Below are 54,831 nucleotides of genomic sequence, written 5' to 3' on the forward strand. Positions count from 1 at the left end.
GCCGGCGCCGGCGGCCGCTTCGTCGCCGGCGCGGCGCGCCCAGTCGGCGACAGCCGGATGGGCGTCGGCGAGCGTGCGCGTCAGCCCGAATACGTCCGCGAGGTTCATCGCCTCGTCGAGCAGCGCGCGGCCGCCGCCGCCCGACTGTTCGAGCGCGAACGCGCTGAGCGCCATGATCTCGATCCGCGCTTGCCCCATGCTCATTTCACGGGCCAGCACCGCTGCTTCGTCGAGCGCCGCGCGCGCGTCGTCCCAGCGGCGCGCGGCCAGCGCCGCGCCCGCATGCGCGCTCGCCTGCAGCAGCACGACGGGGCGCCGCCACAACGGCCCGTGCGATGGAAACTCGGCCGCGGCGATCGCATCGATCCGCTCGACGAGCGCATGGCAGGTCGCCTCGCGATAGCGCGCCGCGTGAATGCGCACCTGTTCGGCGAGACTCGCGACCGACAGGCGCGGCAAGCGGCGCGCGACGCCCATCGCGTCGAGCGCTTCGAGCAGGTCGATCGCGCGGTGCTCGACGCCGCGCAGCAGCGCGATGCGCGCGGCGGTGCGATAGCCGAGCAGCACGGTATCGGGCGTGCCTGCATGTTCGAGCACGTCGAGCCGGTTCGCGAGCAACGCGGCGGCCTGGTCGACGCGGTCGGCCTCGTACGCGAGCGCCGCGCACATCGCGGCGAGCATGCAGGTCAGCGGATGGCGGCGTCCGAGATCGGCTTCCGCGCGGGCCAGCGCCGGCGACAGCGCATCGTCGGCGAGCCGGACCTGGCCTTCGCGCAGGTAGCTCAGGCCCGTGATCAGTTCGCCCCAGCGCGCGACATAACCGAACCCGGCCGCCGTCTCGCCGCGCGGCGCGGCGTGCTGGAAGCGGCGCGCCTGCGCCGGTTCGCCGACGATGATCGCGCGCGCCGACAGCCGGTTCGCGTGTATTTGCGCGAGCCACGTCGCCGCCGGCGGCGTGAAGTCGGCCCACGGTTCGAACAGCTCGACGAAACGGTCGATTTCGTCGGCGTAATACGCAGCCGCGCTGAGGATCAGCGCGCATTCGTAGCGCATCGCCGCGGGCGTGCCGGTATCCGCGAGGATGCCCGCGATCTGGCGCTGCGCCTCGACGTGGCGCTCGCCGAGCGCCAGCGCCCATGCGACCGCGATGCGCAGCGTCGGGCGCTTGTCGAGCTCCGCATCGGGCAAGAGCGCGAGCCAGTCGAGCACGTCGTTGATGCGGCCCTGCTTGATCGCATCCTCGAGGCAGCGCTGCGCGAGCGCGTACGCCACCTCGAACTGGCCGGCCGCATACGCGTGGCGCGCGGCTTCCTCGGTCATCCCGTGCGCGTCGAGCCAGGCGGCCGTGCGCGCATGCAGCGCGTTGCGCTCGGCGTCGGGGCTCGCGGCCAGGCGGTCGCGCAGCGTGTCGCGCACGAGCGGATGCAGCCGGCACCAGTCCGAATCGTCCGACGCAATGAACAGCGGCGTGTCGCGGGCGAGCCGCGCGAGACGGCCGGGCGCGTCCTCGTCGTCGAGCAGCGCCGCGCACAGCGACGGATGCAGGCGATCGGCGATGCTCGTGCGGGTCAGGAACGCCGTGTCGTCGGCCGACAGGTTCGCGAGCAGCAGCTCGACGAGGCGGTCGCGCGTGCCGTCCACGCGGGCGGCGAGCGCGTCGACCGCCTGGCGCGGATCGGCCGAGCGCGCCATCGCGGCCATCGCGAGCTGCAGGCCGAGCGGCCAGCCGTCGACGCGTTCGAACAGCCGCGCGCACGCGTCGGCGTCGACCCGCTGCGCAAAGCGCGCGCCGACCAGCGCGATCGTCTCGTCGAGCGTGAAGCGCAGCCAGTCGGGGCCCGCAAGCGTGCATTGCCCGCCGGCGAGCAGGTCGCCGGCCGTGTGGTCGAGCCCGCGCCGCGCTGCGACGACGACATGCAGGTTCTGCGGCGCGTTGTGCAGCACGTAGGTCAGCGCATCGAGGCCGGCCGGCGGCAGCCGCTCCGCATCGTCGACGATCAGGAGCGCATCGATCGACAGTTGCGCGACCTCGGCCAGCCACGCGGTCACGCCCTCCAGCGCACGCGCCGCGTCGGCCGCGCCGAGCGGGATCAGGCGCCCGAAGCCGGGCCGCGCGCAACCGGTCCGCACCGCTTGCACGAGCCCCTGCAGCAACCGGGCCGCATCGTCGCGCTCGTCGGCCGACAGCCATACGACCGCGCGGCCGAGCGCGAGGGTCTCGCGGCGCCATTGCGCGAGCAGCGACGTCTTGCCGTAACCGGCCGGCGCCTGCACGAGCGTGACCGGCCGGCCGTCGAAAGCGGGCGCGGCGAGGCTCAGCCGCGCGCGGGCCAGCAACTGCGCCGGCACGCGCGGCGCGGTCGTCTTCAGGACCAGTTCGGTGGGGGGCGCGTCGGCGCGGTCGGGTGGGTGGGCCATCGGGGCAGGGGTCGGATTCCGGCGGTGCCGTGCGGGCCAGCGTCCGGGGTGGGCGTGGGGGGAAGGATCGGCCGAACCGCGTCCGCGCGTCAATCCCCCCCGCGACGAGTGGGGCCGCACCGGCACCGTGTCGATAGCATGGGTTCCGATGCAGGACGAACGCAACGAGGAGAGGGCCATGAACATCGTATCGACCGGCACGCGGCGCCACGCGCCGCTCGCCGGATAAACGGAGCGGCACGATGTACCGCCATCTGCTCGTGACGGTCGACAGCGCGCCCGGCGGCATCGACGCGATCGGCCATGCGCTCGAACTGGCGCGCGCGGTCGGCGCCCGGGTCACGTTCATGCTGGCCGGCGCCGCGCCGGACTCGCGTTTATCCGGAGCGCGGCTGCCGGAACACGGTGCGAAAGTGGAAGCCGCGGCGCGGGCGCAGGGCTTGTCCCACGCGATCGCGGGTGCCGGCCACCCGGCGGCCGGCGGCGCAGCCCCCGGCGCACTGGCGGCAGAACTCGGCTGCGACCTGATCGGCGTCGCGGCGCTGCCGCACGATGCCGATGCAGCGGCCTGCGCGCAACGGCGGGACCTGCTCGCGACGAGCGGCGTGCCGGTGCTCGTGTGCACGTCGCGGCGAACGCCTGCCGAGGCGCGCGTGATGGCGCGTTGCCTCGATGCGCATCGCACGGTCGGCGTGTTGCTGCATGCGTTGACGGCGTCCGCCACACACGTGGACGCACCGCAGCGGCAAGCGAGCGACACGCAGCGTGCGTTGACGGCGTCCGCCGCACACGCGGACGCGCCGCAGCGGCGCGCGGCCGACATGCAGCGTGCGCTGGCATCGCTCGCCGCGCTGCAGCGCGCCCGTGTCGGCACGGCCGCCGAAGCGCGCCTCTTCGCGGCATTGCGCGTGCGCGCGGAGTGCGTCGCGGCCGAACTGGACGAACTCGACCGCCAGCGGCAGCGCGATGCGCAAGCGCTCGATGCGCTCGAGCGGATCGCCGCGGACGGGCTGCCGTCGGACGCGTTCGATGCGGCGCTCGCTCGTTATGCGCACGGCGCGTTCGAGCAGATGGGGCGGATGGAAGGCGTGATTTTCCCGGCCGCGCGGCGCTACCTGGGCGACGCGGACTGGGCCGGACTGGATGAACCGCTGGCGGACGGCGCAGCCGCGACGCCGCCACGCGCGAACAAAGCGAACAAAGCGAACGACCCGAACGAACCCGACGATGCGCGACGCGCATCCGACTGACACCCTACGGAGAACAACATGGCACATGCAGTGCGATTCCACGAAACCGGCGGCCCCGACGTGCTGCGCTGGGAAGCGATCGACGTCGGCAACCCGGGCGCCGGCCAGGTGCGCCTGCGGCACGACGCGGTCGGGCTGAATTTCGCCGACACGTACTTCCGCAGCGGCCTGTATCCGGTGCCGCTGCCGGCCGGCCTCGGCGTCGAGGCGGCCGGCGTGGTCGAGGCGATCGGGCCCGGCGTGACGAACGTCGCCGTCGGCGACCGCGTGACCTACACGGGCTTCCTGAACACGCTCGGCGCATACAGCACCGAACGGCTGATCCCCGCCGCGCCGCTCGTGCGGCTGCCGGCCGGCATTTCGTGCGAAACGGCCGCGGCGATGACGATGCGCGGACTGACGTCGGCCTACCTGCTGCGCCGCATCCACGCGTTCGCGCCGGGCGACACGATCCTGCTGCACGCGGCCGCCGGCGGCGTCGGGCTGATCGTGTCGCAATGGGCGAAGCTGCTCGGGCTTACCGTGATCGGCACGGTATCCAGCGAGCACAAGGCCGCGATCGCCCGCGCGCACGGCTGCGACCATACGATCGACTACAGCCGCGAGGACGTCGCGAAACGCGTGCGCGAGCTGACGGACGGCGCGGGCGTCGACGTCGTGTTCGACAGCGTCGGCAAGGACACCTTCGAAGGCTCGCTCGATTCGCTGAAGCGGCGCGGGCTGATGGTGTGCGTCGGGACCGCGTCGGGCCCGATCCCGCCGTTCGATCCGCAGCGCCTCGCGATGAAGGGTTCGCTGTACCTGACGCGCCCGGCGCTGGCCGACTACATCGCCGATCCGGCCGAGAAGAACGACCTGGCCGGCGAACTGTTCGCGCACGTCGCCGCCGGCCGCATCAAGATCGAGATCAACCAGCGCTACGCGCTGCAGGACGCCGCGCAGGCGCACCGCGATCTCGAATCGCGCAAGACCACCGGTTCGTCGGTGTTCATCGTCTGAGGAGACGCGCATGCGAGTCGAACCCCTGACCTGCGCGCTCGGCGCGGAACTGCTGGACGTGAGCCTCGCCGACGCCGTGCACGATGACGGCCTGTTCGCCGAGATCCGCGCGCAACTGCTCCGGCATCGCGTGCTGTTCCTGCGCGACCAGGACATCACGCGCGCCGAGCATGTCGCGTTCGCGCGGCGCTTCGGCGAGCTCGAGGATCATCCGGTTGCCGGCAGCGATCCCGAGCACCCGGGGCTCGTGCGGATCTACAAGTCGCCCGACCAGCCGAACGACCGCTACGAGAATGCGTGGCACAGCGATGCGAGCTGGCGCGTGGCGCCGCCGTTCGGCTGCGTGCTGCGCTGCATCGACGGTCCGCCGGTTGGCGGCGACACGATGTGGGCGAACATGGCGCTCGCCTACGAGCGCCTGCCGGACCACGTGAAGCAGCAGATCGACGACTTGCGCGCGCGCCACAGCATCGAGGCGAGCTTCGGCGCGGCGATGCCGATCGACAAGCGCCTCGCGCTGAAGGCGCAGTACCCGGACGCCGAGCATCCGGTCGTGCGCACGCATCCCGAAACCGGCGAGAAGGTGCTGTACGTGAACGCGTTCACCACGCATTTCACGAACTTCCACACGCCCGCGCGCGTGCGGGTCGGGCAGGACGCGAACCCCGGCGCCGGCCAGTTGCTGCAGTACCTGATCAGCCAGGCCTTCATTCCCGAATACCAGGTGCGCTGGCGCTGGAAGAAGAACAGCGTCGCGATCTGGGACAACCGCAGCACCCAGCACTACGCGGTGATGGACTACCCGCCGTGCGTGCGCCGGATGGAGCGCGCGGGCATCGTCGGCGACGTGCCGTTCTGAGCGCGCCCGCACCGTAACCGATCCGCAACCCTGAACAACGCGCCGGGCCCGCCGCCCGGCGCGACGGGATACGCACGCCCGTACGCCCGAATACAACGATTTCCACTGGAGGACGACATGCAATTTCTCGACGATTCGCTGCACCCGGAAAACCAGGACAAGGTGGTCATCACGGTCGCGCCGTACGGCCCCGAATGGATGCCCGCCGATTTTCCGGAAGATATTCCGGTGACGATGGACGAGCACGTTCAGAAGGCCGTCGACTGCTACAACGCAGGCGCGACGGTGCTGCACATGCACGTGCGCGAGCTCGACGGCAAGGGCAGCAAGCGGCTGTCGAAGTTCAACGAGCTGCTCGGCCGGCTGCGCGAGGCGGTGCCCGACATGATCCTGCAGGTGGGCGGCTCGATCTCGTTCGCGCCGGAGGGCGAGGGCGCCGACGCGAAATGGCTGTCCGACGACACGCGCCACATGCTCGCCGAGCTGACACCGAAGCCCGACCAGGTGACGGTCGCGATCAACACCGTGCAGATGAACATCACCGAGCTGATGAACCGCAAGGACATCGCCGGCACGTCGCTGAACGAAGCCGCGTTGTGGGACGCGTACCGCGAGATGACCGTGCCGGCCGGCCCCGGCTGGGTCGACGAGCACCTGCGCCGCCTGCAGGCGGCCGGCATCCAGCCGCATTTCCAGCTCACCGGCATGCATGCGCTGGAAACGCTCGAACGGATCATCCGCCGCGGCGTCTATCGCGGCCCGCTGAACGTCACGTGGGTCGGCATCGGCGGCGGCTTCGACGGCCCGAATCCGTACAACTTCATGGAATTCGTGCGGCGTTGCCCGGACGGCGCGTGCATCACGCTCGAATCGCTGATGAAGAACGTGCTGCCGATCAACACGGTCGCGATGGCGCTGGGCCTGCATCCGCGCTGCGGGATCGAGGACACGATCATCGACCAGAAGGGCAACCGGATGACGTCGGTGCAGCAGGTCGAACAGTGCGCACGGATCGCGCGCGAACTCGGCCGCGACATCGCCACCGGCAAGGAGGCGAAGGCGATCTACCGGATTGGTGTGCAGTACGACGGTATCGACGAGACCCTCGCGCAGCTCGGCATGGCGCCGAACCGCCGGCCGGGCCAGGTGAACGTCCCGCTGCGGGCCGCCTGACACGCCGCGCATCCGCGCATCCGGGCAAGCGGCCGTGGCGGCCGCCGCCCGCCGATCGTTGTGGCGTGGCACCCATCCCCGCACGTGGTGCGGGGGCGGACTCCGGTCAACGGAGCGGGGCCACGCAAGCCGCGCCGGAGCACGACCGCTCCGGTGCCGGAGGAGACACGCATGCTGATCCATCATGTCGAGCCGTCGATGCAGGACGTCGCCGCCGGCCGGCGCGCGCCCGCCTATGCGTGGCTCGTGTTCGGGCTGACCGTCGGCCTGCTGTTGTCGGACTACATGTCGCGGCAGGTGCTCAACGCCGTGTTCCCGCTGCTCAAGCACGCGTGGGCGCTGTCGGACACGCAGCTCGGTTCGCTCTCCGGCGTCGTCGCGCTGCTGGTCGGGCTGCTGACGTTTCCGCTGTCGGTGCTCGCCGACCGCTTCGGACGCGTGCGCAGCATCGTGCTGATGGCCGCGTTGTGGAGCGTCGCGACGCTCGGCTGCGCGCTGTCGACCAATTACACGGAGATGCTCGTCGCGCGCGGCCTCGTCGGGCTCGGCGAAGCCGCGTACGGCAGCGTCGGCGTCGCGCTGATCCTCAGCATCTTTCCGGCCCGCCTGCGCGCGACGCTGACCGGCGCGTTCATGGCCGGCGGCGCATTCGGCTCCGTGTTCGGCATGGCGCTCGGCGGGCTGGTCGGCGCGCATCTCGGCTGGCGCTGGTCGTTCGGCGTGATGGCCGCGCTCGGCATCGTGCTGCTCGTCGCGTATCGCTGCGTCGTGACCGAACGGCGGCTCGCCGCGTATCGAACCGAATATGGCACCGAATACGGCACCGAACCCTGCCGGCGCGACACCGACACGCCCCGCGACCTGCGCGGCAGCGTGCGCGCGCTGATGTCGGGGCTGTTCGCGTCGCGCTCGGTGATCTGCGCGTATCTCGGCAGCGGGCTGCACCTGTTCGTGCCGGGCGCGCTGTTCGCATGGCTGCCGAGCTACCTGAACCGCTACTACGCGATGGCGCCCGACCGCGCGGCCGTGCTCGCCGCCGGCTTCGTGCTGCTCGCGGGCGTCGGGATGGTCGGCTGCGGGATCCTCACCGACCGCGTCGGCAAGACCGACGGCAAGCGCAAGTGGCTGACCGCGATCGCGTATTGCGTGGTGACCGGCGTCTGCCTCGCGGTCGCGTTCCGGCTGCCGCCCGGGCCGCTGCAGCTCGCGCTGATCTGCGCGGGGATGCTGGTGGGCGCGGGCGCGTCCGGTGCGTCGGGCGCGATGGTCGCAAACCTGACGCCGGCCGCGATCCACGCGTCGGCGTTCGCGACGCTCACGCTCGCCAACAACCTGCTCGGCATGGCGCCGGGCCCGCTGCTGACGGGGTGGGTCGCCGATCGCGCCGGCCTCGTCGGCGCACTCCAATGGATTCCCGTCGTGCCGCTCATGGCCTCCGTGCTGTTCGCGATCGGACGCGCGAGCTATGTGGCCGACCTCGCGCGCGTCGAACGCGAACGGCGCGCATCCCGACTTTCCTGAACGCTTCGGAGCCAATATGACCCTGACGACCGCCCCCACCATCCTGATCGTGCCCGGCTTGCGCGATCACGTCGAAGACCACTGGCAGACGCACCTCGAACGGCGCCTGCCGAACGCGCGCTCCGTCGCACCGCTCGAAGCGGACAAGCTGAGCCGCGCCGCACGCGTCGCGGCGCTCGATGCGGCGCTGGCCGCGATCGACGGCCCGGTGATCCTCGTCGCGCACAGCGCGGGGGTGATGATTACGGTGCACTGGGCGCGGCAGGCCACGCGCCCGATCCACGGCGCGCTGCTCGCGGCGCCGGCCGATCTCGAGTCGCCGATGCCCGCCGGTTATCCGGCGCCCGATGCGATCGACGCGAACGGCTGGACGCCGGTGCCGACCGGGCGGCTGCCGTTTCCGAGCATCGTCGCCGCGAGCCGCAACGATCCGCTCGCGCGCTTCGAACGCGTCGAAGTGCTGGCGGCGGGGTGGGGCAGCAAGCTCGTCGATCTCGGCGAGGTGGGGCATCTGAACCCGGCGTCGGGGTATGGCGAGTGGCATGACGCCGAACGGTTGATCGAAGCGGTGAAGGTGTTGGGCGAAGGCAATTCACGCTTGAGGAACTGATATTCGGGCATCGTTTGCCGGCTTTGGGCCATCTTCGTCCGTTCGTCGGGCGCCATGATCGACAGCGACGCGACCGCAGCATCCGATCGACGGATAATCGGCCGATCGTTGTCGGTTTTTTAGCGGAATGCTGTCATGGATCCCAAACGAAAGGTGCTGTACGGGGTTGAGTTGAAACCCCGCACGATCATCCGCCCCACCCACGAGATCAAGGCTTCGACCGAAGCCGAGAAGGGCGACGTGCTGCGCGCGGCGCGAAAAGTCAGTGCCGAGCACCGGGACGTGTTGATCGCGCTGAAGAACCGCTGATTTGCCGGGCCTGCCCAACGCCGACAGACCCGATCCACGTCGGATGCCGGTTGAGTCTGCTTCGTCAGGTTTAGCGACCTGGAGATATGACGTCGCAAGACGACTTGGCGTCCAGCCGCGATCCCCGGCCCATCTTGCCCGGCAATCAAATTGCGATCCACCGGAAGGAATTTGTCAGGGAAAGTCCCGCCCCGCGCAGCTCGGTTTTTTGTTGACCGACATCGTATAACGCCGTCATGATTTCCTGAAAACAAAGGTCCCATCCACCGACCGAAGTGAGGAGACATGAACGCCACCACGATCGCTCGCCGTGTCCGCCGGATCGCACTCGCCCTGGGCTTCACGCTGTCGGCCGCGGCAGCCGTTGCCGCCCCCGTGTCGCTGAACATCGTCGATGTCGCGGGCAACCTGCAGCTCACGCAGAAGGCCATCGAAGCCTTCAGGGACAAGAACCCGAACCTCGTGTCGAACGTCACGTTCACGAACGCGCCGGCACCTCAACTGCCCGGCAAGATCAAGGCGATGCAGGCGGCGGGGCGCGCCGACATCGACCTCGTGCTGACGGGCACCGACGCGCTGGCCGCCGGCATCGAGCAAAACCTGTGGCTGAAGCTGCTGCCCGACAACGCGGGCGCGTTCCCCGGCGTGCTCGACAAGTACGCGCCCGGCCCGCGCAAGATGCAGGACCTTGCACAGGGCTTCGGTCTCGAAGTCGCCTACATGCCGGCCGGCCCGCTGCTCGAATACAACCCGGCGAAGGTCAGTGATCCGCCGAAAACACCCGATCAGTTGCTTGCATGGTGCAAGGCGCACCCGAACAAGCTGATCTACGCGCGCCCGGCGAATTCGGGCCCCGGCCGCACGTTCCTGATGGGGCTGCCGTACGTGCTCGGCGACAAGAACCCGCAGGACCCGATCAACGGCTGGGACAAGACCTGGGCGTTCCTGAAGCAGCTCAACGACTGCGTCCCGTACTACCCGGGCGGCACGTCGGCCGTGATGAAGGAACTCGGCGAGGGCACGCGCGACATGACCGTGACCGTGACCGGCTGGGACCTCAACCCGCGCGCGCTTGGCATCGTGCCGGCCGAATTCAGGATCCAGGCATTCGACAACATGACGTGGGTCAACGATGCGCACTACATGGTGATCCCGAAGGGCGTACCGAAGGACAAGCTCGACGTGCTGTTCAAGCTGATGAACTTCCTGCTCGAACCGGCGCAGCAGGCGATGACCTACGACGACGGTTACTTCTACCCGGGCCCGGCGGTGAAGGGCGTGACGCTCGAGATGGCGCCCGCGCACAGCCAGGAAGTGGTCCGCAAGTTCGGCCGCCCCGAGTACGCGAAGCTGCTGGCGGATCGCCCGCACGTGCAGCCGCTCAGCGCGCAGGCGATGGTCGCCGCGTTCCAGAAGTGGGATCGCGAGATCGGTTCGCAGAAGTCGAAGTGACGCATGGGCCGGCGGGCGCCGCGGCGTCCGCGTCGATGGAGTTCGCGCAATGAAGCACAGTTTCGAACGGCTGCGGCTCGATGGCGTCAGCCGCAGCTTCACCAATGCGCAAGGCGCGCAGGTCGCCGCGCTGAACGGGCTCGATCTCGAGATCCGGCGCGGCGAGTTCATCGCGCTGCTCGGCCCGTCGGGCTGCGGCAAGTCGACCGCGCTGAACTGCATCGCGGGGCTGCAGCCGCTGACGAGCGGCGGCATCTGGCTCGACGACACGCGCATCGACGTGCTGCCGCCCGAGCGCCGCGGCTTCGGGATGGTATTCCAGAACTACGCGCTGTTTCCGCACATGTCGGTGCTCGAGAACGTCGGCTTCGGCCTCAGGATGCGCGGCGTGCCAAAGCAGGAAACCCGGCGGCGCGCGCAGCAGGCGCTCGAACTCGTGCAGCTCGTCGGGCACGAGGGCAAGCTGCCCGGGCAATTGTCGGGCGGGCAGCAGCAGCGCGTCGCGATCGCACGCGCGATCGTCATCGAGCCGCCGCTCGTGCTGATGGACGAACCGCTGTCGAACCTCGACACGAAGCTGCGCATCGAGATGCGCGCCGAGATCCGCCGCATCCACACGCAACTCGAACGCGCGACGATCTACGTGACGCACGACCAGGACGAGGCGCTGTCGATGGCCGACCGCATCGTCGTGATGAAGGAGGGCGTCGTGCAGCAGGTCGCGACGCCGAAGGACGTCTACACGCGCCCGCACAACCTGCATGTCGCGCGCTTCATGGGTTATCGCAACGTGCTGCCGTTCACGCTCGAAGGGATGGCCGGCGACCACGTGAGCGTCAGCGCCGCCGGAGTGCGACTCACGGGCGTGCCGATGGCCGGCTTCGACGCGAAGGACGTCGCGGTCGCGCTGCGCCCCGACGACATCGAGCGCGCGGAAGCAGGCGCCGACAACGCGTTCGACGCGACGGTCGAAACGGTCGAGTACGGAGGCCGCGATTCGCTGATCCGTGCGCTCACGCCGTTCGGCCCGATCTGGGCGCGCGTGGCCGGCGAATTCGCGGAAGGCGAGCCGTTGCGGCTGCGCGTGGCGCCGTCGCGCACGCTCGTCTATGCGGAAGACGCGCAATGAACGGCCGCCGCACCGCGTGCGCGACAGCGCGTCACCGGGAGGCCGCATGAGCACGCTCCCGGCCGGCACGCCGCGCGACGCGAAGGCGTGGCTCGTCACGCCCGCGCTCGCGTTCATCGTCGCGCTGTTCATCTATCCGTTCGCGTACGGTCTCGTGCTGTCGTTCCAGCCGATGAACGGCGGCGGCGTGCTCGCGAACTACGTGCAGTTCTTCACCGACACCGCGATGTGGCCGACCGTGCTCGTCACGCTGAAGCTCGCGGTGCCGGCGACGCTGATCAACGTCGGCGTCGCGGTGCCCGTCGCGTTCGCGCTGCGCCGCCATTCGCCGTACCAGAAGTTCGTCACGACGCTGCTCGTGATTCCCGTCACGCTCGGCACGGTGCTCGTCGCCGACGGGATGCTCACGTATTTCGGGCCGAACGGCTGGTTCCCGCAGGCGTTGCAGGGGCTGCACCTGTACACCGACGAAGTGCGCCTCACGCACAACTACTGGGGCGTGTTGCTGTCGCTGATCGTGTCGGGCTTTCCGTTCGCGTTCCTGCTGATGCTGTCGTACATCAGCGGCATCGACCCGACGCTCGCGCGTGCCGCGGCGACGCTCGGCGCGAACCCGTGGCAGCAGTTCCGGCGGATCTACCTGCCGCTGCTCGTGCCGGGGCTCACGATGGCCGCGTGCCTGTCGTTCGTGCAGGCGTTCTCGGTGTTCCCGTCGGCCGTGCTGCTCGGCGCGCCGGCCGGGCCCACGCGCGTGATCTCGATCGCGGCGGCGGAAGCCGCGTTCGAGAGCTACGACTATTCGCTCGCATCCGCGATCGCGATCGTGATGGGCTTCGTGCAATTGCTGGTGGTCGCATCGATGCTCGGTGCACGGCGCTTCTTCTATACCGGCGCGGTGACGGGAGGCAAGGGCTGATGGCGACCGACAATCGTGCCGCCCGCGCGTGGCCGCCGAAGCACGACGCGCCCGACCCGCCCGATGTGCGGCCCGCCGACGCGAGGAAACCGCGGAAGATGACACGCAATCTCGCCGGCCGTGCGTGGCAGGCGCTCGTCTGGGGGCTGATGGCGTTCTTCCTGCTGAACGTGATGCTGCTGATCGCGACCGTCGCGGTGAACTCGATCGCGACACGCTGGTTCGGCACGCCGCTGCCGCAGGGCTTCACGCTGCACTGGTACGCGAAGGCGTGGGAGGACTTCCAGCTCGCGAGTGTGCTGTGGGTGACCGTCGAGGTCGTCGGCGCGGTCGTGCTGCTGTCGATCGCGCTCGGCGTGCCGGCCGCCTATGCGCTGGCGCGCGTGCAGTTTCGCGGCAAGCGCTTCGCGCTGCTGGTGTTCCTGCTGCCGCTGATGGTGCCGCCTGTCACGTACGGGATCCCGATGGCCACCGTGATGTACAAGGTCGGGCTCGCGGGCACGCTGCCCGGCGTAATCCTCGCCAATCTCGTGCCGGCGCTGCCGTTCGTGATCCTCGTGATGACGCCGTTCATCGAGCAGATCGATCCGAATCTCGAGGCCGCCGCGCGCATCTTCGGCGCGAACACGTGGCGATATTTCCGCCACGTGCTGCTGCCGCTGCTCGTGCCCGGCATGCTCGCGGCGGGGCTGCTCGTGCTGGTGCGCACGATCGGGATGTTCGAGCTGACCTTCTTCACCGCGGGGCCGAGCACGCAGACGCTCGTCGTCGCGCTGTATTACGCGGTGTTCTCGACCGGCGTGCGCGCGCCGCAGTCGATCGACGCGATGGCGATGATCTACATGGCCATCACGCTCGTGTGGGTGGTGATCGCGCTGCAGTTCGTGAGCCCGACGCAGCTGGTCAGCCGCGTGAAGCAGGAGCGGCAGTAGAAGAGAAGAGGGGGCGCCGTGCCGCGGCTCGTCCGTGCAATTGGTTACAAATGGATACCGCGTACGACGCGCGGACGTTGCAGACTACGCGGCGTACCGGCCTGGCGACTGCGTTCGTGCATGTCGCCGCATGCCCCCGACGTTGACCCGATTGACGGATATCCATGAAGTTTCAAACACTGCTGACACTCGGCTGTGCATCGACCCTGCTGGCCGCCTGCAACCTGCTCCACGACGGCCCCGGATCGAGCGACGTCGACGCCGCCGTGCGCCGCGCGCTCGAGGCGGAAAACCACGGCGGCCTGAACGCGCTGTTCGGCCAGCCGCTGCCCGTCTCGGCCGATGTCGTGTCGGCGAAGCCCGATGGCGACTGCAAGAAGCTCGGCGATCGCACCTACTCGTGCGACATCGTGGTCACGTGGCGCAATACCGACTACAAGCCCTCGCGTGCGAACCTGACCTTCGTGCAGGCCGCCGACGGCTCGTGGCAGACGTCCGGCGTCGACGCGGCGATCGTGACGGGCACCGCGAAATCGCTGGTCGACCAGATCGGCAAGGCATGGCCCGGCAATGCGGCGAGCGGTGCGTCGGCGCCGCAGTGACGCAGTGACGTGCACGGCCGACCGGCTGATCGTTTCCCTCCCGTGATGCGCGGCCTGTCGCGCCTGGACGCCGCACCGTTCCTTCTGCCGACGGCACGCCATCGACCGATTGCCCACGCGTGATTCGCCGCATGCACCTGGTGCAGCGGCGGGTCAGCGCCCGCGACGGGCCAGGCCGGACACAGTTGCCAGCAACGCCGACACGGTGCGGAGTCGGGCGACGCAGCGGCTTCCGCGCCGATACCCGACGATTACGCGACGCGCGCTTCGGCCGCCTGGATATCGTCCTGATATGGGCCTTTCAGCGTCTTGTAACCGGCTTGTTCGACCCACACTCGAGCGTGGATTGGCAGAGAAAAAGGGCGCGAGCATCGGAGCCGCGTGCGATTGAAGGCATCCTCGGTATGCGGGCCGAGTTATAGGGAAAACCCTTATTTCGAGCTATAATCACGGCCTAAGAGATAGGTCGAACCATGCCTGAACGTTTCCAAACCCTTGAAAAATTTGTGTTTTCCCTCGTCGTGATGTCCGCAGTCGTGTGCTCGGCATTCCTCGCGTACGAGCGTCACCCCGAGATCAAGATCGCGCTGCACGAAGGCGAAGCGCTGATGCGCGAGAGCGCCAAGTATTCGGTCATCTGCTCGCCGTCCAAGGTCGATCCTTGCGTCGAGATGTCCGCTTACTGAAGCGCGCGCATTCACGTCGGGATCAGCGCGCCGGGTGGTGCGCTGCAGCCGGCACGGGCGACTTCCAGGGCTGGCCCTACAGCATCGGCGGCCTGAATGTCTTGACGTAACGCTCGTCGGGCATTCAGAAACCAGCCGCAAGATAGGGCGGATGCATGAACCCGATGCACGAACCCTTTACGTGCCGAGTCGCTGGCGTAAGCAGCTCCCATCTCCAAAGCCCCGCTTCGAGCAATCGCGCGGGGCTTTTCCCTTTCGGCGGTCGAAACGATCCCCGCGGCGGCGCGCGTCACACCACATGCGTCGGGGTGCCCTCGACAAACGCGGCGACATTGTCGACGAGCTGATCGGCGAGCGCCTGCATCGCTTCGTTGCTCGCCCACGCAACGTGCGGCGTCAGGAGGAAGGCCGGATGCGACAGGATCGCGTGGAACGGATGCGCGGCCGGCAGCGGCTCCTGCGTGACCACGTCGAACCCCGCGCCCGCGATCTGCCCCGACTGCAACGCGTCGACGAGCGCGTGCTCATCCACGAGCCCGCCGCGCGCGGTATTGATCAGCAGCGGCCGGCGCGCCATCCGCGCGAACGCGGCCGCGTCGATCAGGTGCCGCGTCGCGGGCGTGAGCGGGCAGTGCAGCGTGATCACGTCGCTTTCTCGAAGCAGCGTGTCGAGCGGCGCGTAGTCGCCACCCGACGCATCGCCGTGCGCCGCGAACCGCACCCGCATGTCGAGCGCGCGGGCAATGCCGGCCACCGCGCGCCCGAGCACGCCGTCGCCGACAATCCCGAGCGTCGAGCCGGCCAGGTCGCGAATCGGATGATCGAAAAAGCAGAACTGCCCGCTGTCGAGCCAGCGCCCCGCGCGCACCGCGTCGCGGTACGCGACGAGGCTGCGGCGCAGCGCGAAGATCAGCGCGAACGTGTGCTCGGGCACCGTACGGACCGCATACCCGCGAATGTTGCTCACGACGATGCCACGCGCGGCGCACGCGTCGAGATCGACGATGTCGGTGCCCGTCGCGGCGATCGCGATCATCCGCAGGCGCCGCGCATCGGCAAGCGCCGCCGCGTCGAGCCGCACCTTGTTGGTCACGACGATGTCCGCGTCGCCGATGCGCGCGGCGACCTCGTGTGCGGCCGTTCGCTCGAACGTGCGCAACACGTGCGGAAACGGGAACGGCTTCAGCACGGTTTGCGGCGACAGCGTCGCGCGGTCGAGGAACACGATCTTCGCGGGAGAGGAAACAGAAAACATGGCGGGTCTCGCTGACGGGCGCCCGGCGGGCGCGCAACGGGTTCGATTCTGCCGGCGGCGCGCGTGCCGTCGTTTGACCGTTGCGCGAGTGCGCTTTCCCGGAGGGAAAGGCTGACGCATCGCGCATGTGAACGGACGGGATGCACGCCTTTCCGTTTCGGAAAGGCTGGTTGAGCATCGATCGATTTTCGCCGGGCGCGAACGCCGTCATGATCGCCGTCATCGACAACACGATTTCATCGGAGACAGCCATGACTCGCCCCCTGGACGGCATCCGCGTGCTGGAACTCGGACAACTGATCGCCGGCCCGTTCGCGGGCCGGATGCTCGCCGAGTTCGGCGCGGACGTGCTCAAGGTCGAGCCGCCCGGGCTCGGCGACCCGCTGCGCAAATGGCGGCTGCTGCACGACGGTACGTCGGTCTGGTGGGCCGCGCAGTCGCGCAACAAGACCTCGCTGACGCTCGACCTGCGCACGCCCGAAGGGCAGGACGTCGTGCGCCGCCTCGTCGCGGAAACCGACGTGCTGATCGAGAACTTCCGGCCCGGCACGCTCGAAGGCTGGGGGCTCGGCTGGGACGCGCTGTCCGCGATCAATCCGGGGCTCGTGATGCTGCGCGTGTCCGGCTTCGGCCAGACGGGCCCGTACCGCGACCGTCCCGGCTTCGGCGTGATCGCCGAGGCGATGGGCGGCCTGCGGCACCTGACCGGCGAGCCCGGCCGCACGCCGGTGCGCGTCGGCATCTCGCTCGGCGATTCGCTGTCGGCGCTGCACGGCGTGATCGGCGTGCTGCTCGCGCTGCGGCATCGCGAGCAGCAGGGCGGCAAGGGGCAGGTCGTCGACGTCGCGCTGTACGAGTCGGTGTTCAACATGATGGAAAGCCTGCTGCCCGAATACTCGGCGTTCGGCGCCGTGCGCGAGGCGGCCGGCAGCAGCCTGCCCGGCATCGCGCCGACCAACGCGTACCGCTGCCGCGACGGCAAGTACGCGCTGATCGCCGGCAACGGCGACAGCATCTTCCGGCGCCTGATGGAACTGATCGGCCGGCCCGATCTCGGCAACGATCCCGCGCTCGCGCACAACGACGGGCGGGTCGCGCAGGTCGAACGCATCGACGCGGCAATCGGCGAATGGAGCGCGCGGCATGATCTCGACGCCGTGCTCGCGGCACTGAACGAAGCCCGCATCCCGTCCGGGCGCATCTACGACGTGGCCGACATCGCAGCCGATCCGCATTACCGCGCGCGCGACATGCTGGTCGATGCCGCGCTGCCTGACGGCACGCCCGTGCTCGTACCCGGCATCGTGCCGAAGCTCGGTGCGACGCCCGGGCGCATCGAGCGCCCGGCGCCCGCGCTGGGCGCGGATACCGACGCGGTACTCGAATCGCTCGGCATCGATGCCACGACGCGCGGCGACTGGCGCACGCGCGGCGTGATCTGAACCCGAACCAGGAGACGACGACATGAGCAGGCAACGCACACGGCTCTACATCCACGAAGTCGCGACGCGCGACGGTTTCCAGAATGAAGCGGCATTCGTCGATACCGACGACAAGATCGCGCTCGTCGACGCGCTGAGCGCGTGCGGCTACGCGAAGATCGAGGTCACGTCGTTCACGTCGCCAAAGGCGATCCCCGCGTTGCGCGACGCCGAGGCCGTGATGCACGGCATCGCGCGCGCACCGGGTGTCGTCTACACGGTGCTCGTGCCGAACGTGCGCGGTGCCGAGCGCGCGCTGTCGTGCGGCGTCGACGAAGTGAACCTCGTGATGTCGATGAGCGAAAGCCACAACCGCGCGAACCTGCGGATGACGCGCGAGCAATCGTTCGCACAGCTGCGCGACGTGATCGACGCGGTCCGCGGCACAGGTGTCGCCATCAACGTATCGCTGTCGACCGCGATGGGCTGCCCGATGGAAGGGGATGTCGCGGCCGAGGGCGTGCTCGCCTGGATGCAGCGCTTCGCGGATCTCGGCGTGCACGGCTTCACGCTGTGCGATACGACGGGCATGGCGTTTCCGTCGCAAGTGCGCGACTTGTCGGCACGTGCCCGCGAGCGCGTCGGCGCGCTGCAGCTCACGCTGCACTTCCACAACACGCGCGGGATGGCGCTCGCGAACACGCTCGCGGCACTCGACGCCGGGATCGACCGCTTCGACGCATCGCTCGGCGGCCTCGGCGGCTGCCCGTATGCGCCGGGGGCGACCGGCAACGCCTGCACCGAAGAACTCGTGCACATGCTCGAACTCGACGGCTACGATACGGGTGTCGATCTCGCGGCCGTGCTGGCCGCGTCGGCACGCCTGCCCGCGCTGATCGGCCATGACGTGCCGAGCCAGATCCTGAAGGCCGGGCGCCGCTCGGACCTTCATCCGCCGCCGCGCGCGGACGCCGGCGACATGCCCGCGCAACGCGCTTTCTCATGAACAACCAACCGGAGCGAACCTCATGGCACTGATTGACCACCTCGACCATCTCGTGCTGACCTGCGTCGATCCCGACAGGACGAAGCATTTCTACACCGAGGTGCTGCAGATGCAGCTCGAAACCTTCGGCGCCGGCCGGATCGCGTTCCGCTTCGGCAACCAGAAGATCAACCTGCACGTGCGCGGCGCGGAGTTCGAACCGAAAGCGCATGTGCCGGTGCCCGGCGCGCTCGACCTGTGCTTCATCGCGTCGGTGCCGCTCGACGACGTGATCGCGCACCTGAAGCGCGTCGCATGGCCGATCGTCGAAGGGCCCGTCGAACGCACGGGCGCGACGCAGAAGATCCGGTCGGTCTACGTGCGCGATCCCGACCTGAACCTGATCGAAATCTCCGAGTTGATCTGAGCGGCGGCGCAGCGCCGGCCGTCTCGTGCAATCGCGCATGCGGTTCGGATCGTGCCGGTGCGGCCGCATGCCGTGCCGATCTTCCGCCGAAAGCGGACAGCCGGTTTCCGCGCTCGCCGATTCCGGATAGCCGGCCCGCGCCACGCTGCGGATAATGCGTGCTTCGGCGACTGAGAAGCCGCCTTCGCACCAGCGCGACGCTTGCGTCCGCGCTTCCGCAACCCGACCCAGGCGATTCCCGATGACGATCCTCTATCGCGGCATGGACCGCGCGGCGCTCGACGCTGCCTATCTGAACACGAAAGTGGTACCCGATTTCCCCGCGTTGCTGGCGTCGATGCAGGCGCGCAGCGCGGCGCTCTACGAAGCGACACGCGGCCGGCGCGACCTGCGTTACGGTGCGCAACCCGCGCAGCGATTCGACTGGCTGTCGTGCGGTCAGCCCGATGCACCGCTGTTCGTCTTCATTCACGGCGGCTACTGGCAGCACTGCGCGAAAGAGGATTTTGCGTACGCGGCCAGCGGGCCGCTCGCGCGCGGTTTCGACGTGATACTCGCCGAATACACGCTTGCGCCGGTCGCGACGATGACCGGTATCGTCGACGAGATCGGGGCGCTGCTCGACTACCTGGCGAACGACCCCGACGCAATCGGGACCGCCGGGCGGCCGATCCACCTGAGCGGCCATTCAGCGGGCGGCCACCTGACGGCCGTGTACCGCGCGCATCCGGCCGTCGTGTCGGCGCTCGCGATCAGCCCGCTCGTCGATCTCGAACCGATCTCGCTGTGCTGCCTGAACGACAAGCTGCAGCTCACCGCGCGCGAAGTCGACGCGTACAGCCCGTTGCGCCATGTCGGGCCCGGTGCACCGACGGTCGTTGCGGTCGGCGATGCCGAGCTGCCCGAACTCGTCCGGCAAGCACGCGACTACGCAAGCGCATGCGAAGCGGCGGGCGAACGGATCGTCCACGTCGGGCTCCCCGGCATGCGGCACTTCGACGTGCTCGACGATCTCGCGAAGCCGGACGGGGCGATGCTCGCCGCCTTGCAGTCGATCGCGCTGCGCTAGCGCGCCTTATCACAACGTTTCGCAACGTATCGCGCGGGGTCGGCCGCGCGTATGATCGGCGTCAGGCCGCCGCCGCTCGCGGCGAGCGCCGGCATGGCCGTCCCAGGACCCACGACATGGTGAACCCGCTTCATTTCGATCTGCAATCGCTGCGCGTGTTCGCGCTCGTCGCCGAGCACGGCAGCCTGACGAAAGCGGCCGAGCACGGCCAGCTCACGCTGTCCGCGGTCAGCAAGCGCATCGCCGAGCTCGAAAGCGTGACGGGCAGCGCGCTGTTCGTCCGGCATGCGCGCGGTGTCGAGCTGACGCCCGCGGGCCGCGCACTGCTCGACCATGCGGCGAAGGTGATCGAGCAGGTCAACCGGATGGCGCACGAGATGAGCGACTACGTCGCCGGCGTGCGCGGCCACATCCACGTGTGGACCAACACGTCCGCGATCGTCCAGTTCCTGCCCGCCGATCTCGCGGCGTTCCTCACCGACAACCCGGGTATCAAGGTCAGCCTCGAGGAGCGGCTGAGCCACGAGATCGTCGACGCGCTCGCGTCCGGCAAGGCCGATCTCGGCGTGTTCGCCGACAACGTGCCGGCGCCCGGCATCGAGCGGCGGCTGTATCGGCGCGACGAACTCGTGCTGCTCGTGCCGCGCACGCACCGGTTCGCCGCGCGCGACACCATCCGCTTCGCGGACACGCTCGACGAGGACTACGTGGGGCTCAGCGACGGCAGTTCGTTGCTCGCGCGCATGACCGACGCCGCGTTTGCGGTCGAGCGTTCGCTGAAGCTGCGGATCCAGGTCTCGAATTTCGACGGCGTGAGCCGGATGATCGAGGCGGGGCTCGGTATCGGCATCCTGCCGCGCGATGCCGTGACCGGCGAGCGCGCGGCGCGGCTCGGGGTCGTGACGCTCGACGATGCGTGGGCGACGCGCACGCTGTGGGTCGGCGTGAAGGCCGGGACCGTGCTGACGACCGATATCGCGAAGCTGTTCGATTTCATGTCGGCGCGTTGAGGCCGGCCTGCAAGCGGTAGGTATTTTCGCGGTGTGGCTTCGAGGAAGGGCGATCATCGGTGCGCGTTCGACCCGCCGCTGCGGGAAGCCGATTCAAAGTAGCCGCGCCAGACCGACCGGCCGACGACCACGAACCGCCCTCGAGTAGCACGGCTCGACTGCAGCCAACCATCGCTAGCACGGCACGCGCTTTCCCATCCCGCTGTCCCATCTCGACCCAGCAGTGCCGACGCCGCGAAACGCGCCTGCCACCCGCATATTTCGCTGCCGAGAAGCGCATTTTCTGCTTTGTCGTCGCGGGGACGTTCCTTGCACTATCGTTACACCGTTCCTGGTCGTGTCGGCGATGACCGCCGGCCCGGACAAATTGCTGCCCGCTGGATTGGCGGTGTAACTGATCTCCCCCTTAAAGCCGACCCGTTGAACAGTCATTTTTCGCACTCGACACAATATTCGCGCGCCTGAAACGTCTTCAGGTGCATGGAATCGCCACCCACTTCACGCACATGACCGACCCAGACCGCGACATCACCGCGATAGTGCTGCGTGAACGCACGAGGCTGGTGAGCTTTATCCGGCGTCGGATACGCGACCCGGACGATGCCGAGGACATCCTGCAGGATGTGTTTCACGAATTCGTCCAGGCTTACCGGCTTCCCGCGCCGATTGAACAGGCGAGCGCGTGGCTGTTCCGCGCCGCGCGCAACCGTATCGTCGATCGCTTTCGCAAGAAGAAGGAGCAGCCGCTGACCGATCTGTTCGACGCCGACGCTGACGATGACGCGAACAGCGAGTACCGCCTGGATCTCGTGCTGCCGGCGCACGATGCCGGCCCCGAAGCACGCTACGCGCGCACGCTCCTGCTCGAGGCCTTGCAGGATGCGCTCGACGAATTGCCGGCGAATCAGCGCGAGGTATTTGTCGCGCACGAACTGGAGGGCCTGTCCTTCAAGGAGATGGCCACGCAAAGCGGTGTCGCGCTCAATACGCTGCTCGCCCGCAAACGCTATGCGGTCTTGCATCTGCGTGCCCGACTGCAGCTCATTTATGACGAATTGGACAATTCCTAGAGGAGTCGACAGATGAATTTTCGAATCAGGTGTGCAGGCAAGGCGCTGCTCGTCGTGATCGCCATAGGCGTGCTCGGATGGGTCGTCATGATGTTATGGAACTGGGTGATGCCGGCGCTGTTCGTCGGCGCCCGGACGATCGACTTCGCCCATGCGCTGGGCCTGCTCGTGTTGAGCCGCATCCTGTTCGGCGGATTCCGCGGACACCACGGCTGGCGCGGCCGGCGCCACTGGCGCAAGTGGGAAGCCATGACCCCCGAGGAACGCGAGCAGTTCCGGAACGCGTGGCGACCCGGCCGCAACCGGCCCACGGGAGAGTGAACGTGCGCGAAAAATCAACGGGCGACTGCAAACAGAAACCGGGCGTGATCGCGCCGGTCGTCGATCTGAAGCGTTGCGAAGGCAAAGGGGATTGCGTCGCGGTGTGCCCCGAGAACGTGTTCGAGATCCGGCGCATCGACCACGCCGATTACGTCGGCCTCGATCTGATGCATCGCCTGAAGCAGCGCGTGCATGGCATGAAAGTCGCCTACACGCCGAACGCGCATGCGTGCCGGTCATGCGGACTGTGTGTGACGGCGTGCCCCGAACGCGCCATCACGCTCGCCCGCACGGCATAACAACCTCCGGATATCGCCGATATCGAGCGACAGCGCAGAACCCCTGACGGGAGAGGCAGTCGCTGGATACATCGTCGACCTGATCCATCCCGTCAAGGAACGCACATGGCGTCACTCACCATCGATCTTTTGCAACGGCTCCACGAAGAGAGCCGATCCGAAATCATCGCCCGCGCCCGCACGCAGTTCCAGGGATCGAACGAGGATTTTCTGTCGTTGACCGACGAATACGAAGCGATCGCACCCCGTCTGCGGGGCCGGTTTCTCGAAACGCTCGGGCTGTCCACCGACGACTTCGATTCCCCGGAAGGCAGCCCGCTGTCGTTGGCCGTGTCGCCGGAAACGGGAGGATTCTTGCGCAACATGGTGCTCTCGCACCGGCCGGCCAGAATCCTCGAACTCGGCAGCTCGTGCGGCGTGTCGACGCTGTATTTCGCCGACGCGCTGCGCACGTTGGGCCGTGGCGTGGTCATAGCGACCGAACGCGATGCGCTCAAGTGCGCCCGTTTGCGCGATCACGTCAGGGCGGCGGGCCTGGACGCCCATGTCGACATCCGGGAAGGCGATGTATTCGAGACCGTTGCCGAACTGGACGGTCGCTTCGACATGGTCTTCATCGACGTGTGGGCCGACGCCTACCTGAAGTTGTTCAAGCGCATCGAGCGCCTGCTGCGCCCGGGATCTATCGTACTGGCCGACAACATGTACACGGCCGAGGACGCCGTTCGACCGTACAAGCACTACCTCGATGACGATCCGCGGTTCTCGACCATGACACTGGATTTCGAATCGGGGATCGAATTCACGGTCGTCGTTTCTCCAGCGGAAATGTCGGCGCAGGAATCTCGGCGCAGCGGCGCGAACTGAAGGGCGCAGCGATCGATCGACGAGCATCCGGCTTCGTACTTCACCCGCTATCGGTTCACGCACACAGCCGTTGCGCGGCCGTAAACGTATGCGGAAGACGCGAACGTCTGCCGCGTCTCGCCAGGCGACCGATGGCCCGGTAATCCGCGAAGCATCAAAAACGATGCGCGAGCGCGTTCCCGCGCCCCCGCATCGACTCACGTTCACACTGGATTGATTTCATCCTGGCTGCGCCGCGTAGTCAGCGGCCCGAGCACGCGCAGCGTGACCGCGACAATACCGAGTGCAACCGAGATCACGCCGAACATCGCGCCCGCGCCGTAACTGCCGAGCACCGGCAGCAACACGAACGGCAGCGCGCCGCTGACGATGCGCGACAGCGCATAGGTACTGCCGATCGCCGTCGAACGCACGCGTGCCGGAAAAATCTCCGCCTGATACACGTGATACGCGTTGCTGAACACGTTCGACGCACAGGTCGTCAGGAACCCGAAGCCGACGATCAGCACGGTTTGCCCCGAGTACGCGAAGCACAGCCCGAACACGGCGATCGACAGGATCGACGCAATCACGAGCGTGCGGCGCTCGATCCAGTTGAGCAGCGGAATCGACAACAGCGAGCCGATCGGATAACCGATGAACGACAGCGCGATGAACAGCGTACTGTCCGTCACGTCGAAGCCGCGGCTCTTCACGACCGTGCCGGCCAGCGTGCCGAAGCCGTAGTAGCCGAAGCCCTGGAACAGGTGAAAGATCGCGAGCATCAGGTAGCGCGCGCCGTACGGTTCGCGCCGCAGCAGTGCGATACGCTCGCCGAGCCCGAGCGGCCGTTGCGGCTCGACCGGTTCCGCGAATTGCTCGGGCACGCGCACGCCGGTGCCTTGCGCGAAGCGCCGCAATGCCGCATGCGCATCGGCGGTGCGGCCCTGCGCGAGCAGCCAGCGCGGGCTCTCCGGCAGCCGGTGCTGGACGAACAGCACGTATACGGCGCCGAGGCTGCCGATCGCGAGGATGATGCGCCAGCCGGCCACGCCGCCCACATGCAGCGGATTCAACCACAGCGCAAGGAAGCCGACGAGCGGCACCGCGACATAGGAAGTCGTATAGGCCCACGCGGCGAGCCGCCCGCGCTTTTCCTTCGGCAGGATCTCGGACAGGAAGCTGTCGGCAACCGGATAGATCGCGCCGACGCCGATGCCGGTCAGGAACCGGCACGCGACGAGCATGTCCGCATTCACGGAAAACGCGCCGACCAGCGAGAACGCGCTGTACCACGTGAGCGTCAGCAGGAAGGCCTTGCGCCGGCCGATGCGGTCGGCGAGGCTGCCGAGGCACATCGCGCCGACGAACATGCCGATGAATGCCGACGCCAGCAGCAGCTTGAAATCGCCGCTCTGCCGGCTCAGCCCGTATTCGTTCTGCAACGCGGAACCGATCGTGCTGACGAGGAAGATCTCGTACATGTCGAAAAACAGCCCGATGCCGATCACCCAGACGACGAACCGGTGCAGTGCGCCAACCGGCAGGTCGTCCATGAAATCGCCGAGCGTGACGCGGCGGGCGGGGAGGGCCGCCGCATCGGCGCCGGCGCCGGCGGCAGCGGCCGGCGGTCGTGCGGACGCGGGTTCGCCCGCGTCGCCGCCGAGATCGAGGGAATGGCTGTTCATCGTGTCTCCTGATTATCGATACGCCGTGGCGCAAGGCCCGGCCGTTCACGACCGGCGCGATGCAGCCGGTCGCACGACGTGGCGGCAGGCACCGCAAGGCCGTTGAAAGGGCCGGACAGGCGGGCTGTACCGATCGTTCGACACATGGTGGGCAAATCCGCGGCACGTGATAATTGCGGATGTTTCAAGCGTCCTTTCCCGCGCAGAAAGGGTGCGGAACACGCGGCAGCCGGCATGCGCGCGGCAGGCCCGTGCGGCCTGCCTGATGCGCGGTAATGCACCGGAACCGATTGCGCGCTCACGCAACCGGCAGGCCGGGAAAACCATGAGGCCCGCGGCCTGGCCGCCGGCGCGAAAGCCGCCGGCAGTCAGGCCTTCGTGCTCAGTCAGCCGGCACGAACGCCGCCCCGTGAAACACGCGCACGGGGTTGCCGCGCTCGAGCGCAAAGTGCTGCATCCGCCGCTGCCGGCGCGCGTCGGACGCATGACGGTCGGCTTCCTGCTGCAGTCGAACCTGCAGCAACTGCAGCGCCAGGCGCTTGTTCGCGTGCTGGCTTCGCTCGGTTTCCACGCGCACCGACAGGCCGGTCGCGACATGGGTCGCACGAATCGCGGAGCTCGTCTTGTTCACGTGCTGGCCGCCCGGCCCGCGTGCGCGCATCGCTTCGAACCGCACGTCGCCATCCGGCAGCGGCTGCGCGTCGGCGCAGCGCGTGACGCCGATGAACCAGTTCTTGCGCGGATGGCGCAACCGGTACGGGCTCGCGCAAATCCATTGCAGCGTGCCCGTCCAGCGGTCCGCCAGCGCCTGCGCGCCGGCGCCGTCGAGATCGAGCAGTGCCGAGCGCAGCGTGCCGGGCCGTTCGCCCGGCTGCGCGTCGAGCACCGTGACGGCGACGCGCTGCACCTCGGCTTCCGCCTGCAGGCGCCGCAACGCATTGGCCGCGGCGAGCTGGCACTCCAGCGGCCCGTGTGCCGAAGAAATCTGCATCAGCATCGGCCTGCCTCCCCGGACGTCTTGTAGGTCAGCACCGGCGCGAGCCGCGCCAGCTTGCGCAGCAGGCCGGCCGCCTCGAGCGCGTCGACGACACTGTCGATCGGCTTGTAGGCCTGCGGCGCCTCCTCGTACAGCAGTTCGCGGTCTTCGCAGACGACGTGGCTGCCGAGCGGCGTACGCGTGAGCTGCGACGGCGTGAAGCGCCGTTCGAGGCGCCCCTTGCAATCGCCGCGCGCCCACTTGCGGCCCGCGCCATGCGCCAGCGACGCCAGGCTGGCCGCATCGTCGGGCCGCACGGGGGCGACGAGATAGCTGTAGTCGCCGCGCGACCCGGGAATGACGACCGGCCCCGCATCGGCCGGCGTCGCGCCCTTGCGATGCAGCCAGCCGCGCTCGCCGTCGACGCTCGCGCGGCTCACGAGGTTGTGGTTCACGTCGAGCACGCACCGGCCGTCGCTGCGCCAGCGCGCCAGCATGCGCCGCGCGATCAGGTCGCGATTCGCGATCGCGTAGCGCAACGCCGCATCGTGACGCGCAAGGTATGCCGCGCACGCGGCATCCGTGTCGTCGAGGCCGTTGTAGCCGTGCTCGCGCATGTGCTGTTCGAGGATCGACTGGCCGAAGCCGCGCGACCCGCTGTGCACGAGCAGCAGCAGGCGGTCGCGGTCGAGACCGAGCGCCTGGACGGCGTCGGCGTCGTACACCGCGTCGATCCGCTGCGCTTCCGCGAAATGATTGCCGCTGCCGATCGTGCCGAGCGACGCCGCGAACGCGTGATCCGCGAACCCGGCGGCCGCGATGAGCGGCTGCCAGCTCGCGTCGGGCGTGGCGTCGATCGAGCCGAGCCGGCTCGCGAGCTTCGACGCGCCGACGCGCCGCACATCGAGCGCGGTTTGCCACAGCGCCATTCCGCAGCCGATATCGCCGCCGATCAGCGCCGGGTATAGCCGGCCCGTCGAAAAGAACGCGGCGCCGACCGGGTAGCCGCGTCCGGGGTGAAGATCGGGCATGCCGGCGACGCGCCGCATGCCGGGGAGGGTGGCAGCGTGTTCGAGCTGCCGGATGGCCTCACCTTCGATCCAGGTGGTGGCGCAAGCGCACAGCGTGATGCGCTCGCCCAGGTATTGCATGGAATTGCCCATGGAGGTTTCCGTTCGATGAAAAGGTAGAACGGCGGGCCATGGCGCAGGCAGCGCTCAAATGCGCTGCCCGACATCGGAAGTCGGGAAGAGGGCGGCACGACCGGATCGGAACGACCCGATTCATCGCCATGACGGCGATACGGTGTGCTGCGTGGCGTGAACGATGAAACGAACGGACGCGAAAAACCCGGACTACGACCCGCGACGGGAGGAGTGTTGGCGTGACGTCATGATGTTCTTCTCCTTGCGAGTGAGGGGTTGATCGGAATGGCGGCGACTCTAGCATGCACGCGACGGGCGCAGCAAGCGGGTCGCGCCGCGCTGCCCATCGAATCGTCGCTCAATGTGGCGAAAAACATACATATAGGCATCCTGACAATTTCCGTGCGAGTGCACGCGCGGCACGCCGCAGCAGGCATTCGGCGCGTGCCGACATCCGCAACAGCGGGCCCCGACGGCGCTTGACAGCGCAAAAGCCGTTTCGTAGCATCCGCCTGCTTCATCCCTGAACCCTCATCGAACCGGTGATCCAAGTGCCCGCAAACATTCGTCCCTTCGCCTGATACGCCGACGACTGCCGTCCCGGCCGCGTGTCGTCCTGCCCGTTTCCGCCTGCCTTGCAGCGGCGAAACGTTGACCGCAGGAACGCGCCCGGACAAGCACTGACACCGCAACGCACACCAGACCGTTCGTTCACGTCGTCGGCTTTTTCTGTTGTTTCCGGAGAAAGACCATGACGCTGGATTTTCGCGCCTACGCGCAATCGCTCGACCTCGCCCGCTACCCGCGCACGCCGCATCTCGAAGGCTCGCGCCTGCAGGACGGCGACGAAGGTCACGACCACGTTCCCTATCGCACCCTCGCGGGCGCACATATCGTCGTCGAGGAAAAACTCGACGGCGCGAACACGGGCATCAGCTTCAGCCCGGCGGGCGAACTGCTGCTGCAGTCGCGCGGCCACTATCTGGCCGGCGGCGGCCGCGAGCGGCAGTTCGGTTTCGTGAAAACGTGGGCCGCCGCCCATGCGGGCTGGCTGCTCGACCGCCTCGGCGATCGCTACGTGATGTACGGCGAGACGATGAGCAAGAAACACGCGGTGTTCTACGACGCGCTGCCGCATCACTTCTTCGAATTCGACGTGTTCGACCGCACGACGGGCCTGTTCATGTCGACGGCCGCGCGTCGCGCGCTGCTTGCCGACGGGCCCGTGCTATCGGTGCCCGTGCTGTACGAAGGCATCGCGCCGGCGCGGCTCGCCGACCTGAAGGCACTGCTCGGCCCGTCGCTCGCGAAGACGCCGGACTGGCGTCGCGCGTTCGAGGCAACAGTGCGGCAGCAGGGGCTCGACCTCGCGCGCGCATGGCAGCAGTGCGACAAGTCGGAGCGCTCCGAGGGGCTCTACGTGAAGGTCGAGACGGACGACACGACGATCGCGCGCCTGAAGTGGGTGCGCCACGATTTCGTGCAGGCGATTCTCGAATCGGCGCGCCATCACTCGGAGCAGCCGTTCATCCCGAACCTGCTCGCGCCGGATGTCGACCTGTATGCACCGCGCCCGACGGTAACGTGGGGATCGATCCCCGCTGCGCATGCGAACCAATGAATGCGGAACGGCCGTGCGCCGTTTCGAGAGGAGTCTTGATCATGAAGTACGAACAACTGCAGGCACTCGTGCCTGCGCCCGGCCGGCAGCCCGACTATCACGCGTGCCTTGCGGCGTTTCCCGCGCTCGAACAGGCGAAGACGACACCGCAGGAGCCGGCGCACCACGGCGAGGGCGACGTGTGGACCCATACGACGATGGTGATCGATGCGCTGCTCGCACTGCCCGAGTACCAGGCCGCGTCGCGCGCCGACCAGGAAATCGTGTTCCTGGCCGCGCTGCTGCACGACATCGCGAAGTACCGCACGACGGTCGTCGATCCCGTCACCGGTGCGATCGGCCATCCCGGCCACTCGCGCAAGGGCGCGATCGATGCGCGTATTGCACTGTGGGATGCCGGCGTGCCGTTCGCGGTGCGCGAGGCGATCTGCCGGATGATCGCCGTGCACCAGGTGCCGTTCTTCGCGATGAGCGGGTCGCGCCGCGGCACGCCGGAGTTCATCGTGCGCGAACTGTCGTGGCAGGTGAGCCTGCCGTTGCTGTGCCTGCTCGCCGAGGCCGACATGCGCGGGCGCATCTGCAACGATACGCAGCGCGTGCTCGACAACATCGAACTGCTGCGCGAACTGGCACGGGAAGAGGGCTGTTACGGGCAGCCGCGCGCGTTCGCCGATGCGCACACCGCGCTCAGCTACTTTCGCGGCGCGGACGTGCATCCCGACTATCCGCTGTTCCGCACGCCGGGCTCGCCGGTCGTCGTGATGTCGGGCCTGCCCGCGTCGGGCAAGAACACGTGGGTTGCGCGGCATCATCCGGATCTGCCCGTCGTGTCGTTCGACGACGCACGCGAGGCATTGGGGCTGCGGCACGGCCGGAACGAGGGCGCCGTCGCGCACCATGCGGTCGACGCGGCGAAGGCGCTGTTGCGGGAGAAACGGCCGTTTGTGTGGAACGCGACGAACCTGTCGCCGCTGATGCGCAAGAAGACGCTCGACCTGCTGTTCGCGTACGGCGCCGACGTGACGCTCGTCTACCTCGAGCAGCCGCGCGCGGAGCTGTTGCGCCGCAACGCGCGGCGCAACACGTCACTGACGAACCGTGCGCTCGAGGCGATGCTGCCGCGCTGGGATCTGCCGCTGCCCACCGAGGCGCACGTGGTGCGGTACGAAGCCTGATGCGACGACGTCACGGCAAACGTCACGGCACGAGCCGGTATGCCGCCTGTCATCGCGGCATACTGGCTCGCTTCATTTCAGCGCGGGATTCTGCTGCGTCGCGCAGGCACGCAACGCGGTAACGAGATCGGGCTTGCCGAGCTTCTCGAACAGATCGGCCATCTCCATCTGCGCGACCGGATCGCCTTCGCGCGCCGCGCGCCAGCGCAGCGACGCGATCATTCCGCTCATGCCTTCGCCGGGCGTTTCGCCGTCGTAACCCGACATCGCCTGCAAGACATCCGCGAGCTTGTTGTAGCCGGCCGGCACATGATGAACGAGCAGCCACGCAATCGCCGGCTGCGCGCCTTCCCAATCCTCGTCGTCCAGCGAACTGCTTGCCAGGCGCGCGGCCGCACGCCACGAACCGAGGGACGCGGCCTTCGCGTACGCCTTGTCGGCGTCGCGGCCGCGCGGTGACGGCGCCGCGTTGAACGCGGCCTGCGCTTCGGCCGACGGCGGTGGCAGTGCGAGCTTCGTGCATTGGAACGCGCCGGCATCGGGCGCATTGCCGGGCAGGTCGGCCCAGCGCACTTGATCCTTCAGTGCGCGATCGAGCGTGGGCCGCACGTCGCTTTCCTTCATCGACGCGAACACCCAGTCGGTCCTGACATGGCGCGCGGCGTCCCAGTCGCTTTCGGCGACGGCGTGTTGCGCGAAGGCCAGGCAGGTAGCCACGCAGCCGATCCGGAACACGTTTCGGACAAGAGATTTCATCGCCGATTCCGCCTCAACTCGCCACGATGATGAAGGTGGTGAGCGCGATCGGAAACAGGGCGAGGCCGAGCAGGCCCAACGCGCCATCGGCGGCCATCGCGATCGGCGACAACGCCAGCTTCGCACCGCGGCCGACAGCCGTCAGCTTGTCCGTCACCGTGACCCCGTACGGACGATTGAACGCCTGCGGGACTGACGAAGGCGTGACATCGTTCGGCAGATAGCGCTTGCCGCTGATCCTGCCTTCCGACTCCAGGTAGGCACCGTCCTTCTTGAAACCGTCCGCGAGCGCACGCGCGCGCACGTCGGAGCCGGTCGGCGCATCCGCGTAGTCCAGCCTCATCGTGTATTGACCGGAAATCGCGTCGCCGTGCGCCTCGAAATCGTTGAACGCCGTGTGAATCTTGGGGCGATAGGGCGCGTTGAGCACCGTCGCAAGGCTCGGCGGCATCTCGAAGATGTAGTGATACCGCTTGCCGAGCACGACGAGTTGTTTGCCGTCTGCGGTAATCAGGAACGTCGACAAGGTTTCGTCGTATTTCGAGTCCTCCATCCACGCCTTGGTGACGGGACCGAAATTGGAGCAGCCGGCGAGCATGCCGGACGCTGCCGCGGCGGGCAGCGCGAGAAATGTTCTTCTTTTCATGTGTGCTGGATGGATGTTGTTCGTTATTCAGCGGAACCGCTTGAATGTCGGACGCTGCGTTCGATGAACGCGGCACCCCGACGGCCGTTCGTGCGGTTTCTTCGCCTGCGCATTGTAGGGGCAAACCGGCAAGTGCAGTATCCGTCGGGCAAAGTACCGGGCCCGTGTGCGGTAGACTGCTCGCTCGCCTGCCTGCCGCCCATCACACGACCGTTCGCACCCAGCCCTCCCAGACCATGGATCGAATCGACGCGATGAAGGTGTTCGTCGCCACGCTGGACGAAGGCAGCCTCGCGGGTGCGGGCCGCAAGCTCGGCCGGTCGCCGGCGGCGGTCAGCCGCGCGATCGCGTTTCTCGAGGAGCACACGGGCACTGCATTGCTGTACCGCACGACCCGGACGATCCGGCTCAGCGAGGCCGGCGAACGCTATGCGGCCGCGTGCCGCCGCATCCTGTCCGATCTCGAGGAAGCCGACATGCTGGTCGCCGACGAACGCTCGGCGCCGCGCGGCATGCTCACCGTCACCGCACCGGTTGCCGCGGGCGAGGACGTGCTGCGCGCGCTGCTCGACGAATTCATCGAACGCCATCCGGCCGTGTCGATCCGCCTGCAGTTGCTCGATCGTCCCGTCAGCCTGATCGACGAAGGCATGGACGTCGCGCTGCGGATTGCGCACCTGACTGATTCGACACTGGTCGCGATTCCGGTCGGCACGGTGCGGCGGGTCGTCGTGGCGTCGCCCGATTACCTGGCCAGGCATCCGGCCATCGAAACGCCGGCCGATCTCGCACGGCACCGGATCATCTCGATGACGCACTTCGGCCTCGATTCGTGGAGCTTCCCGCCGTCCGCGCCGTCGGCGCTGCCGCAGGTCGTCCAGTTCGCGCCGCGCTTCGTCATCAACACGATTCGCGGCGCGGTCGCGTCGGCCGTCGCCGGCCACGGCGTCACGCGGCTCTTTTCCTATCACGTCGCCGAACCGGTGCGCGACGGCACGCTGCGGATCGTGCTGCGAGACAGCGAACATGCGCCGCTGCCCATCCATCTCGTCACGCCTTACGGTCGCCTTTCGGTGCCGAAGGTGCGCGCATTCGTCGATTTCGCGGCGCCGCGCCTGCGTGAGCACTTCGCGCGGCTGGCGGCCATTACCGACGGCGATTGAACCGGGATACGGAAGAATGGCTTTCGTGTGACGGGGATTCTCCCGACAATCGGCTCAATCTAGACTTCCTTCAACCAACGGACGCGTATGGCGCCCGTTCAGCGAATGGAGGTCAACATGCATCAAGCGCTTCCCGCCCCGCGTCGCGCCCGTGCGTTCGGACGAACGCACCGCGCTGTTTCCGGCGCCGGCGTCGCCCGTTTCGCATTCGTGCCGTCGCCCGCGCACTTCGCCACGCAGGGGTTCCCCGCACCGATGACCGCGACGGCGAGGGCGCAATGAGCACGATCTCGCACGCACCCGTTTCGGCACGGGCCGAACCGCCCGCCGCCAGCTACGCCGAACGCAACACGCGCTACTGGCGGCGCAATCTCGCCGTCTGCGTGTTCGGGTCGTTCACGACGCTCGTCAGCCTGAGCATGCTGCTGCCGTTCCTGCCGCTGTATGTGCGACAACTCGGCGTCGATACACAGTCGGCCGTGATCCAGTGGTCGGGCGTCGCGTTCGGCGCGACGTTTCTCGGCACGGCCGTCACCGCGCCGCTGTGGGGCCGGCTCGCGGACCGCTTCGGCCGCAAGCCGATGCTCGTGCGCGCGGCGATCGGCATGGCGATCGTGATGTCGCTGATCGGCGTCGCGCACAACGTGGTCGAACTCGTCGCGCTGCGGCTGCTCGCGGGGCTCGTCGGCGGCTACGCGTCGGCATCGACCGTGATGGTCGGCACGCAGGCGCCGCGCGAGCGCGCCGGCTGGGCGCTCGGCATCCTGTCGACCGGCGCGCTCGCAGGCAACCTGGTCGGGCCGCTCGTCGGCGGGCTGCTGCCGGGCTGGGTCGGCATTCGCGGCACGTTCTTCGCCGGTGGCGCGATGATCGCTGTCGCCGCGCTGCTGACGATCTTCGTCGTGAAGGAGGACTTCCACGCGGGCACCGACGCGAAACCGCGCACCGCGAGCGCGACGACCGGTACGCCGCACCGCACGAATCGCGCGGCGGTCGCCGCACTGCTGGTGACGGCGATGATGGTGCTGCTCGCGAACATGTCGATCGAGCCGATCATCACCGTCTATATCGGCGGGCTCGGTGTGGGCGGCGACCATCTCGCGCGCGTCGCCGGCGTCGTGATGGCGTGTTCGGCGCTCGGCAGCATGCTGACCGCCGCGCGGCTCGGCGCGCTGGCCGACCGGATCGGCAGCTGGAACGTGATCATCGGCTGCCTGTTGCTGACCGCGCTCGCGATGGTGCCGCAGGCGTTCGTCACGCACTGGTGGCAGCTTGCCGCGCTGCGCGTGCTGATGGGCATGACGCTCGCGGGGTTGCTGCCGGCGATCGGCAAGCTCGTGCGGCAATCGGTCGACGAGCGCGCGACCGGGCAGATGCTCGGCTACCTGCAGTCCGCGCAGTTCAGCGGGCAGGTGATCGGCCCGGTGATCGGCGGGCAGATCGGCGTCGCGCTCGGGCTGCATTCGGTGTTCTTCGTGACGGGGGCGCTGCTGGCGGCCTGCGCGGGGCTCGCGCGTTGGGCGCGCGGCCGATAGCCGCCGGCCGGCGAGTCGCGGGCGGGCGTAGGATGGGGGCAGTTGCGGGCGAGTGCCGCGCCGCGAAATGGCGATGACGGACACCGTCGCCGCCGTGGCAAACACGATACCGTACGGCTGCATATCGTTTTCCACAGACCTTTTACGCGACCGGCTGCACGTACGGCACGACCCACGCGCACCGGTCCGATCCCGGCCCACGTGCTTCGGCCCGCATCCGGCCGAAGCAATTCGATGACGGATCTTGCAGGAGGCAAGCGACATGAATCAATCGACCGACAACCGGACGCTGTTGCGCACGCTCGGCATGCGCGCACCGATCGTCCAGGCGCCGATGGCCGGTGTCAGCACACCGGCGCTGGCGGCCGCCGTGTCGAATGCGGGCGGGCTCGGCTCGCTCGGCGTGGGCGCGACGAACGCCGACGGCGCCCGCAAGATGATCCACGACACACGCGCGCTCACCGACCGGCCGTTCAACATCAACGTGTTCTGCCATCAGCCGGCGCGCGCCGACGCGGCCGTCGAACGCGCGTGGCTCGACTGGCTCGCGCCAGCGTTCCGCGAATTCGGCGCGACGCCCCCGGCATCGCTGTCGGAGATCTATACGAGTTTCATCGCGGACGACGCGATGCAGGCGCTGCTCGTCGAAGAAAAGCCGGCCGTCGTCAGCTTCCATTTCGGACTGCCGTCGGCGGACGTGATCGCCGCGCTGAAGCGCGCGGGCATCACGCTGTTCGCGACCGCGACGAATGTCGACGAGGCACGCCAGATCGCCGCCGCCGGCATCGACGCGATCGTCGCGCAGGGCATCGAAGCGGGCGGCCACCGCGGCGTGTTCGATTCGACCGCCCATGACGACCGCCTCGGCACGTTCGCGCTCACGCGCCTGATCGTGCGCGAATGCGCGCTGCCGGTGATCGCCGCCGGCGGCATCATGGACGGCGAGGGCATCGCCGCCGCGCTCGCGCTCGGCGCGCAGGCCGCGCAGCTCGGCACGGCGTTCGTCGCGTGCCCCGAGACGTCGATCGACGACGGTTATCGCCGCGCGCTGCTGGGCGACGCGGCCCGAAGCACGACGTTCACGGCCGCGATCTCCGGCCGGACCGCACGCGGCATCGCGAACCGGCTGACCGCGCTCGGCGACGACCCGCAGGCGCCGGCCGCGCCCGCGTACCCGATCGCCTACGACGCCGGCAAGGCGCTGCATGCGGCCGCGAAGGCGAAGGGTGAATTCGGCTACGGCGCGCAGTGGGCCGGGCAGGCGGCGCCGCTCGTGCGGCAGTTGCCGGCTGCCGAGCTGTTCGCCACGCTCGAACGCGAAACGCGGGCGGCGATCGAGCGGATGCAGCACGTGCTGGATTGATCCCGCGATCCGCGGGCGGCGGGCCGCACGCACATGCCGGCGATCGGTGAACGCAACCCGATCCGGGCCGCCACGCTTCGCCGCCCGCCGCCGATTTGCAATGTTCTGTATCTGCGCGAACCGCGGATACATCGCGATACATCGCAGGTTCGGGCGTCCGCTATAAAGCAGGCATGACCTCTTCCGGAGTGCCTCATGTCTGCAACCTGGTTCAAAGGGTCCTGCCATTGCGGGGCCGTCAGATTCGAAGTCCGAACCGCCGTGACGCCGGCGGCTCGCTGCAACTGCAGCCTGTGCCGCCGGCGCGGCGCGCTGATGAGCCCGATGTTCGCCGCGGGCGAACTGAAGATCGTCGAAGGCGAGGGCGCGCTGACGTGCTACCACTTCAACACACACACGGCGCGCCACTATTTCTGCCGCCATTGCGGCGTCTATCCGTTCCATCAGACGCGCAAGGACCCGGCCTGCTGGCGCGTCAATCTCGGCTGCCTCGAAGGAATCGACCCGTATGCGCTCGACGCGACGGTCGCCGACGGCGCGAGCCTCTCGGTCGTGGAGGACGCATGAAACGCTGGCTGATGATCCTGCTGTTTGCCGCAGGCGGGGTCGCGACCGAAATCACGCATCCGGTGCAATGCACGCTGCTGTCGGCGAGCCGCGTGCAGACCGGCAAGCGCCGCAGGCCGGATTGACGGCGCGCCGGCCGCGTCGCGTCCCGCGTCGGTTCATCGAGGCCGATTTATCTTGCTTCCGATAAGATCGCACGCGATATATAATCCGTCCATCTGCGGCCGTTCGCGTCGCTGGAGGACGTTCATGAAACCGACCGAAGCACCATCCGTCGCCGCGCCGAAGCTGTCCGAGTTCCTGTGCTTTGCGATCTACTCGGCGAACCTCGCGTTCGGCAAGGCGTACAAGCCGATCCTCGAAGAGCTGGGCCTCACGTACACGCAATACATCACGATCATTGCGCTATGGGAACAGGACAACCAGACGGTCGGCCAGCTCGGCGAGAAGCTGTTCCTCGAATCCAATACGCTGACGCCGATCCTGAAGAAGCTCGAGGCGATGGGCTACCTGGAGCGGCACCGCGATCCGTCGGATGAACGCCAGGTGCTCGTCAGCCTGACGAAGAGCGGCCGCCGCGTGCGCGAGAAAGGGCTCGACATGAACCTGGTCGAAGCCACCGGGTTGAAGCCGGACGAATTCGCGAAGATGCAGAAGGCGATCGTCACGTTGCGCGGCAACCTGATCCGGTCGACCGACGAATAACCCCCCCGGGAACCGGCGGCCGATACGTGCATCGTGCCGGCCGCGTCGTCATGCGTGCCCGTCGCCCAGCACCAGCAGGTGCATCTCGCGGCGCACGACAAAACCCAGTGCGAGATAGCGCTCGATCGCAACCTGGTTGGACGTGAGGACGTGCAGGAAAGGCGTTTGCGCGCGCGCATCGATTGCCGCAATCAACGACCGGATCAGACGTGCCGCCAGCCCTTGCCGCCGAAACGCGGCATCCACGCAGACGGCGCTGATCTCGGTATACCCGTCGACCTGCATCCGCTCGCCGGCCATCGCGGCCAGCCTGCCTTCGCTGCGGATGCCGATGTAGCGGCCGAGCTCGAATGTGCGCGGCCCGAACGGGCCGGGCTGCGCAGCCGTGGTCAGCGCGAGCATCTCCGGCACGTCGGCTTCGGCGAGCGTGACGTGACCCGCTTCAGGTGTCGGGGCGGGCGTCCCTTGCCAGACCATTTGCAACAGGGTCGCGCGCCGGATCACCGACAGGCCCGCCGGCAATTCGAGCTCGTCCGGCATGACCAGCGCCGCCGGCCCGTGTGCGGCGACCAGTGCACGCAACGCGTCGAACGATGCGTCGCTTGCGTCCTCGATTGCGGCAAACGGCGCGATGGCCGCCGGAAACCGCCATGCACGGCCGTTGCCGAGCGCAAAGCGGCGCTGCCTGCCCGTCAGCGCGTTCCACACCACACGGTCGAGCGGGTGCGCACTGCCTGTCGCGGTTCCGGTCGTTGCATCGGACATCGGCTGCTCCTCGATTGAAGGTTTCGGTTGCACAGCATAGACCGGGACCGGACGGGCAGGGCGCGACGCAGCATCGATCGCGTCACCGGCACGGTGCGGCAGGCGCGGCACGTGTTGCCGAACCCCGTACTAGCGTTGCCAGCGCGCCGGATCCACCCAGATCGGAAACGACAGGATCACCGCCAGCCCGTTCCCCCCGATACCGGCTGTTACCTCGACCGACCCGCCGTGCGACTCGGCGATTCGCGCGACGAGCGACAGGCCGATGCCGCTACCCGGCTGCACCGTCCCCGGTACCCGGTAGAAGCGTTCGAGGATTCGCTCGCGCTCGCCGGCCGGCACACCGGGCCCGTCGTCCGCGATACGCAGCCTGACCCGCGCCCCGTCCGCGTCGGCACGGATGTCGCACGTGATCTCGACCCGTCCGCCGTCGTGGCCGTAACGCAGCGCGTTGTCGATCAGGTTGCGCACCGCAATGGCGATTTCGTCCAGATCGCCCCAGACGCGCACCGGTTCGACCGCGATCCGCACCGTCTGTCGGCGCGCATGCGCGGCCGTGTCGAAGTCGCTCGCGATCAGCGCAACGAGCCGCGACAGCTCCACCGGCCCATGCTGTTCGGTGCGCGACCCCGCATCCAGCCGCGCCAGTTCGAGCAATTGCCCGGATAGCCGCGCACTGCGCTCGACGCCGGTTGCGAGCCGGCGCAGCGCCTCGTTCTTGTCCGCCAGGCTGTCCGCCTGCAACGCCACTTCCGCCTGGGCCGACAACGCCGCCAGCGGCGTGCGCAACTCGTGCGCCGCATCGCCGATGAAACGGCGCTCGGTGTCGACGGCCTGACTCAGCCGCGCGAGCAGCCGGTTGAACGATTCGACGAGCGGGCGGAGTTCGCGCGGCAGCGTCACGAGCGGCAACGGCGAGAAATCGAACGCGGCCTTGCGCTGGATCGCCTGCTGGACGTCTCGCACCGGCCCGAACGACCAGCGGATCACCCACCAGATCACGACACCCAGCATCCCGAGCATCACCGCCGTATTGAACAGCCCGAGTTGCAGCGCGTTGTTCGCCTTCTCCTGCCAGGTCGTGGCCGGCCCGCCCGTCTGAACGTGAATCCGGCCCGCCGGATCCGACAGCGAGTAGACCCGCCAGGTCTCGTCGTGCGCGGCGCCACGACCGGTGCACACCCCGTATCCGTCCCGCAGGTCGGCCTTGAGCGCCGGCCCCGGCGCATCCGCGCTGTGCATGACGTTGCGTCCGTCGACCCAGATCTGGAACGCGACGTCGTATTTGCCATACGCGGCTTTCGGCATCACCGCCTGGGCGTTCGCGGCAGGCAGGCGATCGATGGCATCCGGCAACGACAGCAGCAGTTGCGCGGCGCTCTCGAGCATGCCGTCGCGCCAGCCACGCTGTTCACGCCACAGGCCGATGCCGAGAAACGCCCCCCAACTCGCCCAGAACACGACGACCGCCGCCATCACGGTCGCGAGCAGGCGCACGCGTAGCGACTTCATGCCGGGCTCTCGCCGACGCGATAGCCGAAGCCATGCACCGTCACGATCAGTTCGTCGCCGAGCTTGCGCCGAAGTTGATGGATGTACACCGCGATCGTGTTGCTTTCGATCGCGCCGTCGTTGCCGTACACGCGCTCTTCGAGCTGCGTGCGCGTGACGACGCGGCCTTGCCGCTCCATGAGCGCGAGCAGGGTGCGGTACTCGTGGATGCTGAGCGCAACGGGTTCACCGGCCCGCGTGACTGCCTTGCGTGACGGATCGACGTGCACGTCGCGGTAGACCAGACGCTCCGACACGCGGCCCTGGCTGCGGCGCGTCAGCGCGCGAAGCCGCGCATAGAGCTCGTCGAGCTGGAACGGCTTCACGAGATAGTCGTCGGCGCCGGCATCGAGGCCACGGATCCGGTCGCTGAGCTGGTCGCGCGCAGTCACGATCAATACCGGCGTCGGGTCGTAGTTCGCGCGCATCGCGGCGAGCAGCGTGAAGCCGGACGCGCCCGGCAGTTGCAGGTCGAGCAGCACCGCGTCGTAGTCGTGGCCGACGAGCGCGAGCCGCGCGGCCGGCACGTCGGCCGACCAGTCCGCGTGCCAGCCGTTCTGCCGGAGGCCGGCGCACACGGCGTCGGCCAGCATCACATCGTCTTCTACCAACAGGATATGCATCGGTTTCGCTCCTCGAATGGCGAGGTCGCCAGCCTGACGGACCGCGATTAAAAACTTCTTAAAGCCTGGGGGCCACGATGCGTGCCGATCGCCGCATTGCCGGTGCAATGCATCTGGCGTTTTCCCGAGAGGCTCGCGATGACCGTGTCACGTCCTTCAATTCCGTTGCTGCAATGCAATGCGGCACGAGGTTCCACCCTCGCGCCGTCCCGGTGCGCGCCATTCTGGCATGGAAGGTCGCGCAGGTTGCGCGCGTCGTGCATGGCGCGCGCCCGCCGCGCGGGAGCGGCGCGATGAACCAGTTCGCCACGCTCGTCCCGTTCGGCCTCGCGCTCAGCCTGGCCAGCGCCAACAGCATCGCGTGCCTCGTCGGCCTGTCGCTGATCGAACGGCTGATTCCCGTGCTGCCGTCCCACGTGCTTCTCACGATGATCGGCGTCGCCTGCGCGCAAGGCGCATGGACGCTGCCGGAAGCGATCGTCGTCACGGCGCTCGGCAGCTTCGCCGGCTGCCTGTTGCATTACGCGCTCGGCAACCTGTGGCCGGAAGACAGCGTGCTGACCCTGCTGCGCCGCATCGCGCCGCTCGGCAGGCTGCAGCCCGCAAGAATGGACGCGCTGATCGAGGGAATCCGCGCGCGGCCCGCGCGGCTCGCACTCTGGTCGCAACTCGTGCCGTTCGTGCGACTCGTCGCACCGGCGCTCGCCGGATTGCTGGAAACGAGTTTCGCGCGATTCGCGTCCGGCGCCGCGGCCGGCATCGCGCTATGGAACACGCTGTTCATCACGGCGGGTTACCTGGCCGCGCACGCGGCCGCCTAGTCCGACCTGTCGTTGACCGATCGATCCCGCCTGGAGCCTGTCGATGCGAATCCCCGAATGGATGCTGTTCCTGCGTACCTGGTTGCGCCATCCGCGCCGGGTCGGTGCGCTCGCGCCGTCCGGCCCGGCGCTCGCCGCGCTGATCACCGCCGATATTCCGCGCGACGGTGCCGCCGTGATCGAACTCGGTGCGGGCACCGGCGTGTTCACGCGCGCACTGCTCGCACGCGGCGTCGCGAGCGACCGGCTGGTGCTGGTGGAAGCCGATCCCGCTTTCGCGAGCGCACTGCGGCAGCAGTTTCCCGCGCTGCGAATCATGCAGATGGATGCGGCGCAACTCGGCATGACGGGCGACTTCTTCGGCGGGGCGCGCGCAGATGCCGTCGTCAGCGGGTTGCCGCTCGTCGCGATGCCGGTCGAACAGGCCGTCGCGATCGTTCACTGCGCGTTCGCGCGCCACCTCGCTGCGGAGGGCGCGTTCTACCAGTTCACCTATGTGCCGCGCTGCCCGATTCCAGCGCGCTACCTGGAGGCGATGCGCCTTCGCGCCGTCCGGGTTGGTGTCGCGTGGATGAACTTTCCGCCGGCCATCGTGTATCGCTTCGAACGCCGGATCGATGCGGTTCGTCGTCAGTGGCCCGGTGTACGGTTGCAGCGCGATGCGGTTGTGGAAGCAACTATTTTGCGCGGCCTGGATGCCACCCGGTATTCCGATACACCATCGCTCAACTTGAGCGGCGCCGGGACATCGACGCACGGACGCCCATCAACGTGAACGCGCTCCGGAGTGGGGTGAGGGGCTGCCCTGCCTGTTGTCTCTTCCTGCATGTTTGCTGATCGTGAGAACTGGCGGCTGCATCGGCGCTACGCACGACCGATTCTCGGGCCGACGCAAGGAACGGATGTGCGTCTGCCTGCAACGCTGCGTTCCGTCGAAGTCCGACGAGGCGCGCGTCGTGCTCGCGCGCCCCCGTTCCTCACACGTCGTACCGAACTGCCCGGATGCGCGCGGCGATTCCGACACGCCATGCTCAATGGCCGAAGTAGATCGACCGCTCCGCGGTGCGAACCGCGCCGCGGCTTCCCGACTGTGTCGCACTGACGGCGTCACCGCCGTAACCGGACGCCTGCGACTCGACCGCAACCGCAACCGCATCGTTGTCGTGGACCCGGCGCAGCGCAGCCTGGAGATTGTCCGGATAGTTCGGGTCGTTGGGGCGGTTCGGCAGGTAGCCGGCCTTCTGCAGCGCGGCCAGTTCGGCACGCACCTGCGTACGCGTCACGGTGCTTTCGCCAGCGTACGTCGGCGCGGCAACGGTGGCCGACACCGCAACAAGAAGGGCGGCGATCAGTTGGGTCTTCATCATTCACCTCGACAAGAAATAAGGATTCAGCGGTTGCGCACCGTGCGCCGGCAACCGGCGCCGTTCGCGGTTTCGTTCAATGACCGAAGTAGATCGAGCGTTCGGCGATGCGTGTCGCGGGCCGGCTGCCCGATTGCGTCGCGGCGACGGCATCGCTGCCGTAACCGGATGTCGCCGCGTCGGCCACCGCGGTGTCGTTCGCGTGAATGCGCGTCAGCGCGGCCTGCAGATCGTCCGGATAGTGCGGATCGTTCGCGCGGCCCGGCCGATAGCCTGCCTGTTCGAGCTGGACGAGCTCGGCACGCACCTGCGCACGGGACACGACGGCTTCATCGGCGAATGCCGGTACGGCAGCGGAGGCGGAAACGGCCACGAGAAGGGCTGCGATCAATTGGGTTTTCATCATTTACCTCGACAGAACAGGATGAGAAGGGATTCAGGGTTCGCGTATCGACGACGCACCGCGCTCAATGACCGAAATACACCGAGCGGTCGGCCACGTTGAGCGCATGCCGGCGGCCCGATTGCGTTGCCGCATCTCCATTGCCGCCGTAGCCGGACGCCTGGTCGTTGCTCGCGACCGCATCGGCCGCGTGGGTCTGCGTGAGGGCGGCCTGGAGATCGTCCGGACAGGTTGCGTCGGTCGCGCGATTCAGCGGGTAGCCGGCCTGTTGCAGCTGCGCGAGCTCGGCACGCACCTGCGCACGCGTCACGGTGGCTTCGCTGGAGAACGCCGGTGCGGCAACGGAGGCCGAAACAGCGACGAGAAGGGCGGCGATCAGTCGGGTATTCATCATTCACCTCGAAAAGAAACCATGGAAAACGGGCATTCGGTCAGGCGGCGCCAGGCCGCCTGACGCAACGTTCAAGCGATACGGATGTCGACGTCGATGTTGCCGCGCGTCGCCTTCGAATACGGGCAGGTCTGGTGTGCGGCATCGACGATGCGCTGCGCGACGTCGCGCTCGAGCCCCGGCACGCTCACGTTCAGGCGGGCCTGCAGGAAGTACGCGTTGCCGGCGGTGCCGAGATCCACTTCGGCGTCGACCGCGAGATCGGCCGGCAACGTCACCTTCGCGGCGCGCGCCGCAAGCTGCATCGCGCCGATGAAGCAGGCCGACCAGCCGGCCGCGAACAGTTGCTCCGGGTTGGTGCCGGTGCCGGCGCTGCCCGGCGACGACAACTGGATGTCCAGACGGCCGTCAGAACTGCGCGCCGCGCCGTCGCGGCCGCCCGAAGTCGTATGCGTCTTGCCCGTGTACAGCACGTTTTCGATCTTGCTCATCATTTGCTCCGTCAGTTGGCTGGTTTGTCTCAGATGCGATTCGATCGCATGCGACGCAGTTTGGTCTTGGCGACCACCCACGTCAAGCGTATTCGATTAAATCGCATGCGATATTTTGTATTTCAATGTATCCGGAACGCGGAGCGCCTTCCGGGACAAGACTTTCCGCCGATCGATCCCTGATAATCGGGGAACAGTGAACGATGCCGGAACGGAAGCGGGAAGGGGGAGCCACCGGCCTGACTTTCCATAAAGCGAACAGGTTCCTTGTCATTATTTCGCTTTCTACAATGTGACGTCTCTTCTAACCTTGCCGCACCCGATCGCAAGCGGCCCACGCACGGCCCGCACTTGCACGGACCACAAGCACAATCGAAACGGAGACATTACGTGTCGCGCGTCAGCCCTCTTGCAACGGCCACGGATTCCCGGCCGACCGGAACCCTCGCGAACCTCCGATCCATCTTCAGCGGATCGGTAGGCAACCTCATCGAGTATTACGACTGGTACGTGTATTCCGCGTTTTCGCTGTACTTCGCGAAGGCGTTCTTTCCCAACGGCAACCTGACCGTACAGTTGCTGAACACGGCGGCCATCTTTGCCGTCGGCTTCGTCATGCGCCCGATCGGCGGCTGGCTCGTCGGCCTGTACGCGGATCGCCACGGACGCAAGGCCGCGCTGCTCGTCTCGGTGCTGGCGATGTGCGTCGGCTCGCTGATCATCGGCCTGACCCCCGGCTATGACACCATCGGCATTGCCGCGCCCGTGCTCCTGGTCTTCGCGCGACTGCTGCAAGGGCTGAGCCTCGGCGGCGAATACGCGAGCTCGGCGACGTACCTGAGCGAGATGGCCGACAAATCCCGTCGCGGCTTTTATTCGAGCTTCCTGTTCGCGACCCTGTCGCTCGGCCAGTTGCTCGCGATGGGCGTGCTGGTCGTGCTGCAGCAGTTCTTCCTGACCACCGCGCAACTCGAAAGCTGGGGATGGCGCATCCCGTTCCTGCTCGGATCGCTGCTGGCCTGCAGCGCGATCTTCCTGCGCAGCAACATGAAGGAAACGGCATCGTTCGAGCAGCACCGCCGCAGCAAGCGCCGCCACGCGTCGATCGCCGACCTGCTTCACCACAAACGCGAGTGCCTGATCGTGGCCGGGCTGACGCTCGGCGGCACGGTCGCGTTTTATGCGTATACGACGTACATGCAGAAATTCCTCGTCAACAGCGCGGGGATGAGCAAGGCCGACGCATCGATGGTCTCCGTGATCAGCCTGCTGGCGTTCGTCGTGATGCAGCCGATCTTCGGCAGCCTGTCCGATCGCGTCGGGCGTCGCCCGCTGCTGATCGCGTTCGGTGTACTCGGCACGCTCTGCACCGTGCCGATTTTCCAGGCGCTCCGCGGGGTTCAGACCACCGGCGCCGCGCTGGCGCTGATCGTCGTCGCGCTGCTGATCGTCAGCCTGTATTCATCGGTCAGCGCGGTGGCCAAGGCCGAACTGTTTCCGGTCGGCGTGCGCGCACTGGGCGTCGGCTTGCCGTACGCGATCACGGTGTCGCTGTTCGGCGGAACGGCCGAATACGTCGCGCTGTGGATGAAGAGCATCGGACACGAAGCGTGGTTCTTCTACTACGTGTCGGCATGCGTGCTCGTGTCGCTGCTGTGCTACCTGTGGATGCCCGATCCCAAGCAGGTCTCGCGCATCGACGAAGCGTGACGACGGCACGCATCTTCAGGACCGCCCGCGCCTGACGCCGGGCGGCAAGTCACGGCTCAGCGGAAATCCGCGTACTGCCGCACCAGCGACAGCATCGACGGAATCAGCCCGCGCACGTCGCCGCGGCGCCACTGGAACGCATATTGAAGCGGCGCCAGCGGCGGCTCGCTCGTCAGTTGCACGAGATGGCCGCCCGGCCGCGCGCGCGCCCAGTCGACAGGCAGGAAGCCGATGCCGACGCCTTCGCCCAGCATGCCTGCCACCGCACTCCAGTTGTTGCACGCGATCCTGCGCGCGTGATTGATGCCGCACGCGAGCAGCCAGTCGTCGAGAATACGCGTCACGCCCGAACCGGACGGCAGCAGCACCAGCGCATGGCTGGCGAGCAGCGCCGGCGTCAGCACGCGCTCGCGGCCGACCAGCGCCTCGGCCGCCATCCACGCGAACCGCGCTTCCGCCACCGGCTGCGACAGCACGCTGCCGCGTGACGACCGGCCGGCGATCACCGCGAAATCCAGTTCACCGGCGTCGACTTTCTCCTCCAGGGCCGCGCCCACGTCGACATATGGCTCCAGCGCCAGCTTCGGGTGCAGCTTCTGGACCGCCGCCACGAAGCGCGGCAGCCACGTCAGCGCCGACAGTTCGCCGACGCCGAAGCGCAGCCGGCCGCTCAATCCTTCGTCCCTGGCAACCGATTCCTGCAGCGCGGCGACGGACTCGAGCACCCGCACCACGGCCGGCAGCAGCGCCTCGCCGTCGTCGGTCAGCACGGCCCGATGGCCGCTCCGGTCGAACAGCGTGCGCTCGACGACCTGCTCCAGTTCGTTGATGCGCTTGGACAGCGACGACACCGACAGATGCAGCCGTTGCGCCGCGGTCGAGAAGTTTGCGCAGGTCGCCGCCCAGTAGAACGCGTCGAGCTGCTTGAGAGTCGGAGTGGCCATTGTCTTTCGCTTTTATCGAACAAATTCATTGGAAGATTATCGCTTTTTAAGCACGCCGCGCGTACCTAAAATTCCACCATCGATTCGAAAACAGGCCGCAGACATGACTCCTTCCGCCTCATCCGTTCCCGGAACAAGCCGCCCCCTGACCGATGCGCGCGTGCCGCACATGCCGCGCGTGCTGCGCAAAATGCTGTGCCTTCACGATTTCGAAGCTGCGGCCCGCCGCGCGCTGCCGCGCCCGATCTTCGGCTACGTCAGCGGCGCCGCGGAAGACAACCGCACGCGCGACGACAACCGTGCCGTGTTCGACGAGTACGGGTTTGCAACGCGCGTGCTGTGCAACGTTTCGCAGCGGCAGCAGGGTGTCGAGCTGTTCGGACGACACTACGCGTCGCCGTTCGGCATCGCGCCGATGGGGATCCACGCGCTGTCGGCCTATCGCGGCGATATCGTGCTGGCGCGTGCCGCGCAGCGCGCGGGCATCGCGTCGATCATGAGCGGCTCGTCGCTCATTCCACTGGAGGAGGTCGCTGCCGCCGCGCCAGGCACCTGGTTCCAGGCCTACCTGCCAGGGGACGCAAGCCGCATCAGCGCGCTGCTCGAACGCGTGGCGCGTGCCGGTTACCGGACGCTCGTGATCACGGTCGACATCCCCGTGTCCGCGAATCGCGAAAACAACGTGCGTACCGGCTTCACCACGCCGCTGCGCCCCGGGCCGCGCCTGTTCTGGGACGGCATCGTGCGCCCCCGCTGGCTCGCGGGCACCTTCGCGCGGACGCTGCTCGCGCACGGCATGCCGCATTTCGAGAACTCCTTCGCCACACGCGGCGCGCCGATCCTGTCGTCCACGGTGCAGCGGGATTTCTCGGCCCGCGACCATCTCGACTGGGGGCACCTGGAACGGATCCGGCAGGAATGGAAGGGCGAACTGGTGATCAAGGGCATCCTCAGTGTGGACGATGCCGTCATCGCCCGCGACGCGGGTGCCGACGGCATCATCCTGTCGAACCACGGCGGCCGCCAGCTTGACGGCGCGGTCTCGCCGATGCGGATCCTGCCCGACGTGGTTCGGGCGCTGGGCGCGGACTATCCGGTGATGATCGACAGCGGTTTTCGTCGCGGGTCGGACGTGCTGAAAGCGGTCGCGATGGGCGCGCGCATGGTGTTCGTCGGGCGGCCGTTCAATTACGCGGCGGCCGTGGCCGGCGAAGCCGGCGTCATGCACGCGATCGGCCTGCTGCGCGACGAAGTGGACCGCAACATGGCCATGCTGGGCGTCGAGCAATGCAGCGGCTTGACGCCCGACGTGCTGATTCGGAAAGGCGGCGTGCCGGCGTCGTTGACGGCCGTGTAGCGCGGGGGAGGCCGGTCGCCGCCCCGCGGGGCGGCCGCACCGTCACGCCGGGTCGATCCCGGCGATCACGACGAGGATCACAGCCGCATCGGCCGGCAACTGGCGCTGGGAGAACGCCGAGCGCGCGTGTCCCGCCTTGTCGCCGAGCACGGCGGCGAACAGGTCCGACGCGCCATCGATCACGGCCGGCTGCCCGAAAAAGCCGTCCGCCGAACTCACGTGCCCCTCGACACGCACGATCTTGCGCAGGCGTTCGAACCCGCCCAGGTGCCGACGGATCTGCGCGAGCACGTTCAGCGCCGCCAGTCGGGCGGCATGCTTGCCTTCGTCGACGCTCAACTGCTCGCCGACGCGGCCGGTATAGGCGACCTTGCCGTCGACGAGCGGCAGTTGTCCCGAGACGAACAGCAGGTTGCCGGCTTCGCTGACGGCCGTATAGCTGCCGAGCGGGTTCGGCGGTTCGGGTAACGCGAGGCCGAGGTCGGCCAGCTTCTGTTCGACGGTCATGTCGTGCTCCTTGCGGGAAAAGGGTTCGGCGATCGGTGCTGCCTGTGAATCACTGTAGTCACGCGACCGAAGCCGGTAAATGCCGGTCGCGCAATTGATTCACGACGCGGTGTAACGAATCGCGCCATGCGTGCCCGCTGGTTTCCCGCGCGAGATTCATGCACACTCGTTGCTTCATCGCGCGCCACATGCCGAAGACGGCAGGAACCATGCAACGACAATTCGACGACCTGCTGCTGGGCAGCATCGAGCTGTTCTGTCTTGCCGCCGAACTCGGCAGCTTCACGCTTGCGGCAAACGCGGCGAGCGTCACGCCGGCCGCGGTCAGCCGGTCGGTGGCACGGCTCGAGGAGCGTCTCGGCGTGCGGCTGTTCGTGCGCACGACACGCCAGATCCGCCTGACGGATTCCGGCCGCCGCTACTTCGAGCAATGCCGCGACGCGCTGTCGCAACTCGTCGACGCGGAGCGCGAGGCGACCGGCCAGCAAGCCACGCCCGCCGGCCTGCTGCGGATCAGCATGCCGACGCCGTACGGGCACTATCGCGTGCTGCCGCTGCTGCCGGCATTTCGCGAGCGGTACCCCGAGGTACGCGTCGAAACCCACCTGAGCAATCGCAACATCGATTTCGCCGAGGAAGGCTACGATCTCGCGATCCGCGGACGCGCACCGGCCGATTCGAACCTGGTCGCGCGCAAGCTGGAGGACGCGGAGCTCGTGGTCGTCGCGACGCCCGGCTACCTGAAGCGCGCGGGCATGCCGGCCGCCGTCGACGATCTGCATGCGCACGAATGCATTCAGTTCGAGCTGCCGAGCAGCGGGCGGCCGATTCCCTGGCTGTTCAACGATGGATCGGAGGAAGTCGACGTCGCGACGACCGGCAGCTACGGTACGTCGGGCGACGTCCTCGCCGGTGTGACGCTCGCGCGCAGCGGCGCGGGCCTGTTCCAGACCTACCGTTTCATCGTCGAGCAGGATCTGCGCACCGGTACGCTCGTGGAAGTGCTGCCCGGCCTCGGCGGCCGCTCGCGGCCATTCATGCTGCTGTATCCGCATGCGCGCTTTCTGTCGTCGCGCGTGCGCGTGTTCGTCGATTTTCTCGTCGAGCACCTGGCGCGCGAGCCGGCCAGGCAGCCGGCCGGGACACGCGCCAGGCGGGCCGGCGCATCGCGATAGGCGCGCCGGCTCGCGGTTTCGATGCTGCGGCTCAATGCCCGGCGCTCTGGCCGCCATCGACGTGCAGGATCTCGCCCGTGACGAACGGCGCCGAGTCGAGATAGAGGATCGCATCGACGATGTCGCTCATCTCGCCCATGCGGCCGACCGGATGCAGCGACGCGAGCGTCGCATGCGTTTCGGGCGCATGCATCGGCGACTTGATGACGCCGGGCGACACCGCATTCACGCGAATACCGGCCTTCGCATACTCGATCGCGAGCGACTTCGTCGCCGCATTCAAGCCGCCTTTCGTCAACGACGCGAGCACCGACGGCACGTTGCTGTTCGCGTGATCGATCAGGCTCGTCGTGATGCTCACCACGTGTCCGCCGCCGTGCTTCTGCATCGCGGCGATCGCATGCTGCGTGACGTGGAAGAAACCGCTCAGGTTGACGCTCGTGACCTGCGCATAGTCGTCCGCGGTGTACTGCGTGAACGGCTTCGCGACGAAGATGCCGGCGTTGTTGACGAGCGTGTCGACGCGGCCGAAGTGCTCGATGGCCGCGTCGACCACGCGACGCGCAACGGCCGGATCGCCGATGTCGCCTGCGACGGTGACGAGATCCGGGTCGTTCGACGGCCCGATCGAACGGGATGTCGCGACGACACGATGGCCGCGAGTGCGGAATGCGCGGACCGTTTCCGCGCCGATGCCTTGCGATGCGCCGGTGACGATGATGACCTTGGATGCGCTCATGATTTGCCTCGATAGGTAAAGGGTTCCCGGCTTCGGTGCCGAACGGATCGTTGAATCCGATGAGCCAACTGTAGGCGCGCCGGTTGCAATCTCGAATACCCACCGTGGAGCAACAGTCTTGCGTCGGGGGAACAAATGGGGGGAGGGGCGGTTGTCTGCGGTTATCTGCGCTCGGCGCGAAACGCAGCCGTGAACGAACTTCCGGCGCGCAGCGGTTGCGCACCCGAACACGCGAATCTCGCCGGAGACGACGCACTGGCGTTTCGTCGAGCGCATCACCCACCTCTTTCCACCGATCGAATTCGATCCGGACATTCCGAACGTCGACCGCGAGAACGTGCTGACGGCCACCGGCAACGCCATCGGCATCGATCCATGTATTCACATCGTTCCGCGGGATTTCGGTATGGAGAACGTCAACGTCGTGGCACGAGGCATCGTCATGGCGCCGCATCGTGAAGGCAGCCAGTCGCCATCCATTCCCCGGCCGGCCCCAAAGCGCACGAGCCCATCAGGCAGCGCCCGCGAAAATGCCATCCGGTCGATGCTGTGGCGTGCAAAGTGGGGATGAACCTGCGCGCGTTCCAGCGGCAGCTTTTCAGCGTTTTTCCATTTTCATCCGTGTTGTGTAGATAACTTTTCTTATCACAACAGCATGATTGAAAATCCAAACTCGTCGTTTCGAAAACGCGTCTGATGGTCATGGTTCGAGCCACCGCCATGCGTCTCGCCATCGATTCGGGGGCAGGGAAGCGACGGTTCGGTGCGCGCGCCGTCAATCCGCTGCGTCGATCCACGCCAGCAGCGCCGTCAACACGTCGGTCGTCGCGCGCGCGACATCCTGCGCAGCCGTATCGACGAGCGCATGTGCGTATTCGCGATACAGCGGGTCGTGCATGCGGTACAACGCGGTGAGGGTTTGCCGCCGGTCGGCCGCCGGCAGCAGCGACGCGCGGCGCAGGCGGAGCGGTTCACCCGCGTCGAGCGCCGCGGCGAAATGCGCATGCAGCTCGGCATGCGTGTCGTACTGCGTTGCGAGCGGCGCCCCCGACAGTTCGAGCGGGCCAGCCGGTTCGAGCCAGATCGCGGCGCCGTCGCGCTGGATCACGCCGACGATCCGTCCGGCATCGACGATCGGCGTGCCGTCGCCTTGCAGCCTCGCGAGTACCGCTGCGATCCCCGACGGCCCGTCGTAACGCGCGGCTGCACGTATCGCCGCGTGCCTGCACCGGCTCGGCTTGCCGGTTTTGTTATATTGCTGCGGACAAGCCGGCCAGGCTGGATCGGCCTGTCGTGCAGCACCGTCCCGCGTCGAACCGGACGAGCGCGTGGCGCGCACCGGTGTTGCGTCTGATTGCTACCCGTTCTCGAGATGCGGCCATGGATTACATCGACAGCATGCGGATTTTCCGGACGGTGGTCGAACTGAAGAGCTTCGCCCGCGCGGCCGATCACCACGGCATCGCGCCGCCGGCGGTATCGCGCACGATTGCCGCGCTCGAGAAACGGATGGGATGCCGGTTGCTGAACCGCACGACCCGCCGCGTATCGCTCACCGAAGCGGCGGAACGGTTCTACGAAAGCTGCGTGCGCATCCTCGACGAGGTCGACACGATCGAGGCGGACGTCGCGACGCAGGCGCGCGAAGTGCGCGGCGTGCTGCGCCTCGTCGCGCACACGACCGCGACGGTCTACTGGCTCGTGCCGCTGATCGCGGCGTTCGAACGCGCCCATCCGAAGGTCTCGCTGGACGTCACGCTGACGGAACGGCCGGTCGACCTGGTCGGCGAAGGGTACGACCTCGGCATCGTGGTCCCGTTCATGATCGTGAGCGAGACGACCGTCGTGCGGCGGCTCGACCGGATTCCGCTCGTCATCGTCGCGACGCCCGACTACCTGAAAACCGCCTCGACGCCGGTCCACCCGTCGGATCTGGCCGCGCATCGTTTCGTGCCGATTTCGCCGTCGATCCGGCAACCGGAGCTGCGCTTCCGGATCGACGGCGAGGAACTCGTCGTCGCGCAGCATTTCGACGTGTCGTCGAACAGTCCCGCGTTCAACCGCGAAATGGTGCTGCAGGGGTTCGGCATCGGCATCATGCCGATGGCGCTGGTGGAACACGAACTGGCGTCCGGCAAGCTGGTCCGGCTGCTGGCCGGCTTCACGCTCGTCGACGACGGCATCGAGATCCAGCTCGCTTACAGCAGCCGGACGCTGCTTCCCGCCAAGGTGCGGGCCTTCATCGAGCACGCGGTCGGCTACTTCGATACGCCGGGCGACGCGTAGACGGCACCTGGCCGTCGCCGGCGATCCCCCGGCATTCCTGCGCGAATCGACATCAATCTGATAACCCGTTTGCCATCGCCCCGCGGCAGGCCGGCGTCTACGCTGTGCGCATGCACTCAATCGACCTTCTGGACGACGACTGTTTCGCGCTCCGCCAGGCTTCGCGGCATATCTCGAAGCTCTACGAGCACCATCTGTCGGCCGTCGGCATCACGCCCACGCAGTTCAGCCTCCTGGGCATGCTCGCCGCCAGCGCCGGGCTGACCATGGCCGAACTCGCGAAAGCGATGGTGATGGACCGGACGACGCTGGTCCGGGCGCTCAAGCCATTGCTGCGGCGCGGCCTGGTGGCAACGTCCGCGGAAGGGCGGGGCCGTCGTCGGCTCCAGATCGTATTGACCACGCACGGCGCGCAGAAGCTCGATGAAGCCGCCGTTCACTGGGCGGCGGCGCAGGCACGCTTCGAACGCGATTTCGGCTCACGGCAGGCGGCTCATCTGCGGCGCGAACTGTTTCGCATGACGCACGACGCGCCAGACTGTTAGCCGCCCCGGCAACTCATTCATGCCGTTGCAGACATTGATGCGCGAAACCTGGCTGGTTAATTTGTGCATATGCACTCTCTAACCGTTCGATGACTTGATGACCCAAGGAAAATGAAAATGGAAACGACCTCGTATCACTCGCTCCCCCGGCCGCAGTCGGGCGTTCGTCAGGGATGGATCGCCGCGGCGGCGCTGGCGTTCAGCCTGGCCGGCTGCGTGAACTACGCGGGCATCCACAGCGACAGCCGGATCGCGGCCCCGGAGAAGTTCGAATCGGCGAGGAGCCTGCCGGGCGAGGGCGGCAAGTGGCCCGCGATGAACTGGGCCGGCCAGTTCGGCGATCCGCAGTTGCCGGCGCTGATCGACGAAGCGTTGCGCGGCAATCCGACCATCGACCAGGCCCGTGCGCGAATCGAGAAGGCGTCGGCCTACATCGGCACCGCCCGATCCGCGCTGTATCCGAATGCGAACGGCAGCTATACGTGGACGCGCCAGCGCTACACCGAAAACGGCATCGTGCCGCCGCCGTACGGCGGCTCGTGGCAGAGCGAGAACAGCCTGCTGGCGAGCGTGTCGTGGGATCTCGACCTGTGGGGCAAGAACCGCGAACGGCTGCGTCAGGCCGTGTCCGAGGAAAAGGTCGCGGACGCGGAAGCCGAGGAGGTGCGCATCACGCTCGCCGCGTCGGTGGCGAGCGCCTACAACCAGCTGGCGCTGCTCTATGCGCTGCGCGACATCCAGGCGCGCGAAGTCTCGAACCGCGAGACGATCGCACACATCACGGAAGGGCGCGTCCATGCGGGGCTCGACAGCAATGTGGAGCAGCAGACCGCGTACGGCGAAACCGCGACGAGCCGCTCCAGCGTCAGCGATCTCGACGGCCAGATCAAGACCGTGCGTTATCAACTGGGCGCGCTGCTCGGCGCCGGCCCGGATCGCGGCCTCGCGATCGCCGCGCCGTCGCTGCACGGCGGCGACCTCGTCGCGCTGCCCGACAACCTGCCGGCCGACCTGCTGTCGCGCCGGCCCGACATCGTCGCGGCCTACTGGAAGGTGGACGCGGCCATGCACGACGTGAAGGAAGCCAAGGCCGAGTTCTACCCCGACGTCAACCTGTCGCTGGCAGCCGGGCTCGACGCGTTCGGCTGGGGGCGCTTCCTGACGGCCGGTAGCGGGCAATTCCAGGCGGTCCCAGCCATTCACCTGCCGATCTTCGACGCCGGCGCGCTGCGCGCGCAGCTGAAGGGCCGCTATGCGGACTTCGACTACGACGTCGCCACCTACAACCAGACGCTGATCGGCGCGCTGTCCGACGTCGCCACGCAGGTCACGCAGATCCGCTCGACCGACCTTCAACTGGTCGATGCGCGCAAGGCGCTGGAGGCGCAAACCACCGCCTATCAACTGGCCGTCGTCCGGTACCGGTCGGGGCTCAACCAGCAACTGCAGGTGCTGAACGCCGACGACAACCGGCTGGCCGCCGACACCGCCGTGGTCAATCTCGAGATGGGCCGCCGCAGCCAGCAGATCGGGCTGATCAAGGCGCTCGGCGGCGGCTTCGATGCATCGCAGGCCGGCCTCGCGGCAACCGCGGAAACGCCGATTCCCGCACCGTCCCGGCCCACGGCGACGAACTGATCGCTTGCCCGTTCGGCACGCATCCCGTGCCGAACGAAACACAACCCCACGAAACACCCTGAACTTCAAACCCTGACTGGAGCCCTCCATGAACACCCCTGATTCACAGCCGGCCGACGAAGCACCGAAGCACCCGGGCAAGCGCAAGGCGCTGCTCGCGCTGGTCGCCGCGTCGCTCGGGATGGCGGGCGCCGCCTACGGCGCCTACTACTTCCTCGACGCGCGCTATCACGTCGACACCGACGACGCGTACGTCAACGGCAACGTCGTGCAGATCACGCCGCAGGTGTCGGGCACGGTCATCGCGGTGAACACGGACAACACGCAGATCGTGAAGGCCGGTGAGCCGCTCGTGCAGATCGATCCGGCGGACGCGAAGATCGCGCTGCAACAGGCCGAAGCGGATCTCGGCCAGACCGTACGCAAGGTTCACGGCCTGTATGTCGACGACGACAAGTACCGCGCGAACATCGCGGAGCGGCAGTCCGATCTCGCGAAGGCGCAGGACGACCTGCGGCGCCGCCAGTCGACCGGCATGACGGGTGCGGTGTCGGAAGAAGAAATGTCGCATGCACGGGACGCCGTGCGCTCGGCACAGGCCGCGCTCGATGCCGCGAAACAG

At 67.8% G+C, this 54,831-nt stretch carries 57 protein-coding genes and 1 pseudogene (1 of these 58 only partly in view); 40 read left to right on the forward strand and 18 right to left on the reverse strand.

Annotated elements, in window-relative coordinates:
- A partial coding sequence (locus HAV18_RS33140) for an AAA family ATPase (protein ID WP_166964400.1) occupies nt 1-2,418 on the reverse strand: 2,418 nt, incomplete at its 3' end.
- Between the two features lie 242 nt (nt 2,419-2,660).
- On the opposite strand from HAV18_RS33140, the gene HAV18_RS33145 reads away from it, so the two are divergent.
- The 13 genes from HAV18_RS33145 (at nt 2,661) to HAV18_RS33205 (ending at nt 14,856) form a co-directional block, all read left to right on the forward strand.
- Complete coding sequence (locus HAV18_RS33145; RefSeq protein WP_166964402.1) at nt 2,661-3,668, forward strand: hemerythrin domain-containing protein; 1,008 nt, start codon at nt 2,661-2,663, stop codon at nt 3,666-3,668.
- Between the two features lie 18 nt (nt 3,669-3,686).
- The gene (locus HAV18_RS33150) at nt 3,687-4,667 is read left to right on the forward strand and encodes a quinone oxidoreductase (RefSeq protein WP_166964404.1); all 981 of its coding nucleotides are present in this window, start codon (nt 3,687-3,689) and stop codon (nt 4,665-4,667) included.
- Nucleotides 4,668-4,677: 10 nt separating this feature from the next.
- The gene (locus HAV18_RS33155) at nt 4,678-5,526 is read left to right on the forward strand and encodes a TauD/TfdA family dioxygenase (RefSeq protein ID WP_166964406.1); all 849 of its coding nucleotides are present in this window, start codon (nt 4,678-4,680) and stop codon (nt 5,524-5,526) included.
- Nucleotides 5,527-5,643: 117 nt separating this feature from the next.
- A complete protein-coding gene (locus HAV18_RS33160; RefSeq protein ID WP_166964408.1) occupies nt 5,644-6,699 on the forward strand; it encodes a 3-keto-5-aminohexanoate cleavage protein in 1,056 nt (351 codons plus the stop codon).
- Between the two features lie 171 nt (nt 6,700-6,870).
- Complete coding sequence (locus HAV18_RS33165; protein WP_166964410.1) at nt 6,871-8,220, forward strand: MFS transporter; 1,350 nt, start codon at nt 6,871-6,873, stop codon at nt 8,218-8,220.
- Nucleotides 8,221-8,236: 16 nt separating this feature from the next.
- Nucleotides 8,237-8,830: an alpha/beta hydrolase gene (locus HAV18_RS33170; RefSeq protein WP_166964412.1), complete on the forward strand. Its 594-nt coding sequence runs from the start codon at nt 8,237-8,239 to the stop codon at nt 8,828-8,830.
- Nucleotides 8,831-8,965: 135 nt separating this feature from the next.
- Nucleotides 8,966-9,139, forward strand: a complete 174-nt coding sequence (locus HAV18_RS33175) for a hypothetical protein (RefSeq protein ID WP_166964414.1) — start codon at nt 8,966-8,968, stop codon at nt 9,137-9,139.
- A 285-nt stretch (nt 9,140-9,424) separates the two neighbouring features.
- Complete coding sequence (locus tag HAV18_RS33180; protein ID WP_166964416.1) at nt 9,425-10,591, forward strand: ABC transporter substrate-binding protein; 1,167 nt, start codon at nt 9,425-9,427, stop codon at nt 10,589-10,591.
- Nucleotides 10,592-10,640: 49 nt separating this feature from the next.
- Nucleotides 10,641-11,720, forward strand: coding sequence for an ABC transporter ATP-binding protein (locus tag HAV18_RS33185; RefSeq protein ID WP_166964418.1), 1,080 nt, complete (start codon nt 10,641-10,643; stop codon nt 11,718-11,720).
- Between the two features lie 46 nt (nt 11,721-11,766).
- On the forward strand, nt 11,767-12,636 hold the full coding sequence (locus HAV18_RS33190) for an ABC transporter permease (RefSeq protein WP_166964420.1): 870 nt from the start codon (nt 11,767-11,769) through the stop codon (nt 12,634-12,636).
- Entirely contained in the window at nt 12,636-13,568 is a 933-nt protein-coding gene (locus HAV18_RS33195; RefSeq protein ID WP_166964422.1) for an ABC transporter permease, read from the forward strand. Before HAV18_RS33190 ends, HAV18_RS33195 begins: the two co-directional genes overlap by 1 nt.
- 164 nt (nt 13,569-13,732) lie before the next feature.
- The gene (locus tag HAV18_RS33200; protein ID WP_166964424.1) at nt 13,733-14,170 is read left to right on the forward strand and encodes a hypothetical protein; all 438 of its coding nucleotides are present in this window, start codon (nt 13,733-13,735) and stop codon (nt 14,168-14,170) included.
- A gap of 473 nt (nt 14,171-14,643) precedes the next feature.
- Nucleotides 14,644-14,856 carry a hypothetical protein gene (locus tag HAV18_RS33205; protein WP_006497261.1) on the forward strand — a complete coding sequence of 71 codons (213 nt, stop codon included), beginning with the start codon at nt 14,644-14,646 and terminating at the stop codon, nt 14,854-14,856.
- Nucleotides 14,857-15,145: 289 nt separating this feature from the next.
- On the opposite strand, the gene HAV18_RS33210 is transcribed toward HAV18_RS33205, so the two are convergent.
- Nucleotides 15,146-16,111 carry a D-2-hydroxyacid dehydrogenase gene (locus HAV18_RS33210; protein ID WP_166964426.1) on the reverse strand — a complete coding sequence of 322 codons (966 nt, stop codon included), beginning with the start codon at nt 16,109-16,111 and terminating at the stop codon, nt 15,146-15,148.
- Nucleotides 16,112-16,362: 251 nt separating this feature from the next.
- Here HAV18_RS33210 and HAV18_RS33215 point away from each other — a divergent pair, with 251 nt between their 5' ends.
- From HAV18_RS33215 to HAV18_RS33255, 9 genes are all read left to right on the forward strand, one after another.
- The gene (locus tag HAV18_RS33215) at nt 16,363-17,553 is read left to right on the forward strand and encodes a CaiB/BaiF CoA-transferase family protein (protein WP_166964428.1); all 1,191 of its coding nucleotides are present in this window, start codon (nt 16,363-16,365) and stop codon (nt 17,551-17,553) included.
- A gap of 22 nt (nt 17,554-17,575) precedes the next feature.
- Nucleotides 17,576-18,538: a hydroxymethylglutaryl-CoA lyase gene (locus HAV18_RS33220; protein ID WP_166964430.1), complete on the forward strand. Its 963-nt coding sequence runs from the start codon at nt 17,576-17,578 to the stop codon at nt 18,536-18,538.
- A gap of 22 nt (nt 18,539-18,560) precedes the next feature.
- A complete protein-coding gene (locus HAV18_RS33225) occupies nt 18,561-18,944 on the forward strand; it encodes a VOC family protein (RefSeq protein WP_166964432.1) in 384 nt (127 codons plus the stop codon).
- 241 nt (nt 18,945-19,185) lie between these two features.
- The gene (locus HAV18_RS33230) at nt 19,186-20,013 is read left to right on the forward strand and encodes an alpha/beta hydrolase (protein WP_166964434.1); all 828 of its coding nucleotides are present in this window, start codon (nt 19,186-19,188) and stop codon (nt 20,011-20,013) included.
- 116 nt (nt 20,014-20,129) lie between these two features.
- Nucleotides 20,130-21,023 carry a LysR family transcriptional regulator gene (locus HAV18_RS33235; protein WP_166964435.1) on the forward strand — a complete coding sequence of 298 codons (894 nt, stop codon included), beginning with the start codon at nt 20,130-20,132 and terminating at the stop codon, nt 21,021-21,023.
- A gap of 506 nt (nt 21,024-21,529) precedes the next feature.
- Nucleotides 21,530-22,093, forward strand: a complete 564-nt coding sequence (locus HAV18_RS33240; RefSeq protein ID WP_166964437.1) for an RNA polymerase sigma factor — start codon at nt 21,530-21,532, stop codon at nt 22,091-22,093.
- A gap of 12 nt (nt 22,094-22,105) precedes the next feature.
- Nucleotides 22,106-22,414, forward strand: coding sequence for a hypothetical protein (locus tag HAV18_RS33245; RefSeq protein WP_166964439.1), 309 nt, complete (start codon nt 22,106-22,108; stop codon nt 22,412-22,414).
- A 2-nt stretch (nt 22,415-22,416) separates the two neighbouring features.
- Nucleotides 22,417-22,713, forward strand: coding sequence for a 4Fe-4S dicluster domain-containing protein (locus HAV18_RS40085; protein ID WP_166964706.1), 297 nt, complete (start codon nt 22,417-22,419; stop codon nt 22,711-22,713).
- Between the two features lie 105 nt (nt 22,714-22,818).
- On the forward strand, nt 22,819-23,580 hold the full coding sequence (locus HAV18_RS33255) for an O-methyltransferase (protein WP_166964441.1): 762 nt from the start codon (nt 22,819-22,821) through the stop codon (nt 23,578-23,580).
- A gap of 203 nt (nt 23,581-23,783) precedes the next feature.
- Here HAV18_RS33255 and HAV18_RS33260 read toward each other — a convergent pair whose 3' ends face one another.
- From HAV18_RS33260 to HAV18_RS33270, 3 genes are all read right to left on the reverse strand, one after another.
- Nucleotides 23,784-25,247 (reverse strand): MFS transporter, encoded by a 1,464-nt coding sequence (locus tag HAV18_RS33260; protein WP_166964443.1) that lies wholly within the window; start codon nt 25,245-25,247, stop codon nt 23,784-23,786.
- A 382-nt stretch (nt 25,248-25,629) separates the two neighbouring features.
- Nucleotides 25,630-26,238 (reverse strand): peptide chain release factor H, encoded by a 609-nt coding sequence (prfH, locus tag HAV18_RS33265; protein ID WP_347814792.1) that lies wholly within the window; start codon nt 26,236-26,238, stop codon nt 25,630-25,632.
- Complete coding sequence (locus HAV18_RS33270) at nt 26,238-27,386, reverse strand: RNA ligase RtcB family protein (RefSeq protein WP_166964447.1); 1,149 nt, start codon at nt 27,384-27,386, stop codon at nt 26,238-26,240. Before HAV18_RS33270 ends, prfH begins: the two co-directional genes overlap by 1 nt.
- A gap of 733 nt (nt 27,387-28,119) precedes the next feature.
- On the opposite strand from HAV18_RS33270, the gene HAV18_RS33275 reads away from it, so the two are divergent.
- Nucleotides 28,120-28,989, forward strand: a complete 870-nt coding sequence (locus HAV18_RS33275; protein ID WP_166964449.1) for an RNA ligase family protein — start codon at nt 28,120-28,122, stop codon at nt 28,987-28,989.
- A gap of 41 nt (nt 28,990-29,030) precedes the next feature.
- The gene (locus HAV18_RS33280) at nt 29,031-30,164 is read left to right on the forward strand and encodes an AAA family ATPase (protein ID WP_166964451.1); all 1,134 of its coding nucleotides are present in this window, start codon (nt 29,031-29,033) and stop codon (nt 30,162-30,164) included.
- 72 nt (nt 30,165-30,236) lie between these two features.
- Here the strand turns inward: HAV18_RS33280 and HAV18_RS33285 are convergent, their stop codons facing one another.
- On the reverse strand, nt 30,237-30,920 hold the full coding sequence (locus HAV18_RS33285; RefSeq protein WP_166964453.1) for a hypothetical protein: 684 nt from the start codon (nt 30,918-30,920) through the stop codon (nt 30,237-30,239).
- A 13-nt stretch (nt 30,921-30,933) separates the two neighbouring features.
- Nucleotides 30,934-31,566: a 5-formyltetrahydrofolate cyclo-ligase gene (locus HAV18_RS33290; RefSeq protein WP_166964455.1), complete on the reverse strand. Its 633-nt coding sequence runs from the start codon at nt 31,564-31,566 to the stop codon at nt 30,934-30,936.
- 236 nt (nt 31,567-31,802) lie between these two features.
- Here HAV18_RS33290 and HAV18_RS33295 point away from each other — a divergent pair, with 236 nt between their 5' ends.
- The 6 genes from HAV18_RS33295 (at nt 31,803) to HAV18_RS33315 (ending at nt 36,899) form a co-directional block, all read left to right on the forward strand.
- Nucleotides 31,803-32,729 (forward strand): LysR family transcriptional regulator, encoded by a 927-nt coding sequence (locus tag HAV18_RS33295; RefSeq protein ID WP_166964457.1) that lies wholly within the window; start codon nt 31,803-31,805, stop codon nt 32,727-32,729.
- A 278-nt stretch (nt 32,730-33,007) separates the two neighbouring features.
- Nucleotides 33,008-34,264, forward strand: coding sequence for an MFS transporter (locus HAV18_RS33300; protein WP_166964459.1), 1,257 nt, complete (start codon nt 33,008-33,010; stop codon nt 34,262-34,264).
- Between the two features lie 262 nt (nt 34,265-34,526).
- Nucleotides 34,527-35,627, forward strand: a complete 1,101-nt coding sequence (locus HAV18_RS33305) for a nitronate monooxygenase family protein (protein WP_166964461.1) — start codon at nt 34,527-34,529, stop codon at nt 35,625-35,627.
- Nucleotides 35,628-35,822: 195 nt separating this feature from the next.
- Complete coding sequence (locus HAV18_RS33310; protein WP_166964463.1) at nt 35,823-36,194, forward strand: GFA family protein; 372 nt, start codon at nt 35,823-35,825, stop codon at nt 36,192-36,194.
- Complete coding sequence (locus HAV18_RS40225) at nt 36,191-36,319, forward strand: hypothetical protein (protein WP_279573965.1); 129 nt, start codon at nt 36,191-36,193, stop codon at nt 36,317-36,319. The genes HAV18_RS33310 and HAV18_RS40225 overlap by 4 nt, the downstream gene beginning before the upstream one ends.
- 124 nt (nt 36,320-36,443) lie before the next feature.
- Complete coding sequence (locus HAV18_RS33315; protein WP_166964465.1) at nt 36,444-36,899, forward strand: MarR family winged helix-turn-helix transcriptional regulator; 456 nt, start codon at nt 36,444-36,446, stop codon at nt 36,897-36,899.
- A 48-nt stretch (nt 36,900-36,947) separates the two neighbouring features.
- Here the strand turns inward: HAV18_RS33315 and HAV18_RS33320 are convergent, their stop codons facing one another.
- From HAV18_RS33320 to HAV18_RS33330, 3 genes are all read right to left on the reverse strand, one after another.
- Nucleotides 36,948-37,664, reverse strand: a complete 717-nt coding sequence (locus HAV18_RS33320) for a GNAT family N-acetyltransferase (RefSeq protein ID WP_166964467.1) — start codon at nt 37,662-37,664, stop codon at nt 36,948-36,950.
- Between the two features lie 129 nt (nt 37,665-37,793).
- Nucleotides 37,794-39,176 carry an ATP-binding protein gene (locus HAV18_RS33325; RefSeq protein WP_166964469.1) on the reverse strand — a complete coding sequence of 461 codons (1,383 nt, stop codon included), beginning with the start codon at nt 39,174-39,176 and terminating at the stop codon, nt 37,794-37,796.
- Nucleotides 39,173-39,838 (reverse strand): response regulator transcription factor, encoded by a 666-nt coding sequence (locus tag HAV18_RS33330; RefSeq protein ID WP_166964471.1) that lies wholly within the window; start codon nt 39,836-39,838, stop codon nt 39,173-39,175. Before HAV18_RS33330 ends, HAV18_RS33325 begins: the two co-directional genes overlap by 4 nt.
- 212 nt (nt 39,839-40,050) lie before the next feature.
- Between HAV18_RS33330 and HAV18_RS33335 the strand changes: the two genes are divergently transcribed.
- Both HAV18_RS33335 and HAV18_RS33340 read left to right on the forward strand, forming a co-directional pair.
- Entirely contained in the window at nt 40,051-40,659 is a 609-nt protein-coding gene (locus HAV18_RS33335) for a VTT domain-containing protein (protein WP_347814793.1), read from the forward strand.
- Between the two features lie 43 nt (nt 40,660-40,702).
- Nucleotides 40,703-41,308 (forward strand): annotated as a pseudogene (locus HAV18_RS33340) (class I SAM-dependent methyltransferase); the annotation flags it as partial.
- A 382-nt stretch (nt 41,309-41,690) separates the two neighbouring features.
- Here the strand turns inward: HAV18_RS33340 and HAV18_RS33345 are convergent.
- The 4 genes from HAV18_RS33345 to HAV18_RS33360 form a co-directional block, all read right to left on the reverse strand.
- Nucleotides 41,691-42,026 (reverse strand): DUF4148 domain-containing protein, encoded by a 336-nt coding sequence (locus tag HAV18_RS33345; protein ID WP_166964475.1) that lies wholly within the window; start codon nt 42,024-42,026, stop codon nt 41,691-41,693.
- Nucleotides 42,027-42,099: 73 nt separating this feature from the next.
- Nucleotides 42,100-42,426 (reverse strand): DUF4148 domain-containing protein, encoded by a 327-nt coding sequence (locus HAV18_RS33350; RefSeq protein WP_166964477.1) that lies wholly within the window; start codon nt 42,424-42,426, stop codon nt 42,100-42,102.
- 64 nt (nt 42,427-42,490) lie between these two features.
- Nucleotides 42,491-42,817 (reverse strand): DUF4148 domain-containing protein, encoded by a 327-nt coding sequence (locus HAV18_RS33355; protein WP_166964479.1) that lies wholly within the window; start codon nt 42,815-42,817, stop codon nt 42,491-42,493.
- A gap of 71 nt (nt 42,818-42,888) precedes the next feature.
- The gene (locus HAV18_RS33360; protein ID WP_166964481.1) at nt 42,889-43,308 is read right to left on the reverse strand and encodes an organic hydroperoxide resistance protein; all 420 of its coding nucleotides are present in this window, start codon (nt 43,306-43,308) and stop codon (nt 42,889-42,891) included.
- Nucleotides 43,309-43,698: 390 nt separating this feature from the next.
- On the opposite strand from HAV18_RS33360, the gene HAV18_RS33365 reads away from it, so the two are divergent.
- A complete protein-coding gene (locus HAV18_RS33365; RefSeq protein WP_166964483.1) occupies nt 43,699-45,018 on the forward strand; it encodes an MFS transporter in 1,320 nt (439 codons plus the stop codon).
- Between the two features lie 56 nt (nt 45,019-45,074).
- Here HAV18_RS33365 and HAV18_RS33370 read toward each other — a convergent pair whose 3' ends face one another.
- On the reverse strand, nt 45,075-45,962 hold the full coding sequence (locus tag HAV18_RS33370) for a LysR family transcriptional regulator (protein ID WP_166964484.1): 888 nt from the start codon (nt 45,960-45,962) through the stop codon (nt 45,075-45,077).
- A 103-nt stretch (nt 45,963-46,065) separates the two neighbouring features.
- Between HAV18_RS33370 and HAV18_RS33375 the strand changes: the two genes are divergently transcribed.
- Nucleotides 46,066-47,319, forward strand: coding sequence for an alpha-hydroxy acid oxidase (locus HAV18_RS33375; protein ID WP_407062448.1), 1,254 nt, complete (start codon nt 46,066-46,068; stop codon nt 47,317-47,319).
- 42 nt (nt 47,320-47,361) lie between these two features.
- Here the strand turns inward: HAV18_RS33375 and HAV18_RS33380 are convergent, their stop codons facing one another.
- A complete protein-coding gene (locus HAV18_RS33380; protein WP_166964485.1) occupies nt 47,362-47,826 on the reverse strand; it encodes a RidA family protein in 465 nt (154 codons plus the stop codon).
- A 209-nt stretch (nt 47,827-48,035) separates the two neighbouring features.
- Here HAV18_RS33380 and HAV18_RS33385 point away from each other — a divergent pair, with 209 nt between their 5' ends.
- Complete coding sequence (locus HAV18_RS33385) at nt 48,036-49,001, forward strand: LysR family transcriptional regulator (RefSeq protein ID WP_166964487.1); 966 nt, start codon at nt 48,036-48,038, stop codon at nt 48,999-49,001.
- A 31-nt stretch (nt 49,002-49,032) separates the two neighbouring features.
- Here the strand turns inward: HAV18_RS33385 and HAV18_RS33390 are convergent, their stop codons facing one another.
- Nucleotides 49,033-49,740: an SDR family NAD(P)-dependent oxidoreductase gene (locus HAV18_RS33390; RefSeq protein ID WP_166964488.1), complete on the reverse strand. Its 708-nt coding sequence runs from the start codon at nt 49,738-49,740 to the stop codon at nt 49,033-49,035.
- Nucleotides 49,741-50,077: 337 nt separating this feature from the next.
- On the opposite strand from HAV18_RS33390, the gene HAV18_RS33395 reads away from it, so the two are divergent.
- The gene (locus HAV18_RS33395; RefSeq protein ID WP_166964490.1) at nt 50,078-50,311 is read left to right on the forward strand and encodes a hypothetical protein; all 234 of its coding nucleotides are present in this window, start codon (nt 50,078-50,080) and stop codon (nt 50,309-50,311) included.
- Nucleotides 50,312-50,515: 204 nt separating this feature from the next.
- Here the strand turns inward: HAV18_RS33395 and HAV18_RS33400 are convergent, their stop codons facing one another.
- Nucleotides 50,516-50,848 (reverse strand): hypothetical protein, encoded by a 333-nt coding sequence (locus HAV18_RS33400; RefSeq protein ID WP_166964491.1) that lies wholly within the window; start codon nt 50,846-50,848, stop codon nt 50,516-50,518.
- 272 nt (nt 50,849-51,120) lie between these two features.
- Here HAV18_RS33400 and HAV18_RS33405 point away from each other — a divergent pair, with 272 nt between their 5' ends.
- From HAV18_RS33405 to HAV18_RS33420, 4 genes are all read left to right on the forward strand, one after another.
- Entirely contained in the window at nt 51,121-52,026 is a 906-nt protein-coding gene (locus tag HAV18_RS33405; protein WP_166964493.1) for a LysR family transcriptional regulator, read from the forward strand.
- 110 nt (nt 52,027-52,136) lie between these two features.
- Nucleotides 52,137-52,571: a MarR family winged helix-turn-helix transcriptional regulator gene (locus HAV18_RS33410; protein WP_166964494.1), complete on the forward strand. Its 435-nt coding sequence runs from the start codon at nt 52,137-52,139 to the stop codon at nt 52,569-52,571.
- A gap of 117 nt (nt 52,572-52,688) precedes the next feature.
- On the forward strand, nt 52,689-54,209 hold the full coding sequence (locus HAV18_RS33415; RefSeq protein WP_166964495.1) for an efflux transporter outer membrane subunit: 1,521 nt from the start codon (nt 52,689-52,691) through the stop codon (nt 54,207-54,209).
- 88 nt (nt 54,210-54,297) lie between these two features.
- A protein-coding gene (locus HAV18_RS33420) for an HlyD family efflux transporter periplasmic adaptor subunit (RefSeq protein ID WP_166964497.1) crosses the window boundary here: on the forward strand, nt 54,298-54,831 show its 5' end (the start). Its footprint extends 627 nt past the window's final position; the window shows 534 of its 1,161 coding nt (coding positions 1-534); the start codon lies at nt 54,298-54,300; the stop codon falls past the right edge of the window.

The sequence above is a fragment of the Burkholderia sp. D-99 genome (assembly GCF_011605345.1).
Lineage (GTDB): Bacteria > Pseudomonadota > Gammaproteobacteria > Burkholderiales > Burkholderiaceae > Burkholderia.

What these genes read in the sequence shown, in the direction of transcription:
- HAV18_RS33310 (WP_166964463.1), top strand. Translation starts at nt 35,823, where the DNA reads ATGTCTGCAACCTGGTTCAAAGGGTCCTGCCATTGCGGGGCCGTCAGA.
- HAV18_RS33270 (WP_166964447.1), bottom strand. Translation starts at nt 27,386, where the DNA reads ATGGGCAATTCCATGCAATACCTGGGCGAGCGCATCACGCTGTGCGCT.
- HAV18_RS33245 (WP_166964439.1), top strand. Translation starts at nt 22,106, where the DNA reads ATGAATTTTCGAATCAGGTGTGCAGGCAAGGCGCTGCTCGTCGTGATC.
- HAV18_RS33285 (WP_166964453.1), bottom strand. Translation starts at nt 30,920, where the DNA reads ATGAAATCTCTTGTCCGAAACGTGTTCCGGATCGGCTGCGTGGCTACC.
- HAV18_RS33275 (WP_166964449.1), top strand. Translation starts at nt 28,120, where the DNA reads ATGACGCTGGATTTTCGCGCCTACGCGCAATCGCTCGACCTCGCCCGC.
- HAV18_RS33370 (WP_166964484.1), bottom strand. Translation starts at nt 45,962, where the DNA reads ATGGCCACTCCGACTCTCAAGCAGCTCGACGCGTTCTACTGGGCGGCG.
- HAV18_RS33415 (WP_166964495.1), top strand. Translation starts at nt 52,689, where the DNA reads ATGGAAACGACCTCGTATCACTCGCTCCCCCGGCCGCAGTCGGGCGTT.
- HAV18_RS33160 (WP_166964408.1), top strand. Translation starts at nt 5,644, where the DNA reads ATGCAATTTCTCGACGATTCGCTGCACCCGGAAAACCAGGACAAGGTG.
- HAV18_RS33190 (WP_166964420.1), top strand. Translation starts at nt 11,767, where the DNA reads ATGAGCACGCTCCCGGCCGGCACGCCGCGCGACGCGAAGGCGTGGCTC.
- HAV18_RS33305 (WP_166964461.1), top strand. Translation starts at nt 34,527, where the DNA reads ATGAATCAATCGACCGACAACCGGACGCTGTTGCGCACGCTCGGCATG.
- HAV18_RS33210 (WP_166964426.1), bottom strand. Translation starts at nt 16,111, where the DNA reads ATGTTTTCTGTTTCCTCTCCCGCGAAGATCGTGTTCCTCGACCGCGCG.
- HAV18_RS33230 (WP_166964434.1), top strand. Translation starts at nt 19,186, where the DNA reads ATGACGATCCTCTATCGCGGCATGGACCGCGCGGCGCTCGACGCTGCC.
- HAV18_RS33355 (WP_166964479.1), bottom strand. Translation starts at nt 42,817, where the DNA reads ATGAATACCCGACTGATCGCCGCCCTTCTCGTCGCTGTTTCGGCCTCC.
- HAV18_RS33220 (WP_166964430.1), top strand. Translation starts at nt 17,576, where the DNA reads ATGAGCAGGCAACGCACACGGCTCTACATCCACGAAGTCGCGACGCGC.
- HAV18_RS33255 (WP_166964441.1), top strand. Translation starts at nt 22,819, where the DNA reads ATGGCGTCACTCACCATCGATCTTTTGCAACGGCTCCACGAAGAGAGC.
- HAV18_RS33295 (WP_166964457.1), top strand. Translation starts at nt 31,803, where the DNA reads ATGGATCGAATCGACGCGATGAAGGTGTTCGTCGCCACGCTGGACGAA.
- HAV18_RS33375 (WP_407062448.1), top strand. Translation starts at nt 46,066, where the DNA reads ATGACTCCTTCCGCCTCATCCGTTCCCGGAACAAGCCGCCCCCTGACC.
- HAV18_RS33170 (WP_166964412.1), top strand. Translation starts at nt 8,237, where the DNA reads ATGACCCTGACGACCGCCCCCACCATCCTGATCGTGCCCGGCTTGCGC.
- HAV18_RS33200 (WP_166964424.1), top strand. Translation starts at nt 13,733, where the DNA reads ATGAAGTTTCAAACACTGCTGACACTCGGCTGTGCATCGACCCTGCTG.
- HAV18_RS33260 (WP_166964443.1), bottom strand. Translation starts at nt 25,247, where the DNA reads ATGAACAGCCATTCCCTCGATCTCGGCGGCGACGCGGGCGAACCCGCG.
- HAV18_RS40225 (WP_279573965.1), top strand. Translation starts at nt 36,191, where the DNA reads ATGAAACGCTGGCTGATGATCCTGCTGTTTGCCGCAGGCGGGGTCGCG.
- HAV18_RS33235 (WP_166964435.1), top strand. Translation starts at nt 20,130, where the DNA reads ATGGTGAACCCGCTTCATTTCGATCTGCAATCGCTGCGCGTGTTCGCG.
- HAV18_RS33155 (WP_166964406.1), top strand. Translation starts at nt 4,678, where the DNA reads ATGCGAGTCGAACCCCTGACCTGCGCGCTCGGCGCGGAACTGCTGGAC.
- HAV18_RS33380 (WP_166964485.1), bottom strand. Translation starts at nt 47,826, where the DNA reads ATGACCGTCGAACAGAAGCTGGCCGACCTCGGCCTCGCGTTACCCGAA.
- HAV18_RS33165 (WP_166964410.1), top strand. Translation starts at nt 6,871, where the DNA reads ATGCTGATCCATCATGTCGAGCCGTCGATGCAGGACGTCGCCGCCGGC.
- HAV18_RS33345 (WP_166964475.1), bottom strand. Translation starts at nt 42,026, where the DNA reads ATGATGAAGACCCAACTGATCGCCGCCCTTCTTGTTGCGGTGTCGGCC.
- HAV18_RS33150 (WP_166964404.1), top strand. Translation starts at nt 3,687, where the DNA reads ATGGCACATGCAGTGCGATTCCACGAAACCGGCGGCCCCGACGTGCTG.
- HAV18_RS33315 (WP_166964465.1), top strand. Translation starts at nt 36,444, where the DNA reads ATGAAACCGACCGAAGCACCATCCGTCGCCGCGCCGAAGCTGTCCGAG.
- HAV18_RS33385 (WP_166964487.1), top strand. Translation starts at nt 48,036, where the DNA reads ATGCAACGACAATTCGACGACCTGCTGCTGGGCAGCATCGAGCTGTTC.
- HAV18_RS33215 (WP_166964428.1), top strand. Translation starts at nt 16,363, where the DNA reads ATGACTCGCCCCCTGGACGGCATCCGCGTGCTGGAACTCGGACAACTG.
- HAV18_RS33350 (WP_166964477.1), bottom strand. Translation starts at nt 42,426, where the DNA reads ATGAAAACCCAATTGATCGCAGCCCTTCTCGTGGCCGTTTCCGCCTCC.
- HAV18_RS33300 (WP_166964459.1), top strand. Translation starts at nt 33,008, where the DNA reads ATGAGCACGATCTCGCACGCACCCGTTTCGGCACGGGCCGAACCGCCC.
- HAV18_RS33360 (WP_166964481.1), bottom strand. Translation starts at nt 43,308, where the DNA reads ATGAGCAAGATCGAAAACGTGCTGTACACGGGCAAGACGCATACGACT.
- HAV18_RS33325 (WP_166964469.1), bottom strand. Translation starts at nt 39,176, where the DNA reads ATGAAGTCGCTACGCGTGCGCCTGCTCGCGACCGTGATGGCGGCGGTC.
- HAV18_RS33205 (WP_006497261.1), top strand. Translation starts at nt 14,644, where the DNA reads ATGCCTGAACGTTTCCAAACCCTTGAAAAATTTGTGTTTTCCCTCGTC.
- HAV18_RS33195 (WP_166964422.1), top strand. Translation starts at nt 12,636, where the DNA reads ATGGCGACCGACAATCGTGCCGCCCGCGCGTGGCCGCCGAAGCACGAC.
- HAV18_RS33390 (WP_166964488.1), bottom strand. Translation starts at nt 49,740, where the DNA reads ATGAGCGCATCCAAGGTCATCATCGTCACCGGCGCATCGCAAGGCATC.
- HAV18_RS33320 (WP_166964467.1), bottom strand. Translation starts at nt 37,664, where the DNA reads ATGTCCGATGCAACGACCGGAACCGCGACAGGCAGTGCGCACCCGCTC.
- HAV18_RS33405 (WP_166964493.1), top strand. Translation starts at nt 51,121, where the DNA reads ATGGATTACATCGACAGCATGCGGATTTTCCGGACGGTGGTCGAACTG.
- HAV18_RS33240 (WP_166964437.1), top strand. Translation starts at nt 21,530, where the DNA reads ATGACCGACCCAGACCGCGACATCACCGCGATAGTGCTGCGTGAACGC.
- HAV18_RS33180 (WP_166964416.1), top strand. Translation starts at nt 9,425, where the DNA reads ATGAACGCCACCACGATCGCTCGCCGTGTCCGCCGGATCGCACTCGCC.
- prfH (WP_347814792.1), bottom strand. Translation starts at nt 26,238, where the DNA reads ATGCAGATTTCTTCGGCACACGGGCCGCTGGAGTGCCAGCTCGCCGCG.
- HAV18_RS33175 (WP_166964414.1), top strand. Translation starts at nt 8,966, where the DNA reads ATGGATCCCAAACGAAAGGTGCTGTACGGGGTTGAGTTGAAACCCCGC.
- HAV18_RS33225 (WP_166964432.1), top strand. Translation starts at nt 18,561, where the DNA reads ATGGCACTGATTGACCACCTCGACCATCTCGTGCTGACCTGCGTCGAT.
- HAV18_RS33330 (WP_166964471.1), bottom strand. Translation starts at nt 39,838, where the DNA reads ATGCATATCCTGTTGGTAGAAGACGATGTGATGCTGGCCGACGCCGTG.
- HAV18_RS33145 (WP_166964402.1), top strand. Translation starts at nt 2,661, where the DNA reads ATGTACCGCCATCTGCTCGTGACGGTCGACAGCGCGCCCGGCGGCATC.
- HAV18_RS33280 (WP_166964451.1), top strand. Translation starts at nt 29,031, where the DNA reads ATGAAGTACGAACAACTGCAGGCACTCGTGCCTGCGCCCGGCCGGCAG.
- HAV18_RS33185 (WP_166964418.1), top strand. Translation starts at nt 10,641, where the DNA reads ATGAAGCACAGTTTCGAACGGCTGCGGCTCGATGGCGTCAGCCGCAGC.
- HAV18_RS33290 (WP_166964455.1), bottom strand. Translation starts at nt 31,566, where the DNA reads ATGAAAAGAAGAACATTTCTCGCGCTGCCCGCCGCGGCAGCGTCCGGC.
- HAV18_RS33410 (WP_166964494.1), top strand. Translation starts at nt 52,137, where the DNA reads ATGCACTCAATCGACCTTCTGGACGACGACTGTTTCGCGCTCCGCCAG.